48 protein-coding genes and 1 pseudogene (2 of these 49 running past the window's edge) are annotated in these 57671 nt (G+C 36.8%); 30 read left to right on the top strand and 19 right to left on the bottom strand.

Annotated features, from left to right (window positions below):
* The 4 genes from C3V44_RS04065 to C3V44_RS04050 all read right to left on the bottom strand — a co-directional run.
* Nucleotides 1-398, bottom strand: the 5' portion of a protein-coding gene (locus tag C3V44_RS04065) for a nucleoside deaminase (RefSeq protein ID WP_106095623.1). The gene continues 37 nt to the left of window position 1, outside the view; 398 of the gene's 435 nt are visible here — the first part of the coding sequence; the start codon lies at nt 396-398; its stop codon lies beyond the left edge, outside the window.
* A gap of 72 nt (nt 399-470) precedes the next feature.
* On the bottom strand, nt 471-866 hold the full coding sequence (locus tag C3V44_RS04060) for a DUF937 domain-containing protein (RefSeq protein WP_106095622.1): 396 nt from the start codon (nt 864-866) through the stop codon (nt 471-473).
* A gap of 7 nt (nt 867-873) precedes the next feature.
* Entirely contained in the window at nt 874-1833 is a 960-nt protein-coding gene (locus C3V44_RS04055) for a D-2-hydroxyacid dehydrogenase (protein ID WP_009421560.1), read from the bottom strand.
* Between the two features lie 50 nt (nt 1834-1883).
* Nucleotides 1884-2567, bottom strand: a complete 684-nt coding sequence (locus C3V44_RS04050; protein WP_106095621.1) for a cell division ATP-binding protein FtsE — start codon at nt 2565-2567, stop codon at nt 1884-1886.
* A gap of 642 nt (nt 2568-3209) precedes the next feature.
* Here C3V44_RS04050 and C3V44_RS04045 point away from each other — a divergent pair.
* The 14 genes and pseudogenes from C3V44_RS04045 to C3V44_RS03985 all read left to right on the top strand — a co-directional run bounded on the left by C3V44_RS04045 (nt 3210) and on the right by C3V44_RS03985 (nt 16954).
* Nucleotides 3210-4733, top strand: a complete 1524-nt coding sequence (locus C3V44_RS04045; RefSeq protein ID WP_106095620.1) for a hypothetical protein — start codon at nt 3210-3212, stop codon at nt 4731-4733.
* Between the two features lie 13 nt (nt 4734-4746).
* A complete protein-coding gene (locus C3V44_RS12570; RefSeq protein ID WP_371411828.1) occupies nt 4747-5130 on the top strand; it encodes a hypothetical protein in 384 nt (127 codons plus the stop codon).
* 32 nt (nt 5131-5162) lie between these two features.
* Entirely contained in the window at nt 5163-5723 is a 561-nt protein-coding gene (locus tag C3V44_RS12565; protein WP_371411827.1) for a hypothetical protein, read from the top strand.
* Nucleotides 5641-6486, top strand: a complete 846-nt coding sequence (locus tag C3V44_RS04035; protein WP_106096621.1) for a hypothetical protein — start codon at nt 5641-5643, stop codon at nt 6484-6486. The genes C3V44_RS12565 and C3V44_RS04035 overlap by 83 nt, the downstream gene beginning before the upstream one ends.
* Before the next feature lie 32 nt (nt 6487-6518).
* Entirely contained in the window at nt 6519-7427 is a 909-nt protein-coding gene (locus C3V44_RS04030; protein WP_106095619.1) for a hypothetical protein, read from the top strand.
* Complete coding sequence (locus C3V44_RS04025; protein WP_254425469.1) at nt 7424-8338, top strand: hypothetical protein; 915 nt, start codon at nt 7424-7426, stop codon at nt 8336-8338. The genes C3V44_RS04030 and C3V44_RS04025 overlap by 4 nt, the downstream gene beginning before the upstream one ends.
* A 41-nt stretch (nt 8339-8379) precedes the next feature.
* Nucleotides 8380-9230: pseudogene (locus C3V44_RS04020) on the top strand (hypothetical protein).
* Nucleotides 9227-10132 carry a hypothetical protein gene (locus C3V44_RS04015; protein WP_106095617.1) on the top strand — a complete coding sequence of 302 codons (906 nt, stop codon included), beginning with the start codon at nt 9227-9229 and terminating at the stop codon, nt 10130-10132. Before C3V44_RS04020 ends, C3V44_RS04015 begins: the two are co-directional and overlap by 4 nt.
* A complete protein-coding gene (locus C3V44_RS04010; RefSeq protein WP_106095616.1) occupies nt 10129-10998 on the top strand; it encodes a hypothetical protein in 870 nt (289 codons plus the stop codon). The genes C3V44_RS04015 and C3V44_RS04010 overlap by 4 nt, the downstream gene beginning before the upstream one ends.
* A gap of 768 nt (nt 10999-11766) precedes the next feature.
* Nucleotides 11767-12729: an SIS domain-containing protein gene (locus C3V44_RS04005; protein ID WP_009410800.1), complete on the top strand. Its 963-nt coding sequence runs from the start codon at nt 11767-11769 to the stop codon at nt 12727-12729.
* A 145-nt stretch (nt 12730-12874) separates the two neighbouring features.
* Entirely contained in the window at nt 12875-13216 is a 342-nt protein-coding gene (gene rpsF, locus C3V44_RS04000; RefSeq protein WP_002671370.1) for a 30S ribosomal protein S6, read from the top strand.
* A 4-nt stretch (nt 13217-13220) separates the two neighbouring features.
* Nucleotides 13221-13499 carry a 30S ribosomal protein S18 gene (rpsR, locus tag C3V44_RS03995; RefSeq protein ID WP_002671374.1) on the top strand — a complete coding sequence of 93 codons (279 nt, stop codon included), beginning with the start codon at nt 13221-13223 and terminating at the stop codon, nt 13497-13499.
* Nucleotides 13500-13516: 17 nt separating this feature from the next.
* The gene (gene rplI, locus C3V44_RS03990; protein WP_106095615.1) at nt 13517-14044 is read left to right on the top strand and encodes a 50S ribosomal protein L9; all 528 of its coding nucleotides are present in this window, start codon (nt 13517-13519) and stop codon (nt 14042-14044) included.
* A gap of 156 nt (nt 14045-14200) precedes the next feature.
* Nucleotides 14201-16954, top strand: a complete 2754-nt coding sequence (locus C3V44_RS03985) for a hypothetical protein (protein ID WP_106095614.1) — start codon at nt 14201-14203, stop codon at nt 16952-16954.
* A gap of 172 nt (nt 16955-17126) precedes the next feature.
* On the opposite strand, the gene C3V44_RS03980 is transcribed toward C3V44_RS03985, so the two are convergent.
* The gene (locus C3V44_RS03980) at nt 17127-19319 is read right to left on the bottom strand and encodes an FUSC family membrane protein (RefSeq protein ID WP_106095613.1); all 2193 of its coding nucleotides are present in this window, start codon (nt 19317-19319) and stop codon (nt 17127-17129) included.
* 36 nt (nt 19320-19355) lie between these two features.
* Here C3V44_RS03980 and C3V44_RS03975 point away from each other — a divergent pair, with 36 nt between their 5' ends.
* Nucleotides 19356-19913, top strand: a complete 558-nt coding sequence (locus C3V44_RS03975; RefSeq protein WP_106095612.1) for an L-threonylcarbamoyladenylate synthase — start codon at nt 19356-19358, stop codon at nt 19911-19913.
* Nucleotides 19914-19921: 8 nt separating this feature from the next.
* On the opposite strand, the gene C3V44_RS03970 is transcribed toward C3V44_RS03975, so the two are convergent.
* From C3V44_RS03970 to C3V44_RS03915, 12 genes are all read right to left on the bottom strand, one after another.
* Nucleotides 19922-21001: an efflux RND transporter periplasmic adaptor subunit gene (locus C3V44_RS03970; RefSeq protein ID WP_106095611.1), complete on the bottom strand. Its 1080-nt coding sequence runs from the start codon at nt 20999-21001 to the stop codon at nt 19922-19924.
* A gap of 137 nt (nt 21002-21138) precedes the next feature.
* Nucleotides 21139-21966 (bottom strand): S-adenosyl-l-methionine hydroxide adenosyltransferase family protein, encoded by an 828-nt coding sequence (locus tag C3V44_RS03965; RefSeq protein WP_002671381.1) that lies wholly within the window; start codon nt 21964-21966, stop codon nt 21139-21141.
* 260 nt (nt 21967-22226) lie between these two features.
* On the bottom strand, nt 22227-22490 hold the full coding sequence (locus C3V44_RS03960) for a chaperone modulator CbpM (RefSeq protein WP_016478821.1): 264 nt from the start codon (nt 22488-22490) through the stop codon (nt 22227-22229).
* A 2-nt stretch (nt 22491-22492) separates the two neighbouring features.
* Nucleotides 22493-23392, bottom strand: a complete 900-nt coding sequence (locus tag C3V44_RS03955) for a DnaJ C-terminal domain-containing protein (RefSeq protein ID WP_106095610.1) — start codon at nt 23390-23392, stop codon at nt 22493-22495.
* A 119-nt stretch (nt 23393-23511) separates the two neighbouring features.
* A complete protein-coding gene (locus tag C3V44_RS03950) occupies nt 23512-23862 on the bottom strand; it encodes a heavy-metal-associated domain-containing protein (RefSeq protein ID WP_106095609.1) in 351 nt (116 codons plus the stop codon).
* A gap of 76 nt (nt 23863-23938) precedes the next feature.
* A complete protein-coding gene (locus tag C3V44_RS03945; protein WP_106095608.1) occupies nt 23939-26194 on the bottom strand; it encodes a TonB-dependent receptor domain-containing protein in 2256 nt (751 codons plus the stop codon).
* Between the two features lie 86 nt (nt 26195-26280).
* Nucleotides 26281-26733, bottom strand: coding sequence for a hypothetical protein (locus C3V44_RS03940; RefSeq protein WP_106095607.1), 453 nt, complete (start codon nt 26731-26733; stop codon nt 26281-26283).
* A 26-nt stretch (nt 26734-26759) separates the two neighbouring features.
* The gene (locus tag C3V44_RS03935) at nt 26760-27761 is read right to left on the bottom strand and encodes a VWA domain-containing protein (protein ID WP_009422293.1); all 1002 of its coding nucleotides are present in this window, start codon (nt 27759-27761) and stop codon (nt 26760-26762) included.
* Nucleotide 27762: 1 nt separating this feature from the next.
* Nucleotides 27763-29403: a hypothetical protein gene (locus C3V44_RS03930; RefSeq protein WP_106095606.1), complete on the bottom strand. Its 1641-nt coding sequence runs from the start codon at nt 29401-29403 to the stop codon at nt 27763-27765.
* Between the two features lie 49 nt (nt 29404-29452).
* A complete protein-coding gene (locus C3V44_RS03925) occupies nt 29453-30316 on the bottom strand; it encodes a DUF58 domain-containing protein (RefSeq protein ID WP_106095605.1) in 864 nt (287 codons plus the stop codon).
* 125 nt (nt 30317-30441) lie between these two features.
* On the bottom strand, nt 30442-31620 hold the full coding sequence (locus tag C3V44_RS03920; protein WP_106095604.1) for an aspartyl protease family protein: 1179 nt from the start codon (nt 31618-31620) through the stop codon (nt 30442-30444).
* Between the two features lie 65 nt (nt 31621-31685).
* Nucleotides 31686-32687, bottom strand: coding sequence for a MoxR family ATPase (locus tag C3V44_RS03915; RefSeq protein WP_002671404.1), 1002 nt, complete (start codon nt 32685-32687; stop codon nt 31686-31688).
* 566 nt (nt 32688-33253) lie between these two features.
* Here C3V44_RS03915 and C3V44_RS03910 point away from each other — a divergent pair.
* From C3V44_RS03910 to C3V44_RS03895, 4 genes are all read left to right on the top strand, one after another.
* The gene (locus C3V44_RS03910) at nt 33254-34390 is read left to right on the top strand and encodes a PLP-dependent aspartate aminotransferase family protein (protein WP_015782746.1); all 1137 of its coding nucleotides are present in this window, start codon (nt 33254-33256) and stop codon (nt 34388-34390) included.
* Nucleotides 34391-34462: 72 nt separating this feature from the next.
* Nucleotides 34463-36280 carry a GDSL-type esterase/lipase family protein gene (locus C3V44_RS03905; RefSeq protein ID WP_106095603.1) on the top strand — a complete coding sequence of 606 codons (1818 nt, stop codon included), beginning with the start codon at nt 34463-34465 and terminating at the stop codon, nt 36278-36280.
* A gap of 36 nt (nt 36281-36316) precedes the next feature.
* Nucleotides 36317-37867 carry a LysM peptidoglycan-binding domain-containing protein gene (locus tag C3V44_RS03900; protein ID WP_106095602.1) on the top strand — a complete coding sequence of 517 codons (1551 nt, stop codon included), beginning with the start codon at nt 36317-36319 and terminating at the stop codon, nt 37865-37867.
* The gene (locus C3V44_RS03895; protein WP_106095601.1) at nt 37864-39588 is read left to right on the top strand and encodes an MBOAT family protein; all 1725 of its coding nucleotides are present in this window, start codon (nt 37864-37866) and stop codon (nt 39586-39588) included. The genes C3V44_RS03900 and C3V44_RS03895 overlap by 4 nt, the downstream gene beginning before the upstream one ends.
* 223 nt (nt 39589-39811) lie before the next feature.
* Here the strand turns inward: C3V44_RS03895 and C3V44_RS03890 are convergent, their stop codons facing one another.
* On the bottom strand, nt 39812-40744 hold the full coding sequence (locus C3V44_RS03890) for a malate dehydrogenase (RefSeq protein WP_106095600.1): 933 nt from the start codon (nt 40742-40744) through the stop codon (nt 39812-39814).
* 184 nt (nt 40745-40928) lie between these two features.
* Here C3V44_RS03890 and bioD point away from each other — a divergent pair, with 184 nt between their 5' ends.
* From bioD to C3V44_RS03835, 11 genes are all read left to right on the top strand, one after another.
* Nucleotides 40929-41537, top strand: coding sequence for a dethiobiotin synthase (gene bioD, locus C3V44_RS03885; protein WP_106095599.1), 609 nt, complete (start codon nt 40929-40931; stop codon nt 41535-41537).
* A 238-nt stretch (nt 41538-41775) separates the two neighbouring features.
* Nucleotides 41776-42045, top strand: coding sequence for a 30S ribosomal protein S15 (rpsO, locus tag C3V44_RS03880; protein ID WP_002671426.1), 270 nt, complete (start codon nt 41776-41778; stop codon nt 42043-42045).
* A gap of 112 nt (nt 42046-42157) precedes the next feature.
* Nucleotides 42158-44389, top strand: coding sequence for a polyribonucleotide nucleotidyltransferase (locus C3V44_RS03875; RefSeq protein WP_106095598.1), 2232 nt, complete (start codon nt 42158-42160; stop codon nt 44387-44389).
* 158 nt (nt 44390-44547) lie between these two features.
* Nucleotides 44548-44961: a hypothetical protein gene (locus C3V44_RS03870; RefSeq protein ID WP_016478810.1), complete on the top strand. Its 414-nt coding sequence runs from the start codon at nt 44548-44550 to the stop codon at nt 44959-44961.
* Nucleotides 44948-45367 (top strand): HXXEE domain-containing protein, encoded by a 420-nt coding sequence (locus tag C3V44_RS03865; protein ID WP_106095597.1) that lies wholly within the window; start codon nt 44948-44950, stop codon nt 45365-45367. The genes C3V44_RS03870 and C3V44_RS03865 overlap by 14 nt, the downstream gene beginning before the upstream one ends.
* Before the next feature lie 6 nt (nt 45368-45373).
* On the top strand, nt 45374-46153 hold the full coding sequence (locus C3V44_RS03860) for a Fic family protein (protein WP_254425468.1): 780 nt from the start codon (nt 45374-45376) through the stop codon (nt 46151-46153).
* A 29-nt stretch (nt 46154-46182) separates the two neighbouring features.
* On the top strand, nt 46183-47208 hold the full coding sequence (gene mltG, locus C3V44_RS03855) for an endolytic transglycosylase MltG (protein WP_106095596.1): 1026 nt from the start codon (nt 46183-46185) through the stop codon (nt 47206-47208).
* Between the two features lie 468 nt (nt 47209-47676).
* Complete coding sequence (locus C3V44_RS03850) at nt 47677-52062, top strand: gliding motility-associated C-terminal domain-containing protein (RefSeq protein WP_254425467.1); 4386 nt, start codon at nt 47677-47679, stop codon at nt 52060-52062.
* Between the two features lie 145 nt (nt 52063-52207).
* Nucleotides 52208-53119: a type IX secretion system membrane protein PorP/SprF gene (locus C3V44_RS03845; RefSeq protein ID WP_015782758.1), complete on the top strand. Its 912-nt coding sequence runs from the start codon at nt 52208-52210 to the stop codon at nt 53117-53119.
* A 57-nt stretch (nt 53120-53176) separates the two neighbouring features.
* Nucleotides 53177-55129, top strand: a complete 1953-nt coding sequence (locus C3V44_RS03840) for an OmpA family protein (protein WP_106095595.1) — start codon at nt 53177-53179, stop codon at nt 55127-55129.
* Between the two features lie 110 nt (nt 55130-55239).
* A complete protein-coding gene (locus tag C3V44_RS03835) occupies nt 55240-57222 on the top strand; it encodes an OmpA family protein (RefSeq protein WP_106095594.1) in 1983 nt (660 codons plus the stop codon).
* Between the two features lie 64 nt (nt 57223-57286).
* On the opposite strand, the gene lipB is transcribed toward C3V44_RS03835, so the two are convergent.
* A protein-coding gene (gene lipB / locus C3V44_RS03830; RefSeq protein WP_106095593.1) for a lipoyl(octanoyl) transferase LipB crosses the window boundary here: on the bottom strand, nt 57287-57671 show its 3' portion. It continues 311 nt past the right edge of the window; the window shows 385 of its 696 coding nt (coding positions 312-696); the start codon falls outside the window, past its right edge; it ends in the stop codon at nt 57287-57289.

Below are 57671 nucleotides of genomic sequence, written 5' to 3'. Positions count from 1 at the left end.
ATTGTAGCTTCCTGGCTTAAAATGCCAGTAACTACTTCGGTTTTGGGGTGCAATTTGCCCCCCATTACGCTGTAGCCTCTATGGGTGTCGGGGGCAGCATAGACCAAACGCGATAACTGGCTCCAATACAAAGCACCTGCACACATTGCACAAGGCTCTAACGTGAGGTACATAGTGCAACCTGTGAGGTATTTACCTCCCAAATAGTGAGCTGCCATAGTAATGGCTTGCATTTCGGCGTGCGCTGTCACATCGTTGAGGCGCTCGGTAAGGTTATGGGCTTTGGCGATAATTCTGTTATCAATGGTGATAATGGCTCCTACGGGAATCTCGTCTTCCTCGAAAGCTAATTGTGCTTCTTCTAAAGCCTTTTGCATAAAGTATTCGTCAGTATTCATTGAAATAAAAATTACTTTGGCAAAGTACAAAAACTTTGCCAAAGTAATGTTAAAAATACGGTTATAAGGTAATTATTTATTACCGCCAAAGAGGTTGCCAATACCTCCCATAATATCATCCATTACATTTCCGTCTTTGTTTTTGTCGAAGAAAGAGTTCATCATTTCACTGATGTTACCTCCTTTACCTGAGAAAAAGTTGGATATCATTGGGGTTAAGTTTTCGAAAATCTTGCTTACATTATCCAATGAAACACCTGTTTTCTCACTGATAGCTTTTAAGGTAGACGATTGCCCATCGCCAGTGAGTTTGTTTAAAATCTCACTACCTTCGGCTTTGCCTAGCATCGATTTGAGTGAATCCATTACCGAGCTTACTTTATCGCTACCGATACCTGTTTTCTCGCTCAATCCTTTTACGAGTTGTTGAAGGTTATCACCTCCTAAAAAATCTAACATTCCTGCCATATAATAATTATTTAAATAAGGTTATAATTTGTGAGGCTAACTCAAAGCCTATACGGTTCTGAGCTTCGTTAGTAGCTGCCCCTATGTGTGGGGTAAGCGATACCTGAGGGTGCATTAACACTTGTATAGCGGGGTTGGGTTCGTTTTCAAATACATCTAAACCTGCGAAAGCTACTTTGCCACTATCTAAGGCTTCTATAAGGGCTACTTCATTTAAAGCGCCTCCACGTGCTAAATTGATGACTCCTACACCATCTTTCATCAAGGCAAACTCTTTTGCATCGAGTATATAACCTCCTTCTGCTGGGCTGTTGTTGAGAGTGATAAAATCAGCTTTTGCCAGTAGGTGTTCTTTTTCTACGGTTTTGATAGTGAAAGGCAAGGTTTGTCCGTCGAAAAAGTCGAGGGTTATTACTGCCTCAGTTACTTTGGGGTCGTAAGCCATTACGTTCATACCTAAACCGATAGCAATGCGAGCTACCGCTTGTCCGCTACGTCCGAAACCTATAATGCCTATGGTTTTACCGCGCAATTCGGCACCATTGTTATAGTTTTTTTTGAGTTCGTTAAACTGAGTGTCGCCTTCCAAAGGCATATTGCGGTTGGCATCGTGTAGAAAGCGTACGCCACTGAAAAGGTGAGCAAAAACGAGCTCGGCTACCGAATTAGCCGAAGAGGCTGGGGTATTAATCACGTGTAGGTTTTTGCTTTTGGCGTGTGCCACATCTATATTGTCCATTCCTACGCCTCCTCTACCGATGAGTTTGAGTGACGGACAGCTATCGATGATATCTTTTCGCACTTGTGTGGCTGAACGCACTAAGAGCACATCGATTGCGTGTTTGTTTATATAGTCTATTAATTGGTTTTGAGCTACCTTAGTAGTGATAACTTCAAAACCTTCTTTTTCTAACGCTTCTTTTCCTGAATCGGAAATTCCATCGTTTGCAAGTATCTTTATCGCCATTATATTAATTTAATTAGTAAATTAGTGAATTAGCAAATCGCCAATTTCAATTATACCCTTCTCTGTACAACCTCAAAGATGCGTTCGCCATCGCATTTTAGGGTTTTGGAAGGGAACTTGAGAATGAGGGCATAGTCGTGAGTTGCCATCAGTATGGTTCGTCCCGAGGCGTTGATTTCTTTGAGGACTTGCATTACTTCTACACTGGTCTCGGGGTCTAAGTTACCTGTGGGTTCATCGGCTAAGATGAGTTCGGGGTTGTTGAGCAAGGCACGTGCGATAGCTATGCGTTGTTGTTCGCCTCCTGATAGCTCGTGAGGGAACTTAAAACCTGTATTCTGCATTTTTACTTTTGCAAGTACCTCTTCTATGCGTTGTTGTATTTTTGTTTTATCAGTCCATCCGGTAGCTTTCAGCACAAAAGCGAGATTATCGTGCACGCTTCTATCGGTAAGCAGTTTGAAATCTTGGAATACGACTCCTAGTTTACGGCGGAGCAGAGGGATTTCGTCTTCGGTGAGTTTATTTAGGTTGAAACCTACGACTTTTCCTTTTCCTTTGGTAAGGGGTAAATCGCCGTAGAGCAACTTGATTAAGCTACTCTTTCCTGACCCTGTTTTGCCGATAAGGTACACTAATTCACCTTTTCCAATGGTGAGATTTACATTGGAGAGAATGAGGGTATTCTTTTGATATACTGATACTTCTTTTAAATCTAATACTGGTTCTTCCATTGATATAAGTTCAGTAAGGCAACTATTTTACCTTACAAAATTCCTGCAAAGGTAGAAAAAATATTTGGATGATGGAAATTTTTTGGAGAAAAAGTGAAAAAAGGAGGTTATATAGAAAATAGCCGTAGCGCAGTAGGCGGTCGTAACACGATGGCAGGGAAATGAGAGAATTAGAAAATGAGGAAATGAGAGAATGACGAGTGACAAAGGCCCCCGACCCCCCGAAGGAGGACAAGCTCTAAAAAATGACAACACATATCAGTTTGACAATCAAGGTTTATTTGAAGCTAAAGGGGATGCGAGTCGCACGGGCAGGGGAAATGAGAGAATGAGAAAATGTGAGAATGTGAGTTTATTTGAAATTCTTGGAGAGATATAAGTTAAATTTACAGATTGTAGAGTATTAAAATGTGTTAAATGTTATAGTTTGTGTTATTGAAAAAAATACAATGATTTGACTTAAACTTTGAGTTTTCAGCAATGTTTGGACAAAATGATTAAGAAAAAAATGTTAAAATGAAGGATTTACCCTATTTTTCAGCAAAGTTTGAAGGAGAAACGAAATGTTAAAATTTACTTTTGCCTATTGACTTTTAAAGAAATACATTATACTTTTGGGGCAAAAATAAAAATAAATAAACTATGAGAAAAAGAACTTTCAAATTTGGAATGTTGGCTTTGGTAGCCTTTGCGCTTACTTATTGCCAACGTGAAGATGCCTCTGAGGCACCACAACAAGACCCTGTTCCTACCGTAGACCCACAAGCGGTAGTGAGCTTAAACGAAGCCAAGAGTCTTTTTGAGGCTTCGGAAAACCAGAAACGCACTGCTAACAGTGTAAGCCGTAGGAAGTACCCGTTTATTGAATTAGAAACCGATTGGCGGTATTTTGTGCAAACACAAACGCTCGTAGGCGATGCTTATTCTAAAATACCGGTAACTATAGTAGGTAGTGACTTAAGTGCCGAAATACTTTTTTTGAAGAAAGACGGCATTACCGAACAAACCCTTTTTGTTACTAAGGTAGATAGCCTTACGAGCGATAACCGCATTGTAAATGCTGACTTCTACTTGTTTACCCCCAAAGGAAAATTTATTTCTGCCTACCGAATGAAAGAGGGGGTTATTACCCACGAGTTGGTACCTAAATACAAAGGAAGGTATAGACTTGTAGTGGATACGGAGGCAGCACAGGCAGGTAGAAAAGGAGATGGTCACCATCATTTTGCTATTCGATGTGAATGTGAAACTGAATATGGAGAGGGCGACTGTGATTGTGCTAATAGTGACGGTGGTGGATTAGGTTCAGATGACAATCCTATTCCATTAGAAGAAGTAACAGTTTATGGAAAGCGTAAAAAGCGTATTAATAATTCTTACACTCCTTATCCGTCTTACACCCCTTATACACCTAATAATAATGGTTTTCCCGACCCTGATTCTAAAGAAGATCATCACTCTTATACAGGTGGAGGTTCATATAAAGGAGGGAGTAGTAGTGTAGGAGCCAGTTTGATGCGCTCAGACGGAACTAAAGTAGAAGAAAAGATTATTAATAAATTCACGAACCCTTGTGCTAAAGCTGTTTTAGACCAAGCTAAGACACTGAATAATGAGATTTCTAATATTCTTGGAATGTTTGGTTCAGATGATAATTATAATATAACATTTCATAATGAATCTTTTGCAACAGACTCTCGACATAAAGGTGATGTAGCCTATACTAAATCTTGGGGAAGTACAACTGCAAATACTTTTGAATGTGATGTTTACTTAAATGATGATATCATAAAAGGAGCTTCACAAGAATATGTTTTAGCTACTGTTTACCACGAAGTAATTCACGGCTATTTAAATGCTGAATCATTTTCATTAGAGCAAGAAGCATTTAATAGAAAATATCCTTTTATTAAACAACAATTTCTTTCCATAGGAGGCGAACAAGTTAGAAGATATGTTTTTTTAGATAAACACGAAAGATTTGCGCCTTTTATAGAGCGTTTGGCAAAAGGTATTATGTCTCTTCCTGGCACTAGAATTTCTATGGAAGAAGCCATTGCAATGGCAAAAGCAGGAGTGGTAGAAGATTATTCTTTGTCTGAAAGAGAAAAATATTTAGATGAGCAACAAAAATTGGGAAAAAGTGGAACAACTTGTACCCCTTAAAATCTCATAAGTTATGAAACGTTTATTATTTATATTACTTTTTTGTTCTTGGGCTATAGAAGCCCAAGAACAAAAATATATATTGCTTGATAGTCTTACCGCTAAATATAAGGTAAAACAGTATACACTTGATACTTCACCCTATGGAGCTAAGAATACAATAGAAATGTATAATGTATTTTATGACGGGAATAGTAAAGATGATTGCTATATAGTGCTTTTTTCGGTGCTCCCTGAGCTTGATAGCAAAACAAATTGGGAAAAAATAGACTATAAAACTATTAAAAATAACTTTTTTCCAACAAAAAACATTTTTAGAAGAATTATGCATAAAGTATTCGGAGTATTTTCTAATGAAAATATATATATTAATAAGGTAAAATTAGTCAAAAAATAAAGGGAGAATATTATGCAAGTAAGTATTGTTGGGTGGAAGATTTTTATTGTATAAACGACTCTTTTCCCATACCAATAGCTACAAAAAGTTTTATTCTCAATGTCAATCAGCCTATAACACCTATTGGTGCTTTAAGAGATTTTTTTAGGAAGTTATCTCCTCTTTGTCAGGATTTCCCTTTTGAACAAAATACCGATTCTTTTTGTGGAATCCCCGATTTTCTTAAAAATACTTATCTTTCAAACATAGAAGAAAGGGGAGGGGATATGATATATTGTTTCTACCAATTTTACGAGAATTTACATACGAACATAAGTCGTTTTGGCTATGTTAAAGGGAAAGGAATTGTGGCAGGTGTGTATTTTAATCATTTTATGCCAGGCCCTTTTTTTATTGATAAAACAGGTAATTGGCGTAAACTAAAACGTCTTCCCGAAAATGAACTCCTCTGGGCAGAGGAACTCAAAAAGGAATGGGCTAAAAAGAAGAAGAGAGAAAGAGAATGGGGATATGAAACAGTTAATTTTATATTTATTATTATTTTGTTCTTGTGCCCTCAACGCCCAAGAACAGAAATATATATTCTTGGATAGCCTTACCGCTCATTATCAAGTAAAACACTATACATTACGTCCTCATTCTTTTTATGAAGGAAAAGAAATTGAGATGTACAATGTATTCAATCAGGGAGTTTTCTTTGGTTATAATTATTTAACCCTCATCTCGGTATTACCTGATATGAACAATGCTAACTCTTGGGTAGAAGTCTCTAAGGAAGAGGTCGAAAAAGCTGTTGTTAAGATAGAAGAAGTTCGCAGAAGTAATAAAAATAAATTTTTAAACTCATTCTCTTTAGTAAAAAAAGAAGACGACAAGTATTATAAAGCGAGATGCTGTTTAGTAGAGGTATTTCAATTGATGGATTATTCTTCAAAAGTACACTTGAACGATAGTAACATCATCAATACAAAACAAGATTTTGTTACTTATGCTGAGTTAAAAAAAGAATTGAACAAAGGAACACATATTACTAAATATGCTCAGCCAATGGAAGATAAAGAATCTTTCTTGGATCGTTGTTTTGAAAGTATTTACCTATCGGGTACAGAAAAACGCGGCAAAGATACTGTTTATCTGTTTTGGACGTTCACAGCTTGGAATAATCACTCGGGGTTAGAGGCTTATCATCGTGGCATTGAACGCTTTGCTTATATAGAGGGCAAAGGCATTGTAGCGGGAAGTTATGATTTTTTGTTCGACACTCAAAGTCCGCGTCACTCACATAACAGTGAACCTGCTATAAAAAAAGAAGTAGGTAGAGAGTTAATATGGGCTGAAGAGCTTAAAAAAGAATAAACTGAAAAAGAAAAGGCTAAAAAATAAGGCTTATGAAAAACTTATTTTACTTACTATTATTTTGTTCTTGGGCTGTAGAAGCCCAAGAACAAAAATATATATTGTTAGATAGTTTAACCGCTAACTATCAAGTAAAGAAGTATACTCTTAATACTTCTCCTTATGGTCCTAAAAATACTATCGAAATGTATAATGTATTTTCTCCATATTATGGTGCAAATAAAGGGATTGATTATATAATTTTGTTTTCTGTACTCCCTGACCTCAGTAGTAAAACGAATTGGGAAGTGATAGATTTTGAAAAGATAAAAAACAATCTATTTCCTACAAAAGAAATTTTTAGGAGAGCTGTTTATAAAGTATTTAGTCTTCCTCTCAAGAAAGAAGATGATATTAGTGGGGTGAGATTAGTAAAAAAGGTAAAAGACAAGTATTATGTAGGCAAAATTATTAGAGTAGATGACTTTTATTGTATAGAGGTGCCTCGTGAGATTCAATTAGCTACCAAGAATTTTATACTTAATACCAATCAACCCATAACACCTATTAATGTGTTGAGAAGAGAATACAAAAACTTAAAACCTTTTTTGGAATTTTATTTAGATGATATAATCCTTGTTATGCCTGATATTTTTGAAAATATTTATCTTTCTAGTATAGAGGAGAAATGGGGAGATGTGATGTATTTCTTTTATCAACACTCTGATTATGATAATAGAGGTATTGGTGAGCTTGTTTATATTAAAGATAAAGGAGTTATAGCAGGAGCCTATGGCGATTATTTTTACCCAAGAGGAAAGATTGATAGAACTGGTACTAAAAGGAGTGATTGGGACAAAGTAATTCACGATGGCAGAAAACCTCTTCTTTGGGCTGAAGAGCTCAAAAAAGAATGGGCGGATAAAGAGAAAGAACTTGAAAACTGGAAGAAAGGGAAATGAAACAGTTATTATATCTATTACTTTTTTGTTCTTATGCCATAATGGCACAAGAACAAAAATATATATTGCTTGACAGTCTTACCGCTCACTATAAGGTAAAACACTATACGCTTGATACATCGCCTTATGGACCTAAAAATACTATTGAAATATATAACATTTTTTCATCTTATTACGGATTAAACAAAAATGATGATTATATAGTATTGTTTTCGGTACTTCCAGATCTTAACAGTAAAACAAACTGGGAACTAATAGATTTCGATAAGATAAAGGGCAATCTATTTCCTACTAAAAATATTTTTAGGAGAATTATTTATAAAATATTTGGAGTCTTTTCTGATAAGAGTTTACATATTAATAGGGTAAAATTAGTTAAGAAAATAAATAATAAGTACTATGTAAGTAAAATATGTCGTGTAGATGATTTCTATTGTATGGATTTTCCTCGTGATATGGCTGTAGCTACCAAGAATTTTATTCTTAATACTAATCAACCTATAAAGCCTATAAATGTACTAAAGGAAGATTATAAAAAAGTAATTCCTAACCACCCTTTCCCTTTAGATAAGAAAAATTTAAGTTTTCTTATTCCCGATATTTTTGAAAATACCTATATTTGTAATATAGAAGAAAAATGGGGGGATGTAATGTATTATTTTTATCAATTCTGTGGTTATGATGACAGAGACATTGAAGAACTTGTTTATATTAAAAATAAGGGGATTGTAGCAGGGGCTTATGGTGATTATTTTTATCCAATAGGAAAGATCGATAGAACTGGTACTAAAAGGAGTGATTGGGACAAAGTAATTAACGACGCTAAAAATCGTTTGCTTTGGGCAGAGGAGCTTAAAAAAGAATGGGCAGACAAGAAGAAAGAACTTGAAAATTGGAAGAAAGGAAAATGAAGCAGTTATTATACCTATTACTTTTTTGTTCTTGTGCTGTAATGGCACAAGAACAAAAATATATATTGTTAGATAGTTTAACAGCTAACTATCAAGTAAAGAAGTATACTCTTAATACTTCTCCTTATGGACCTAAAAATACTATTGAAATATATAACATTTTTTCATCTTATTACGGATTAAACAAAAATGATGATTATATAGTGTTGTTTTCGGTACTTCCAGATCTTAACAGTAAAACAAACTGGGAACTAATAGATTTCGATAAAATAAAGGACAATCTATTTCCTACTAAAAATATTTTTAGGAGAATTATTTATAAAATATTTGGAGTCTTTTCTGATAAGAGTTTACATATTAATAGGGTAAAATTAGTTAAGAAAATAAATAATAAGTACTATATAAGTAAAATATGTCGTGTAGATGATTTCTATTGTATGGATTTTCCTCGTGATATGCAAGTAGCAACAAAGGATTTTATTCTCAACACCAATCAGCCAATAAAACCTATAAGTATATTAAAGGAAGATTACAAAAAAGTAATTCCTTATCATCCTTTTCCTTTGGGTAAAGACGAAGGTTTTCTTATTCCTGATGTTTTGGAAGGTACTTATCTTTCGAATATAGAAGAAAAATGGGGAGATATGATGTATTATTTTTATCAATTTTGTGATGATAACTTTATTTATAAATTTGTTTATATCAAAGATAAAGGTATTGTAGCAGGAGCTTATGTTTATTTCTTTTACTCAAAAGGAAAAAGAGATATTTTAGGAGGAGATTGGGAGAAAGTAATTCACGATGGTAGAAAACCTCTTCTTTGGGCTGAAGAGCTTAAAAAGAATGGGCAGACAAGGAGAAAGAACTTGAAAACTGGAAGAAAGGGAAATGAAACAGTTATTATACCTATTACTTTTTTGTTCTTGTACCACTATGGCCCAAGAACAAAAATATATATTGTTAGATAGTTTAACCGCTAACTATCAAGTAAAGAAGTATACTCTTAATACTTCTCCTTATGGACCTAAAAATACTATCGAAATATATAATGTATTTTCTCCATATTATGGTGCAAATAAAGGGATTGATTATATAATTTTGTTTTCTGTACTTCCTGACCTCAGTAGTAAAACGAATTGGGAAGTGATAGATTTTGAAAAGATAAAAAACAATCTGTTTCCTACTAAAAATATTTTTAGGAGAGCTGTTTATAAAGTATTTAGTCTTCCTCTCAGGAAAGAAGATGATATTAGTGGGGTGAGATTAGTAAAAAAGGTAAAAGACAAGTATTATGTAGGCAAAATTATTAGAGTAGATGACTTTTATTGTATAGAGGTGCCTCGTGAGATTCAATTAGCTACCAAGAATTTCATCCTTAATACCAATCAACCTATAGTACCTATTAACGTATTGAAGCAGAAATATAAAGAATTTAAGCCTTTTCAACAATTTTATTTAGATGATATTTTTGTTATACCTGATATTCTTGAAGGTGTTTACCTCTCTAATATAGAAGAAAAATGGGAGGATACTATGTATTTCTTTTATCAATATTCTTATTATGATAATAGAGGTATTGATGAGCTCGTTTATATTAAAGATAAAGGAATTGTGGCAGGAGCCTATGGCGATTATTTTTACCCAATAGGAAAGATCGATAGAACTGGCACTAAAAGGAGTGATTGGGACAAAGTAATTAACGGTGCTAAAAATCGTTTACTTTGGGCAGAGGAGCTTAAAAAAGAATGGGCGGATAAAGAGAAAGAACTTGAAAACTGGAAGAAAGGGAAATGAAACAGTTATTATACCTATTACTTTTTTGTTCTTGTGCTGTAATGGCACAAGAACAAAAATATATACTATTAGATAGCCTCACCGCTAACTATAGGGTAAAACACTATACATTACGCCCTCAATCTTTTTATGAAGGGAAAGAGATTGAGATGTATAACGTTTATAATCAGGGAGTTTCCTTTGGTTATAATTATTTAACTCTCATCTCGGTATTACCTGATATGAACAATGCTAACTCTTGGGTAGAAGTCTCTAAGGAAGAGGTCGAAAAAGCTGTTGTTAAGATAGAAGAAGTTCGCAGAAGTAATAAAAATAAATTCTTTAACTCCTTCTCTTTAGTAAAAAAAGAAGGCGACAAGTATTATAAAGCGAGATGCTGTTTAGTAGAAGTTTTTCAGTTGATGGATTATTCTTCGAAAGTACACTTGAACGATAGTAATATCATCAATACAAAACAAGATTTTGTTACTTATGCTGAGTTAAAAAAAGAATTGAACAAAGGAACACATATTAGTAAATATGCTTCACCGATGGAAGATAAAGAATCTTTCTTGGATAGTTGTTTTGAAAGTATTTACCTATCGGGTACAGAAAAACGGGGCAAAGATACTGTTTATCTGTTTTGGACGTTCACTGCTTGGAATAATCGCTCGGGGTTAGAGGCTTATCATCGTGGCATTGAACGCTTTGCTTATATAGAGGGCAAAGGCATTGTAGCGGGAAGTTATGATTTTTTGTTCGACACTCAAAGTCCGCGTCACTCACATAACAGTGAACCTGCTATAAAAAAAGAAGTAGGTAGAGAGTTAATATGGGCTGAAGAGCTTAAAAAAGAATGGTCTGAAAAGGAGAAGAATAAAAGATAAGCCTATGAAACAGTTATTATACCTATTACTTTTTTGTTCTTGTGATGTAATGCTACAAGAAGTGAAAAAGGAATGAGCAAAGAAGAGAACAAAAAATAATTATTATAAGGCAATGGTTTTATTGCCATTGCCTTATTTTTTTCAATAGAGTAGGGATTGCAAAGGTGTGTTATCGGAGAATCTCGGAGAGAATCGGAAAGTATCGAAGATAGGGTTATGGTATAGTTAGCTTATAGAAAGCTTATAGGAAGCTTATACGAATCTTGGAAGATTGGTATAGAAAGGGTGTATAAGTAGTTAAGAATGAGGGATTAAGAGCGAAGGGTGAAGAGTTAAAAAGTGTTAATTAGGCGAAGGGTAAAGATTGGAAAAACGAAAGGTTTAAAGTGAAAAGTGGATAGGAGGGCGAAGGTGATTTCAACTTTGCCAAAATCTCAAACTTTGGCGAAGTATGTGGGGATAGTAAAAAATGTGAGTTTGAAGTAGAGATGTGAGGCTGTGCTTCAGAAATTAAGCAAAATTGATTTCAAATTTAAAACAAAATCAAGGATGTGCCTTGTAAAATGGCTATTCAAGATTTCATCTTATACAGAAGGTCGTAGTACGGCAAACAGTTCTTTTTAGCCAAGAGAGTACTGCAAAGAGGGAGTGAATAAAGCGTTTTAATTGTATAGAAAAGATGTTTGTTAAAAAGCAAAAAAGCGAATGGTGTTTTTATATGAACAAAAAAAGTATTACTTTTGCCTCACGCAAAACAATTTATTGAGAATGAAAACAGAAGAAATTATAACCATTGCCAAACAAACTATCAGTGAAGAAGCTCAGGCAGTTGCTAAATTAGTAGACTATATAGATGACGATTTTACTAAATCGATGGAGTATATACTGCAATCGAAGGGGCGTGTGGTGATTACGGGTATTGGGAAGAGTGCTATTATTGCTAATAAAATAGTGGCGACAATGAATTCTACTGGTACGCCTGCTATCTTTATGCACGCTGCTGATGCGATTCACGGTGACTTGGGCATCATACAACAGGACGATGTGGTGATATGCATTTCAAAAAGTGGTAATACGCCCGAAATAAAAGTATTGGTACCATTGCTCAAACGCGGTAATAACAAATTGATAGCGATTACTTCTAACAGAAATTCGGTTTTAGCTCAACAGGCTGATAGTGTGCTTTACGCTCACGTAGAGAAAGAGGCTTGCCCTAATAACTTAGCTCCGACGACTAGCACTACCGCTCAGTTGGTTTTGGGTGATGCCTTAGCGGTGTGTTTGCTTGAAATGAAGCATTTTGGTAGCAGTGATTTTGCTAAATATCACCCCGGTGGAGCATTAGGGAAACGTTTGTATTTGAAAGTGGCTGACATTGTAGTGCACAACCAAAAACCCGAAGTGGCTCCGGATACTGATATTAAGAAGGTGATTGTGGAAATATCGGAAAAGATGTTGGGGGTAGCTGCTGTGATTGATAATGGACGAATTGTGGGGGTAGTGACTGATGGGGATATCCGCAGAATGCTCAGTAAAACGGATAGTATAAAAGGATTGGTGGCTAAAGATATAATGAGTGCTAACCCTAAGACGATTGACTTAGAGAGTTTGGCTATTGATGCGTTGCACCTAATGGAGAAGAATAAAATTACGCAGTTATTGGTAACGCGTGAAGGGCAATACGAGGGGATTATACACTTGCATAATTTGATACAAGAAGGTTTAATATAGATTTTAAGAAAGGTGAGAGAGTTATAATAATTATTCATTGTCAGGTATTTGGATATTATTTTGTAAAAAATATTGCAGATTATTTGGTCAGGTAAAATAATTGTAGTACTTTTGCACCTCGAATTAGAAATTAATCATTTTATTTATGAATCAATACGAAACTGTTTTCATTTTGAATCCCGTTTTATCTGATACACAGATAAAGGAAGCAGTAGAAAAGTTTGAGAATTTTCTTACTTCAAGGGGTGCAGAATTTGTAGCAAAAGAGAATTGGGGCTTGAAGAAATTAGCTTACCCAATCCAGAACAAGAAAAGCGGATTTTACCACCTCTTCGAGTTTAAAGTAGCTGGTGAAGTAATTGATGCTTTTGAATTGGAATTCCGTCGTGATGAGCGCGTGATGCGTTACTTGACTGTGAAATTAGACAAGCACGCCATTGAGTGGGCTGAAAAGAGAAGAGCAAAGTTAAACACTAAAAAAGCGTAAGAAAATGGCAGTAGAACAAAAAAAAGGAGATATCAAATATCTTACTCCGCTAAACATCGACACTTCAAAACAAAAGAAATATTGTCGTTTTAAAAAATCAGGTATTAAATACATTGATTACAAAGATGCTGACTTCCTCTTGAAGTTTGTAAACGAGCAAGGTAAGTTGTTACCTCGTCGTCTTACAGGTACTTCATTGAAGTTCCAACGCAAGGTGGCTACCGCTGTGAAGAGAGCACGCCACTTGGCATTAATGCCTTATGTAGCCGATTTATTAAAATAATAACAGGAGTAGAAACTATGGAAATTATACTAAAACAAGACGTACATAATTTAGGTTTTAAGGACGATGTCGTTACAGTAAAGAACGGCTACGGACGTAATTACCTCATTCCGCAAGGATTTGCAATTTTGGCTACTCCCTCAGCAAAAAAGGTATTAGCTGAAAATTTAAAACAGAAAGCTTACAAAGAGCAACACATTATTGATGAGGCTAAGAAAACAGCTCAAGCACTTTCGTCATTGGCGGTAAAAATTATTGCCAAAGTAGGTGCTGGAGATAAGCTTTTTGGGTCAATTAATAATGGTGATTTGGCACAAGAATTAGCCAAAGCGGGTCACGATATTGATAAGAAATTTATTTCTATCGCTGGTAACACCCTCAAACGTGCTGGGAAATACAATGCTTCTATCCGTTTACACCGTGAAGTAATTGTTGATTTTCCATTTGAAATTGTAGCAGAAGTAGCAAAAGTAGAGACAAAACCTGCAGAAAAGGCTGAAGAGCCCAAAACGGAAATTGCTACTGAGCAACCTGCTGGAAACTAATAAATTATAAGGATTTAAATAGTTCATATCAATTATAATTTTTGATACCTATAAGGGAAATTTACCTTTGTAGGTATTTTTTTTACAATAAAATTTTTGTATATTAAAAATAATGTGTACTTTTGTACCAATTTTAGCAGAATCTCAAAAAATACTATGGAATCCAAAATTAATACAATAGGTCTAACAATATGGGGTTACAAGCAGGGATGCAAGGTGTTAGCCTCACAAGGAGTTAACTTTCAGCTGCAAGAAGTAAAGGATAGATTGAAAGATATCAGTGCCTTTATACGCATACACACCCCGCGTGTAGATTTTTACACATTGCAGTTTAGCAATAGTTACAAGATATACACACAATACCGTTCCTCAAAAGAAGTGAATGGACAGAGCGGTGTGTATATAGCCATTTCATTGTATATACCACATTTTTTACAATGGAGAGGGGTACGACAAGTATTGAACTTGTTAATGGATATGTACTTTGCAGAGCATATCAATTACGAGAACAATATTCCGTTACTCAATGAAAAAGAGGATATATTCCCATATTTTAATCTTCTGAGAGGGTATGAAAAGCAGTTGGTAGAGGAACCAGTAACGGCTTCTTTCGCATTAGACCAAAGCTATATGCCTAAGGTTTTCCCTTATATGGATATTTATGAGGTAGATAAGTACTTCAATATGCCTTACCGTCCTGAGTTTGAGAAATACCAAGACCTTGTGTTCTTGCGTAAAGAATTTGTGGAAGACCCCCGAGCTTATAGTATTGACTTCCTTTTTCCAGAATACGCAATACCCAGAACAAGTGCCTCTACTTTCCAAACAACCAATACAGGAGGAAGTAGCGGAGCTTCTCGGTTTGTGCCTTCTAATGCTAATATTAAGATATTAGCTTTTATGAAGAATGGTAAAGACGTGGGAGCTACCTATATGAACGAAGTCTTTTCGGACGACGATACAATTGAAGTGCTTCTTGAAAAATCGAGATACCACGAGATGTTCTCTTATCACGATACGATTAAGAAAGCGATAAAAAGAGGTTATATCAAGAAAGTACAAAACAATTATACTTTTGATTTAATTCCGTTTGCTCCAAAAGAGTTTAAGGTGTACGTAGAAACTCCTCAACGAGAGTTTGAGAAATACATTTCGTTCTTATCATTAGAGAGTACGACTTTTAAAGCTAAGCTATACTCTAATACAAAGGGATATTACTTTTTACTAAAAGGAGATGAGGCGCGTAATGTATTCAACCTTAGTTACAATGGTATTGTTTTCAAGAGTAACTATATGGTAGACGATAGGGTGGCCTTATCAGTACCTTTTGAGAAGTATCAGTTTACGATTATTTCGAGTACTATAACTTCAGTATCTCTAAAAATCAATGGTATTGTATTTAGTAAAAACTTGCGCAGTGATTCGCCTGTAGAGATTGTTTTACCTGAGAACTTATACCATTTTGAGTTTGAAAATCAAGATACAGGAAGAGTTATTAGTATATCGAAGAGCGGAGAGGTTAATTTTGATAGAGCTAAAGGTGCTTACAATCCACAAATGATTGCCTCAGAGAGTCCTGAGTTTTCTAATGGTTTATCAGTAGTAAACAGAGGGGTTGCTACCACTGAACGAGGCGAAGCGATAGAGATGAACACTAAGTCTCGTGGGTTTTGGATAATGATTGCTTCGGCAGTTGCTTTTGTTTTAATATTAGTAGGTGTAGGCTATTGGTTTATTTTCCCGATGCTTAAAAATCCTGTGAAGGCCTATGTGGCAATCAATTCGGAGAGTGAAATAGACGAAATGCACTTCTTAACTAATATAGATGAGCGCACTTACGAGATTGAGGATTCTTATATTAGGTTAAAAAAGAGCTTGCCTATTGCTGAGACAAAATTGGTTGTTAGCTTCAAAGAAGAGGGGAAAGACACCTTGTTATTAAGTGAAGAACAACTCAATAAGTTAGCTCGAATGGTGGAAGCAAATAGCAAAGATACTCTTAAAATAGATTTGATTTCGCCTGCAATGGCATTTCTTTTGGATGTGAATAATTGGAAAGAAACTCACGCAGACCCTAAGGGAAGTCTTTTTATAGCAGAAGCTCAAAAGCGCAATTTCCTTACAGATAAATTACGACCTGAGTTTGAAAAAGCCGTATGGGAAAATTTCTTAAAGGATTTTGATTATTCTGCTTATAATAGTGAACAAGTAGATAGCCTTTTGCGTCCTTATTTAAAAGGAGGTAGTTCTGAATTGAAGTCTTATCAAACAGATTTGCAAAGAATAATTAGAGAAAGTAAAGCACGTGACCAAGTGGAAGTGGCTGTAGAAAGACCTAAGAGAGAAGAGCAACCTGCTACCAAACCTGAAGCAACTGTTGTTAATAGAAATGAAACTACAGTAGGAAGAACACCTAAAACAGTTACCCCTTCTTACAATACTGAAAGACCTGTAACTATAAGTGAGCCACGCGATCCTAAAACAGTGAAACGAGGAGAGAATACTACTCGACCTATCGCTAAAAATGTATCGCTTACAGAAACCTTTGTTACAGATATGAAACGCTTTAATTCACAGGCTTGTTCTGAAGAAGTTGTAGATAGAGTGAAAATGAATTTAAAACGTTTGGAAGGCAATGATTGGAGTGTGGTAATGTTTGAATTTAACCAAGGTAGAAGAGAGATAGAGGAACGTGCGAACCAATATAGTATGTTCTTTACAGCACTTAAAAATGGTACTTCTATTGACCAAGTTAAACCTTCTTACTTTGGAGGACAAACCAGCTTGATTAATTACCTTAAAAAAGGAACCAATTACGAATTGGTAAAAGGGAAGGCTAATCTCAAAACCTTTGCTGATATTCGCCAAGCTATTGTGAATATGGGGGTAGATCCCAAAACAATTCGCTAAGAGATATTGTTTTTTATCTTAAAACACTATACTTATATTAAAAGTTTTCAACAACATCGAGGCTTCCTAATAGGCTTTTGGTTATTAACTATTCCATTTGTAGAACAATTATAATTATAAGATAAATAATAAAAACTAAGGCGTCATCAATTTGGTGACGCCTTAGTTTTTATTACGTATTGATAGACCGAATAGCTTGTTCTAAGTTCTTCGCTAATCCAAACAGATAGTTGAACTGTTCTCCATAGAATTGTGTCTCTCGCATTGAGATAGGTGAAGAGGTATCTGTATTTTGATGAGTGTCTATTATTTCTTTAATGGACTGATTAAATTGTTCAATAGGCGTTTTATAATCAGTTTGAGCAGTAGCCGTAGGTTCAACAAGTAACGTCAAACAGTGTTGCAAGGCTGCTATAAGACTCTCAATTGCCTCGTTGAATACCGATTTAGGGAAGGTTACTTTCTTGCTGTTCAACCTAATGCCAAACGAAGCCACAGAGGCTAAGAAGGCTTGCTGTATCACGATAATCCCGTATACTGATGGATTTTTGTACTGCATAAACTTCGGCTCTTGTAACATTCGTTGGAAGGTGGTATTTAGGTTTGAGAGTGCCAACACAGCTTCTTTGCGCGATACTTTATAGGCAGTGGTAATCCCTTCTCCGGTGTTAAAAATCTCTTTTACTTGCTGTAAGTAACAGATATTAGCTTTTACTGATTTGGTAACCGCTTCCCTATAAGTATTGTGTTCCCACGTAGGCAAAATGAGATAATTACCTGCAAACGATAGTCCAACCCCTATAACGGTATCCAATAGGCGGTCATAAATAAGGCTGTAAACATTAGGTGTAATCAGTGCAAAAATAAATATCGCACTGATAGTGATGAATATAGAGGCGTACATATAGTTCTCTTGAATCAACCCAAAAGCAATAGGCATACACAAAATAGCGACATAGAGGTACAAACTAGGGTAGGGGAGTAGGTAAATCACTGCAAACGAGGCAACCCCACCAATCATAGTGCCATAAACTCTGCTGAGTGAGCGCTCTTGGGTAATCCCAAAACCAGGGCGCATAATAATGAAAATGGTAAGGATAATCCAGTAGGCATTGTTGATAGGGAATATATCACCTATGAGGTAACCCAAAAATACCACTATAGATAGGCGCATTGCGTGCCTAAAAAAGGTAGATTTTAAAGATATATGGTCTTTGAGCCGTCGCCACGAGTAGTTTTGGTAACTCACAAACTTGCGATAAGTACTCTCATCGCGTACCCCTGCATCGTTGCTGTAATAATTCTCAAAAATATGTCGGATATTTTCAATAGAATGATACTGACTTTCTATATAAATATAAAAATTTCGCAACAGCAAAGCGCGTTCTTTATCTTCTTCTGATACTTCTGAAAGTGCTTTCAAGGCTTCGTTCTTCTCTTTGGTTTGCACTAATAAGTCTTTTAAACAGTTGTCTAATTGTATCTTCTTGCGTGACCCAATGTATTCGGACATTTGTTGTAGCTGTCTCGATAGCTCTTTGAGAAAATCTACATAAGTTTGTAAATATTCGCGATACTCGGCAAAAGCCTTGTCCACTTTCTCATATTGTACGGGGTTGGCTAAAGCTAGCTCGAAGATATCCACTAGCTCTATAAACATCAAAAATTGGCGTTGCAGGTAATCGGTTTTACCTGATTTGCTCCGTGAATCAAGTACGGATTCACGGAGCTTTTCATATTTTTCATTGAGGCTTGTTTGCAGGTTGATGAGCTTTTTGAGTCCCTCGCTTCTGTCTTTGGCGATGAGTAAGTCAGCTCTTACCGAAAAATACTCTGCCGTAAGAGCAAAGCACTTCCCTAACAGCTGTTCACTGTACAAACGCGGACGTATTTTTAGGAATATATACACTAATACACTGTACCACAAACCTCCTAATAACACACAACCACTGTACAAAACAATACCCCACCCTGTTTGCAAGTGGGCTAAAGTAGAGGCTATCTCAAATAATCCCGCGAAAGCTACCATTGTAGCGCGATGTCCGTATAACGAAATATAAGCGTTCCCGAAGGTGAGTAGAAATATGGTAGGCAGTAATAAGTATTCGTAAGGAGCCGTGAGGTTTACCAAAGTAGAACTGATAGTTGCTAGTAATGTTGCTATGAAAAGACCACCATAGAGGTGTTTTTGATTCCCTGGAATATCGCTGGGCGAAATTGCAACAATACTCAAAGCTATGGGTAAGCCAATATCCATTAGGTCAAACCAATAGCCCAACCCTAAGGGAATAAGCACCGCAATGGTTTTAAGGCACCCTTTGAAGAAAGAAAAACTTTTAAAGAATGATATGATGGAGGTATACATTTTTTACATATATTTGCGGGCAAAATTACAAAACTAATGGCAAATAACCATCTGATAACTGAAATATTAAAGGCAGGAAAGGTAATTCTATGCCCCACCGATACCGTTTGGGGCTTGGGTTGTGATGCTACAAATCCTCAAGCGGTAGCTAAGATTTTCCAAATAAAACAACGCAGTGAGAGCAAAAGCCTCATCATTTTAGTGAGTGATACAGAGATGTTACAGCACTATGTAACGGATATACCTCCTAAGGTGCTTACCTATCTTCAAACCTTGCAAGAGCCTACCACTATTATTTATAGTCACCCTTTGCATTTGGCTAAGAATGTGATAGCTGCTGATAATACAGTAGCCATTAGGGTCGTACAAGATGTGTTCTGCCAACAGATGATTGCTGATTTTGGCAAACCCATAGTCTCTACCTCTGCTAATATCAGTGGAGAGCCAACACCTTTGTATTACCAACTCATTAATCCCCAAATTATTGCGCAATGTGATTATGTAGTACCTTACCGTCAAGACGATACCCAAATAAAAAATCCCTCACGTCTGATTAGGTTTGATACAGACGGAGAGATTCAAATATTAAGATAAATAGTAAGTTACTCTACTATTTTCACAGGTGTTCCGTTATCTATATTAATTTGTCCACTGGTAATCACTTCTTCACCAACAGTAAGTCCGCTGATGATTTCTACCTTATCACCAAAGTTGCGACCGCTTTTCACATTTGCCATTTCAGCTTTAAGCACCTCCTGACCTTTAGCATTTTTGCTACTTACTATTTTAAAAATTTTATTTTGGCTCACACTACCCACGAAAGCAGAATGAGGTACCACAAGAGCTGTAACCTCATCATTACCACTGCCAAACTGTGCAGTCGCATACATTCCTGCTTTTAGCTTTTTATCTTTGTTGGCTACCAATATTTCTACGGGAAATTTGAGAGCTCCATTAGATTTCGGTGCGATAAAAGTAATTTTCCCCTCTACTAATTCCGAAGAAGTGCTGGGTTTAATTTTAATAACATCCCCCACTTTTAGTTCTCCTACTTGACTTTCATCTACGGTAATTTTCAATTTCAGATTGTCGATATTTACCACGTTGAATAACGTCTGTCCAGCACTTACAAGTGTTCCTTCTTCTACCTCTTTGCTAGTTACAATCCCGTTGATTTTACTACGCACAGCTGTATCACCCGATACAATAGCTGCCGAATTATAGTTCGCTTGGGCGTTTTTGAGTTGCAAGCGCGCTTGTTCCAATTGTTGAGCGGTAACTCCTCCTGTTTGGTAAGCACTTTCAAATCGCTTTAAATCCGATTTTGCAGTTTCGAGTACCGCTTTGGCATTGTCTAACTGCACATTGGTTCTGTCGGCTTTTGTTTGCGCCAATACTTGCCCTACTCTCACAAAATCACCCTCTTTTACGTAAATTTTTATGACTTGTCCTCCTACTTCTGAAGATACATTCAGGTCTTGTTCCGCTACAAAAGTACCGTTAGCCGTAAAAAGGTCGGCTACTTTTTCTTCTGTTACTTTGGCAGCACGTACGGCTACTTGGGCTTCTTTTTGGGCTACAATAGCTACCTCTTCAGCATTTTTCTGTTTGTTAGAATATAGGCGGAGCCCCATTAATCCTACAAGGACTATTATGATAACTGTAGTAATTATTTTTTTCATTTTTCTTAAATTACTGTATTAAGTGTTCTAAATCGGGGGCAAAGGTATAACAAAAAACTTAATAAACAAAAAAAGTTTCCATATTTTTACCTTCATTCACTTTTTTCTCATTCTTCATTGGGTTGTTTTATCTACTATTAAATGAAGTGAACACTCACTCTATCAAGGTAATTGATGTCTAATAAAGAAGAAGCTCCCCCCACCGTATGAGTATCACTTTTGTAAACACTGCACTGCAAATAGTCGAGGTCGTTAAACAAAAGCATTCGTTTTCCATCAGGAGCGCGAAGGTCAAGAGGAACACTAAAATCAATAAATTCGCTGTATTGGTTATAAATCTTTTTGAAGGTATACATATTAAAGATAACCTCAAAAGCTCTATCTTGTCTTATTTCTTCAAATAATTTCCTACTGATATTGCTCACCGCATTGCCATAGTGGTCAATATAAATAATCGTACCGTAAACAAAACGTTTATCAGCAGATATCTCTGGTTTAAAATGAGTAGCCTCTAAATACGTATCGGTTTTCTTGCCTATTTTGTTAAGGGGGATATTTTCGCATATTTTCTGGGCAATCAAAGGGAATGAATACAGCGTAGGGAAAAGTTCAGTGCTTTGTTCGCCTTTTATTTCATACAGTTCAGCGTTCTTTTTATCTTCTGCTAAAAGATGAAAAATACCGTTATCAGCCCCGATAAAATAATGCCCGTTCAGTTTCATTACCATATGTCTTTTCTCAGGAGTGCGCTCCGCATCTACTCCTATGATATGTATACTCCCTTTTGGGTAATGTACATAAGCATTCTTTAAGATGAAGGCAGCTTGAAACACATCAAAAGGTGATATCAAATGCGAGATATCTACCACGCAAGCTTCGGGGCACTTACTATAAATAGCACCCTTTACGGCTCCTACCGAGTAATCTCGTAAACCAAAATCAGTAGTTAATGTAATGATTTTCATTCCTTTTGTTATAATGATATCAAGTTTAAAACAGCATAAATATATAAGTATGAAGTTAACATACCTCCTTTAAATCTGTAATAATCAATCCTTAAGCTTCCCTCCATTATCCTTCATCATTTCTTCGTCATTTGTTTGCCCTTCCTTCGTTATTTATTTATCTGCCCGTGCGGCTCGCACCGTATTTTGTTTATCTGCCCGTGTGGCTCGCACCGTCTTTCCTATAAGCTTCTCCCAAATTAACCATTAACCATTAATCATTAATCATTAATCATTCTCACTCCCTTTAATTCTTCAATTTGTTGTAATAGCCTATGAATAATCTCCAACCCAGCCATATTCACATCAAGGTCGTAATGCCAATTAGTAAAACGTTCAAAAGCCGAAAGCTGGTCGTAATGCAGGTAAGTAGTGTTGTCAATCACCTCCGTTTCTATAAGTCCGCTTGATTCTAAATCGTCAAAGAATGTGATTTCTATATTGTACAAACGAACGATGTCTTCTCTTGAAATTCTATCTTTCATAATTATGAATTTTTAAGTTGTTCAAATAATGCTTTTTGTTGTTCTGTAAGATTTTTAGGCAATTGTACTTGATAGGTTACAAAAAGGTCGCCAAACGTGCCTTCTTGCTTGTACACAGGAAAACCTTTACCTTTTAAGCGCACCGTAGTGCCATTTTGTGTCTCAGGAGCTACTTTCATTTTCACTTTACCACTGAGAGTATCTATCTGCACTTCGCCTCCTAGCATAGCTGTATATAGATCGATGTTTACAGTAGTTTTCAAATCGTTGCCATTGCGTTCAAACTGAGCGTCGGGTTCAATATGGAAAGTGATATACAAATCACCGTTAGGTCCTCCGTTATATCCTTCGTATCCGTGACCCTTTAGCTTAATTTGCAACCCTTCATATATCCCCGCAGGTACTGTGATGCGTATATTCTTGCCGTTCACCGTAAAAGTACGTTGCTGAGCAGTTGCCACTTCTCGCAGTGGTAGCGACATATCCGCAAAAATATCCTGTCCCTTAAACTTACCTGAGGCACTACCGTAACCTCTACCAAATCCCGAAGTCCGTCCACCAAACATATCTCTGAAGAAATCAGAATAGTCTCCCTCAGAGTAGTTACCTCCGCCAAAGCCTTCAAATCCTCCAAAACCACCTTGGGAGCGTTGCTGTTGTTGGGCTTTTTCGTACTCTTCTCCGTATTTCCAGTGTTCGCCATACTTGTCGTATTTAGCACGGTTTTCAAGATTGCTAAGTACTTCGTTAGCCTCGTTAATCTCTTTAAATTTCTGCTCTGCCGTCTTGTCGTTGGGGTTCATATCAGGGTGATACTTGCGTGCCAACTTGCGGTAAGCTTTCTTTATATCGTCTTGGGTAGCAGTTTTATCTATCCCTAAGGTTTTATAGTAATCTATCATCTCTAATAATTTAACAGTCGCAAAGATACTACTTTATTTGATATATTTTGTATACAAATGATAAAAAAATAGGAAGAGATGGACTTATCTCTTCCTATGATTGTGTTTTTGCTTAGGTTCTAAGGCAAGCGTTGGTACAAGCAACAGTGGTGTAACTTATTGTACACTTCGTCGTCAGCGCGTTCTTTGCCTGCGTCGTGTCCTACTTTGGCAATGGCTTTTTGTACATCGCTTTCGCTACATTTGCGTTCGTCAAAAATAAGAGTCATATTCCCACTCTTGATGTTCCAATTAGCGCTCTTTACGCCTTTTACACTGTAAGCTGCCTTTTCTATGCGCGCTTTGCACTGTTCACAATTGCCTCCTACGGCAAACTCTACTTTCTTGTTTTTGTTAGATGCTTGTTGAGCACTTGCGGTAGTGAGTCCAAAGAAACTCAAAGCTACCCATAATAAAATACGTGTTTTCATTCTGAAAAATACTTATTAGTTGTTCGTTTTTAGTCATTAATCGTTAGCTTTCTAACCACTAACGATTATTTGCTAATTATAGAATTTTAAATCTTAATCCTGCGTAATACATCTGTCCGAAAGCAGGAGAGTACTGCATAGTACTATCAAAATACGCACCAAAAGGGTCGTTGGCAGCCAAAATTCCGTTTTCTTGCTTATAATTGGTGATATTTTCACCGCCTACATATATCTCAAAAGTTTTAGAGAATACTTTGGTGATTTGGGCATTGAGTGTAGCAAATGAGGGAGCGTAATCGCTAAGTCTATAAGCCACTGGGTTCGTAGCCGTAGTAGGTAAGCGTTGTTCTCCTAACCAATTGAAGGTTACATCAAACTTCCATTGCGAATGGTTGTTCTCGTGACGCTCGGGAGTCTCGTAAGCTACATTGGCAAACCAACGGTGTTTTGGGGTAAGGGTCTTCTCCAATTGTCCTTTGGTAAACTGTGTTTGCACATCGTAATACTTGTAGGCTGCTTTAAAGTCCAAACCTTTGACAGGTGTGATGCTGAACTCAGCTTGTAAAGAGTTAGCAAAGCTATTACCATTCAGGTTATAGAACAAGGCTTGTTGGGGTGAGTTATCCAAATCTACTACTACTTGATTGTCAAAATCAGTGCGATAAAAGTCTATAGAGAACTCAGCGTTCTTGCCCAATACTTTAAACGCTTGCAAAAAGCTCACGCCGTAATTCCAAGCGATTTCAGGGTTCAAACCGTAGAGCTTACCACCATCACCTCCTACGATAGTAAACTCTCGTGCAGAAGCCAAGAGCTGTTGGTTCTCAGCAATCACATTGGCAGCTCGTTTACCTCGTCCTGCTGATACTCTAAAAGTAGCTTGCTTCCAAGGATTGTAACGCACGTGCAAGCGTGGAGTGATAAAGTTTCCTAAGTGATTATGACTGTCGGCGCGTACCCCTGCCACAAAACTGAAGTTGCTCAAATTGTCGTAAGTGTATTCAAAGAAGGCACCCACCGAGCGGTCTACACGTGAAAAATCCCCTGTGAGAGCCCTAGTACTAAGCATCTCGTTGTAATCGTCGTAAGTACCGTTGAGCCCTGTGGCAAACTTGTGCTTGGTATTGGTGATGATAGAGTTGTATATCAAGTTGCCATACCAACTCTTTTGGTGTATATCATAGCGATTCAAACCAAAGTAGGAATCCTGCTTGTGCGATTGGAAAGAGTTCTGTAAGCCTATGCTCTTATAAGGCGTATCAGGAAATACATACCCTATTTTGTTAGATGCGCTGAGGCGTTCGGAGTTTACTTCACTGCCCCAAGCATTGGTAGTACCTTTGTCAGTCAGCGGATTAAAGCGCAATTCACCTGCCTGGCGCTCATCTTTCATATAATGGAGGTTCAAAAAGCCTACCCAACCCTTTTGAGCATCGGCGTACTGCCAACGATTCAACAAGTTGATTTGGTTGCCTATCGGGTTATCTATAAAACCATCGTGATTGTGGTCAGCTTTTTGCTGACGCACATTGCCGTGAGCAAAGAGGGTAGTCGCCCATTTATCAGAGAGCTTTTTATTGGTATGGGCGTTGATTTCGTAGCGGTTATCCTCCGATGCGTATAAGTTCAAGAAAAAAGGAATGGCACTGATAGGCTTCTCTATTTCATAATTGATTTGCCCTGAAATACTCTCATACCCGTTAATCACACTCCCTGCTCCTTTGGTAATCTGGATACTCTCAATCCACGTACCAGGCACAAACGAGAGTCCGTAGGCTTGCGAAGCTCCGCGCATCGTAGGGATATTCTCCTCTGCCATTAGTATGTACGGACTGGTCAAACCTAACATCTTTATCTGTTTGTTACCCGTAACGGCGTCCGAGAAGTTCACATCAATCGACGGATTGGTAGAAAAACTCTCCGATAGGTTGCAACAAGCGGCTTTCAGCAGTTCCCCACTGCTCATTGTGTGAACATCGGCAACTTGCCACTGCGATTTCATTGTATTAGCACGTTTGTAGCTTACTACTACCTCTTCTAAAGTAGTTTCAGGCTCTAACTGAATGTGTAAGGGTGTGTTACCGCTTACTTTCACAGTTTTCTTTTTATACCCTACATAGCTTACTACTAAAGTAGAACTTCCCTCAGGTCGTTTTAAGGTAAAAGCTCCTTCGTTATCAGTAGAAGTCCCTATTTGGGTACCTTCCCAATATACATCAGCACCTATAAGTGGTGTCTTGTTTTCATCGATTACAGACCCTTTGCTAAAATTTTGAGCAAAGAGCGACAAGGGCAACAACAGCCCTAATAAAAAGATATATTTTTTGTACATTATTGTTCTGTTTTATTCAGTTCAGGAATTAGAATTTAAGGATTAGAAAACAGAGGTAAAGGAGTTTACTTCTTACCTCTTATCTCTTATCTTTTCCCTGAATAAAACACTCTCTGGCAGTACAATTCGTACAGAGGCGGAGCATTCAGCTGTGTAAAGAAATCAGTAGTGATAGATTTCTTTACCGTCTCAGTAATGCTTACCTCCTCTAATATGGGTAGGGTAGGGGGAGCTATTACAAAGGGCTGTAATTGCAACTCCAATACCTTTACTACCGATGTACTATCAGAAATAGAAGAAGTGATAGATGTGTCGTCACAACACTTTTTATGTGAAGTTTCTGTTTTGTTCTCATCGTCATCCGAAGCACAGCAAGAGTCCATTGAAGTACAGTCTTCCTCTTCCTCACTCGCAGAAGTAGGGTACTCTAAGGACACTGACGATAAGGTTTCTTTGCAATAATGAAAAGTAATCGCCCACCCTGAATTGGAGAAAAGGATAAGCGCTGATAATAATATGTTGATAAGTTTTCTTTTCATTGCGGGGGCAAAGATACGACAATTTTTTATATTTCGTTTCTAAAGATAGTATTTTTTAATAAAAACTCAAGAAGTAATAAAACAACAGCAATTATCGCTAAGGGTCTGAATTTCTCATCTACCTCAGTGTATTTAAATTCTTCAATCTTGGTAGTCTCCATCTTGTTGATTTCATCGTAAATCTGTTGGAGCTTTTGGTTGTCAGTGGCACGAAAGTATCTCCCGTGTGTTACTTCAGCTATCTTTTTCATTAGAGGCTCATCTATTTCCACTTGTAACATACGGTACATTATGCTACCATCAGGATTGAGTGCGTAAGGTGAGAGCGCCGTTCCATTGGAGCCTATCCCTATTGTATATACTCTAATACCGTACTCAGCAGCCAACTCAGCTGCGGTTTGTGGGTCTATAAATCCTGTGTTGTTCACTCCATCGGTAAGGAGGATAATAACTCTACTCTTGGCTTTACTTTCTTTGAGTCGGTTTACAGCCGTTGCCAGTCCCATACCTATGGCTGTACCGTCTTCTATTTGTCCATAAGTAAGTTCCGAAAGAGCGTTTAAGATAATACCTTTATCCGTAGTCACAGGAGTTTTAGTATAACTTTCCCCTGCGTAGATAACAAGTCCAATACGGTCATTAGGACGGTCTTTTACAAATTGTGAAGCTACCTTTTTTAGTGCTTCAAAACGGTTAGGCTTTAAGTCTTTTGAAAGCATACTCGCCGATACGTCTATTGCCATTACAATATCTATCCCATCAGTAATCTTTGTGTGTGCATTTTCTGAATGGGTTTGTGGGCGTGCTAATGCTATAATTAGTAAGGCTACTGCCAATAAGCGCAAGGCAAATAAAGAATGGTATAAATGGTCTTTCCACGAACTCATCTTTTTAAAAGCGATAGTGGAAGATATAGTTACATTCGGTTTAGATTTCTTATTCCAATACCAATACCACGCCACCATTAGTGGTAAGACTAATAGTAACCAAAAGAACTGTGGATTGGCGAAAGTAATATTTTTAAGCATATTATTCTGTTTTAAATACAATAGAATTGATAACTCTTTGTGCTATCTTATCTGCGTTAGGTTCGTCTATATGGGTGATAAGAACTTGTTGGAGCGCATTGTTTTCAGTAAAACTGTACAGCTCATAAGAAGCGCTAAAGTATTTACCTTTCTCGTTAGGAATACTCATTTTGCCAAAAACTTTTATACCTTTTGCACCGCTGGGCGAGGTGTATTCTTCCTGCAAGGTAGTGATGTTCTTCGCCTTAGCTTTATCCAATTGCGAAAGCACTATTTCATTCACCTTTTGTGGGTCTAAGGTAAGTCCACCGCCTTGTTCCTCTTGTTGAGGTGCTGTATGTTGGGCGTCTTTCTTAAAGGTAATGATATTGGTCATTATGTATAAAGGTGAATTAAGACTGCCGTAATAGAAAGTGTATTGCTTATCTATAATCGATTTGTATTCCGTTACGTCTACTATTTGCTTGCGAATGAGTATCTCTGGCGTAGTGAGCTCAGTAATAGGATAACCGTAATCACTTGTTACCCACTCGCTGCGATTGATACTCGCATAAGTATTGAAATATTTGTTGTACAAGATACTATATCCCATAAGCAATACAGGAGCTAATACTACAAAACAAAGCGCGACGATAAGAGCCACTCGGTTGCGTCTTTTTCTGCGTTCTCTTATTTTCAGTACGCTCATTGCGAAAGCGTCTTGTGTAGGCACTTCCCCTTCGGCTACTACCACAGGGATAGCCTCTTTGGTTTTGATAACCACATTCTCAATGGTCTCACGGTCGTATTCAGCATTGTTGTCCGAGGGCTTACTCTTGGCAAATTTCACCAAGTCGGCATTTTGTAATACCCGTTTGAGGTTGCTGATAGTCTCTTCCGATAAGTGTAGCTTTCCTGCTTCTTGCAAAACATTAATTTTAGCCAAAAGCTCATCTGTGGTACTCTCTTTGGCTAAAATATGCACCTCGTCTTCCAAGTATTCTTTTACAATATCGGTAAGCCGAGTATAATAGGCTTTGTGTTGTGATTCTATGAGGTATTTAGAATTTTGTAAGTCTTTTAGGTCTTGTATGGCGCGCTCAAAAGGAGGTAACTTTTTGCGTTCTTCTTCGGCTGATAGTTTCTTCTTGCGGAAGACGAAGAAGTATAATCCACCTGCTACTAAAAGTAGTCCTATAATTCCTGAAATAATCCATAACCACATACGTGAAGCCGTAGGTGAGGCTACCTCGGTAATAGGTTTAATGTCGTATAAAGGCTGTTTGAGCGTATCTACCGCTACGGTATGTACTTCTACGAGTAGCGAATCGGTATAGTAGTCTTTGTTACTGATGTGTATCCTTTGTCGCGGAATGGTGTACTTCCCTTCATCAAATTGGGTAAGGTAGTAGGCTTTTTCCAAACGAAACTTACCTCCCTCTTTCAAGGTATCAGTAGGGTCGGCTTTTACCATTTCTAGCGGACTAAAACTCTGTCCTTCCGGAAATGCCACAGCCGCATCAGCAGGGGCTTCTACCGATATCTTGTATTCTATCTGTTCTCCTATTTTTATGTTCTTTGTATTAGTCTCTACCTTCACCTCTTGTGCGTAAAGAGTAGGAAATACAAATAATATTAATATGAAATATAATATTCGTCTCATTTTACCGCTTAATACTTAATTTAGTCTCTTACCTCTTACCTCTTATCTCTTATCTATTTTTAAAGTATCCCAACAGCTTTTGGGTATAACTCTCATCGTCTCTACAGCTCACTACCCCTGCACCCGATTTTTGCCAAAGCGTCTCAAAATAGTTCACCGTCTCGTGATATTGTTTTGCATATTCATTTCGCACTGCCGATGAAGCGGTGTTCACACGCATCAGCGCTCCCGTTTCAGCATCTTTTACCATTACATAACCTAAGTTAGGTAATTCAGTTTCTTTTTTGTCATAAATGCGAATACCGGTAATATCGTGTTTTCTGGCAGCTATCTGTATAGGTTTCTCATAGCCTTTATCCATAAAGTCCGAGAGCATAAACACAATCGCTTTTTTCTTCGTTACCCTACTGAGGAACTGCAAAGCCTCCGAGATATTAGTCTTAAAACTTTTAGGCTGAAACTCTATAAGTTCTCTGATGATGCGCAACACGTGCGATTTCCCTTTTTTAGGTGGAATATACAGTTCTATTTGGTCAGAAAAGAGTATCAATCCCGTCTTGTCGTTATTCTGTAAAGCTGAGAACGCCAAGGTAGCTGCTATTTCGGTAATCACTTCACTTTTGAATTCCTGTTTCGTACCAAAAAACTCACTACCGCTCACGTCTATCATCAACATTAGCGTAAGTTCGCGTTCCTCTTCAAATACTTTCACAAAAGGCTCGTTGTAGCGTGCCGTTACGTTCCAGTCGATATTGCGAATATCATCACCAAATTGGTACGGACGTACTTCACTGAAAGTCATACCCCGACCTTTGAAGGTAGAGTGATACTCCCCTCCGAAAATATTATCGGAGAGCTTGCGCGTTTTTATCTCTATTTTGCGTACTTTCTTTAATAGTTCTTTGGTATCCACTTTTATTGTTTTATTGTAAGTTATGAATACAAATTAAAGCTTAAAATAATATAGTTATAACATAATAATTTTTTTCTGTCACAACATTCTCCTCAGAGTACTCAGTGAGTTGTCGTAGTTCAGTATTACAACAATTCTTTTAATTTTATCTTTATTGTCTTCTCTTCATCACTATTAGGAGCTTTATATCCAATCTTAACTGTTTTACCTTTTTGTTTTAGCATTTGTCGGTATTGTTCTAAGTCCCCCGTATTGTTTTTATTGATACTCATAATTTTACTTCCTTCTCGTAGCCCTTTTTGGTAAGCCTCCGAGTTTACAATTATTCTTGTAACTACAATCTCATTATTTACCCGTTGTATAGAAATAGGACTTATGAGTTTTTCAAATTCTTTACTAAATAAATTATTAGGTCTTAGGTATAATTTATGTGTTTCATAGTTCAAGATAATATCAAATCTATTAATGATTTCACTCCCCAAAATTCCTAAATAATTAGGAAACGAACTTACTCCCTCTTTGTCTGACGATAAATTAATAGGAATATCTTTAAAGTCAAATCCAGCAACGGTAAGTTCCTTTATCATTCCGGTTGTTACAGTACTCTTTTTACTCAGATTATCACTCGAAGAGACCAAAGTCTTTCCTATTTTTTCAATCAACTTATGTTGCTCTTTATAGGGAGTGTTGATGAGTAACGAAAGTCCTGCTCCACTGTCAAAAAATACATCTCCGTCAAACACTTCCCCATTCTCTAATTTAATACGGATAGGGAACTGAGGAATAGGAACTCCTAACTTAAATTCAAAAGGTACTTCTGTATATCCTTCTGTGTTTAGAGTCTCACTAAGATTATAAAGAGAAATAACACGCCTCTGAAAATCAATCTTTGTAATATAATCCTTTATAATATCATTCCCGATGATACCATCGAACTTTTTCTCAAAAGCATTGTTCAACCTACTTAAATCTTCTAAAACAATATTTACATTCCCAATTTGTAACTCAGAATTTAAATTTATTGTTTGTGATAATGCTATGTGATATTCTTTACTCCCTCCAGCACCTTCTACTTTCTGGGTATGATTAGGCTTTATTCCATATTGCTCAGCAACACTTTTATCTAAAATAGTAGTGGAGGCTCCAGTATCAAAATAAAAGGTAAGAGGCGTTGCCTCACCTTTTACTGATAGCTTTAATAACACGTACTTATCCTCTAATAACTCAAAAGGCAGAACTGCCCTTTGTGCACTAATAGCCAACGGCAAGCATAAGGTCAGTATTAAAGTACTCATTGTTTTCATAATAAAACCAGTTATTTTAATATCTCAGAATTACCTTTTACCTTTTACCTTTTATCTTTTACCTGCTATGGTACTTCAATGGTATTCACTATCTTGTGAATCATCTCTACTGAGGTAATATTCTCAGCCTCTGCTTCATAGGTAATACCGATACGATGGCGCAATACGTCAAATACTACCGCACGTACGTCCTCAGGAATTACATAACCACGACGTTTGATGAAAGCATAACATTTTGCCGCCATTGCCAAGTTGATACTACCACGAGGCGATGCCCCAAAGCTAATAAGTGGTTTAAGCTCTGCCAAGTTGTATTTTTCAGGATAACGAGTCGCAAAAACAATGTCTAAGATGTATTTCTCAATCTTTTCGTCCATATACACCTCGCGCACGGCTGTTTGTGCTTTTAGGATTTGTTCCAAACTCACTGTTTGGTTCACCACTGCGTAACTATTGCTGAGATTGTCGCGCATAATCCGTTGCTCTTCGTCCAGTTTAGGATAGTCGATAACCGTTTTAAGCATAAAACGGTCTACTTGTGCCTCAGGCAGTGGATAAGTTCCTTCTTGTTCTACAGGGTTTTGAGTTGCCATTACCATAAAAGGAGCGTCTAACTTAAAGGTCGAATCACCAATGGTTACTTGTCGCTCTTGCATTGCTTCCAATAGGGCAGACTGTACTTTGGCAGGCGCACGGTTAATCTCGTCAGCCAATACAAAGTTCGCAAAGATAGGTCCCTTTTTTATAGAAAACTCGTTTTGTTTGATGTTGTAGGTCATTGTTCCTATCACATCGGCAGGCAATAAGTCTGGCGTAAACTGGATACGGCTAAACGACCCGTGTACCGATTTAGCAAGGGTGTTGATGGATAGTGTTTTTGCTAGTCCAGGCACCCCTTCCAAGAGGATATGTCCTTTGCCTAATAATCCGATAAGCAGGGCATTTACCATATGTTTTTGCCCTACAATCACCTTGTTCATCTCATTGGTGAGCGCATCGATAAACACACTTTCACGCTCTATCATTTCGTTTATCTGACTGATATCTACAGATGTTCTTTGTTCCATAGTACAAATTATTTTTTTAGCGTTTTTCTTTAATACAAATACTGTGCCGTCTTGTTATTAGTACGGGTTACAAAAGTATTTTTTTCTTACTAAACTGACAAATATTTTTGTAAAATAATTTTCTAAGCTGTGTTTAATCTTCCTTTATTTTATCTTACATCTTGTCATTGCTTTTGTGTCACTACACTTCCCCTTCGAAGGTAGCCAGCGACAGCTGGGTATGTGTAGAGGGGTATGTTTTAGCATCTTACTTCCGCCTTACATTCATCTTACATTTATAATTTGTTCATTTACCTTTCATTCATTAGTCACTTTTTACTCACTGTAGAGCCACTATAAAGCCACTGTAGACCCACTGTAGAGCCACTGTAGACCCACTCTTTATCCATCTATCCTATAAGTTTCCTATAATCTTTGTATAATTCCCTACCCCTAATTCACCATTAATCACTAACCATTAACCACTAACCATTAACCACTAACCATTCATCATTAATAATTAACTTTTTTTGCGTAGCATATAAAAAAGTACTACTTTTGTCGCTCTAATAGCAAAGATATAAGAAATGAAGTTTGAAACTAAAGCCATTCACGGCGTAAGAACTGCCAATAAAAACACAGAAAACTGGGGAAGCACCATCAATATGGCTTCTACTTTCCCTATTGAAGAATACGGTGTAGAACAAGAGTTTGAATACGGACGCGTTTCAAACCCTACTCGTAAGGATTTTGAAAGTCTTATAGCTCAATTAGAAAGTGGCATACACGGATTCGGATTCTCATCAGGTATGGCTGCCATTTCTTCTGTTTTTACAATGTTTAAAACAGGCGACCATTTTGTGTTAGGCTTAGATATCTACGGAGGTACTTATCGCATTATGCACGATATTTTCAATAAATTTGGTTTTGAAGCTACTTTTGTCGATATGACTGACCTAACCAAAATAGAGAAAGCCATTCGCCCTAATACAAAAGCCATCTTTATAGAAACACCCTCCAACCCTCTGTTAGACGTTACCGATATATGCGGGGTAATAGAAATCGCGAAGAAACATAATCTGCTCACTATGGTCGATAATACCTTTATGTCGCCCGTGTTACAACGCCCTTTAGAGTTAGGAGCCGACATAGTATTACACAGTGCTACCAAATATTTAGGAGGTCATAACGATATTATCGCAGGAGCAGTGGTGGTAAATGATGAAACCTTAGCCGAGAAAATACGTTTTGCACAAGTAGCCATAGGGGCATTGCTTTCTCCGTTTGATAGCTGGTTGCTCTTGCGCAGTATGAAAACCCTCAAACTAAGAGTCGAAAAAGCTCAAGCCAATACCCTTAAACTATTAAATTTCCTTAAAACACACCCTGAAGTAGAAAAGGTGTATTATCCTACTGATACACAAAATAAAGGGAAAGCAATACAAGAACGCCAAGCTTCTGGTGGAGGTTCAGTATTTTCTTTTACAGTAAAAACCGAAGCCAAAGCCAAAAAGTTTTTCGAGAGTCTAAAAGTAGCCCTTTTTGCAGTGAGCTTAGGAGGAGTCGAAACATTGGTAACTCACCCCAGTTCACTTACTCACACCGAGTTCCCCGAAGAAGAAAAAGTAGCACGAGGCGTTACCCGTACACTCATCCGCGTAGCAGTAGGAATTGAAGATGCTGACGACCTTATCGCCGATTTTAAACAAGCCTTAGAAAAATAATTTGTAAAAAATTTGCTGTTGATTCATTATTTATTTGTATCTTTGCCCGCTGGAAGAAAAAGAAGCTAACTTGTGAAGACACCCTATTTTAAACAATCTTTTCTTATTGTTTTATTTGCAACACTCATTTTCATTGGATTTAAGAACTGCTTACCCGCGCGTATTTTTCCCGAAACTAAAGCCTCAGGAAGCAATGTAGTAGTAGATAGCTTAATGTTGGAAGCCATTTCAGGTAAAGAAATCGACAAAGTACTCAGCCAAGCCAATGATTCTTTAGCACAAGAACAACGACTTAAAAAGTCTGACCAGTATCTTTTTTCTTTCTTTAAAAAATTAGAAGAGTTAGAACAAACTAAAAATGGTAAAATAAGAATCGCTTATTACGGCGATTCGATGACTGATGGCGACCTCATCGTGCAAGATTTGAGAGCTCTTTTCCAAAACGCTTTCGGGGGGTTAGGAATTGGCTTTTTGCCCATTGCTTCTGAGTCGGCTAAATCAAGAGGAAGCGTATTCCATTCTTATTCCAATACTTGGAAAACCCAATCTTATGTGAATGTAAAACGCCCTAAACGTCCTTTTGGTGTCTCTGGGCAAGTGTTCTTTACACAAGGCAATGGCACGTGGGTACAATATAGGTCATCAAACCAAGCTCATATTAGTCAGTTGTATGCACCAGCATTGTTCTATGGTGCTTCTGGTAATAAAGAAGCAAAAGTAGAAATTGCCTATAACGATACTGTAAGGGTAGTAAAATCATTAGACACTGATAAATTGCTGAATGTATTGCCTTTAACCGAAGGTGCAAACACTAAATCAGTGCGTATTACTTTCTATAAGTCCGATTCTATTCCTATTTATGGAGTGGGCTCAATGCAAGGTAAAGGCGTATATATAGATAACTTTTCAAGCAGAGGTAACTCAGGCTTACCCTTATCGCTCTTTAATCCTGATTTAATGAGAGCTTTCGATAGAGCGTTAGGCGGATATGACCTTGTAGTATTACACTTTGGTGCTAATGTACTCAATTACGGTACACTCGATTATTCGTGGTATGAACGTGGAATGACAAAGGTGATTAACCAGATAAGAGCTTGCTTCCCTCATACCTCAATTCTTGTTATCTCTACCGCCGATAAGTCTACTAAAGTAGATATGGAGATGCAAACCGATAAAGCAGTAGTACCTTTGGCAAAAGCACAACGGAAATATGCACAAGATACTCGCTCTGGTTTTATTAATTTATATGAACTGATGGGAGGTAGAGGCTCTATGAAACAATGGGTAGAGGCAAATCCACCGTTAGCAGGTAAAGACTATACTCACTTTAATCCAAGAGGAGCTAAAAAAGTAGCCCACCTCATCTATAATAAACTTATGGAAGAGTATGAGCACTATAAAGATCCTCGTAATAGTGAAAAAGCCGATGTGTTCCAAGAAAGAATAAAAGAAATTCAAACAGTACGAACCGTTACTCCTACTACTCAACCTAATGTAAATAGAACAAGAACACAAACTGTAACAACTCAGCGAGTACAATCACCAACTACTCAGCGAGTACAAAGTACAACTATTCAGCGAGTGCAATCACCAACTACTCAGCGAGTACAATCACCAACTACTCAGCGAGTACAAAGTACAACTATTCAGCGAGTGCAAAGTACAACTACTCAGCGAGTACAAAGTACAACGACTCAACGAGTGCAAAGTACAACTACTCAGCGAGTACAAAGTACAACCACTCAACGAGTACAAAGTACGACTACTCAGCGAGTGCAATCACCAACGACTCAACGAGTACAACCATCAACAATTCAGGCAGTACAGAATATTACAAATAAAGTGCATAAAGATACTATTAAAGAAAAGAAAGACAATTTACATAGATAACATAACAAGATAGATAACACACTAAAAAATAGAACAATGAAAAAGCGAACGCCATTCATAAAGAAACTAATAGCTCCTGTATTGTTTATCATTACAGTAGCCCTCTATTTTAATGTTAATTATACTACAGCTATTAATTTATCTTCACTTACTTCAAAGATAGTAAATATAGAGAATAAAGAAGGAATTGATAAAGATGCCTTCAAGGAAGCTATTCCGCAGCCTTTGGCATATGCTGCAGGTGATGATGACTCTCCTAAGGAGTACAATAATTTGTACAATGCCTCAGCTTTGAACCCTTTTTTCGAAAAGCTTGCTGCTTTGGAGAACTTGAAAGATAGGAAGATTAATATTGTTCATATTGGCGACTCTCATATTCAAGCCGATGTAATGACTAATATTGTAAGACAACGCTTGCAAGAAGAGTTCGGAAATGCTGGTTTAGGTTTGGTATTCCCGTATTCACTTATTAGAACCAATGGGGGACATAATGTGAGCTTCACTTCCAATATCTCTTGGAATAGTGAGAAGAATACTTCTTCTGCAACTGTTGGTATTACAGGTTATTCTCTTTCTACCAGTAACAAGAATTTTGTTATTGAATTGGACTTAAAAAATAAAAACTACACCTTTAATACGGTAAAGATTATTACCCCTAATAACGAACGTTTGTTCGAATTGGCTACCAATGTAGGTAAAGTAGCTCGTTTGAAACCTAGTGTACCTAAAACACTTTCACACAAAGTAGAGCAAGGGCAAACACTTTATGGTATTTCAAAGAAATATCACACTTCAGTAGAAAAAATACAACAAGCTAATAACTTAAAAAGCGCACAAATAAGAATAGGGCAAGTATTGCGTATCCCTACTAAAGAGATGGTAGCTTCTACTACTAAACAAAAAGTAGATTTATCTAATGCTACCATTTTAAACGGTAATTCTTTATATAGCTATTATTCTTATGATAATCTAACCCCTTCCGATAAGGTTTATCTCACAGCCAATACCGAGAGCTCTTCATTTACGCTTAATGGAATTGTCTTAGAAAATGATAAAAACGGAGTTATATATCACAGCATAGGGGTAAATGGTGCTCATTTCTCTGATTATAATAAATCACAGCTCTTTTTCGACCAAATCAAAGCCTTAGAACCCGATTTAATCATTATATCTTTGGGTACTAATGAAGCTTATTGTCGAATGTCTGCAACTCGTTATGACGAAGAGGTAAATAAATTCATAAAAGCAATTCGTTCTCAATATGGTCAATGTCCTATATTGCTTACTACACCTCCGCCTTCTCTTTACAAAAAGAAAAGTCCTAACCCCTTGTGTATGGAATACGCCGATACTCTCATCGATAATTCAGTAAAAGATAATTACAGTGTTTTTGATCTTTATCGAGCTGTAGGAGGAAATGAAGCGATTCAACGCTTTATTCAGCAAAATCTTATTGCTGGTGACCGCATACATTACACAAGAAGTGGCTATACTGAGCAAGGCGCTCTCTTTTATGATGCTTTTATGAGCAATTACTTGAATTATAAAAAACAATATAAACTATCTTTAAAACCCTATCTAAATTGAGTATAGATGCCTTACTGCAATGGTTTATTGATACATTCACAACTGAAAACATCTCTAAATGGTTTGTTGATAATTTCTCATTCACAACCGAACAAGTAAGACAATGGTTCATTTATGACTCTAATCATCCACTATTATTTAATAGTAGTTTGTTTTTAGGGTTATTTTTGGTGTTTTATTTGGTGTATATTATTACCAAAAAACACGCTCATTTCCGTACTGTTTATGTTACCTTATTTTCCTTATTCTTCTATTATAAGGCAGGAGGTAACTTCTTTGTGTTGCTGATAATCTCCTCATTGTTAAATTATTTCTTTGCAGGACAAATCTATAGAAGACAGAATGCCTCATTGCGCAAGTTCTTTCTGGCAGTGAGTATGGTTGCCGATTTGGGTATTTTAGCCTATTTTAAGTATACTAACTTTTTAATTGATAGTCTCAATACACTGCTTCAAAGCAACTTTGCCTTACAAGATATCATCTTGCCTATAGGTATCTCGTTCTATACATTCCAAACAATGAGCTACACTATTGATGTATATCGCCGAGAGATAGAACCTGCTAAATCATTCTTAGATTTTACTTTCTTCGTATGTTTCTTCCCTCAATTAGTGGCAGGGCCTATTGTGCGTGCCAAGGATTTCATACCACAGATATACAAAAAAATAAGCTTAACGAAAGAAGAAACTTCTTTTGCTTTATTTCTTATTATTGGAGGACTAATTAAAAAAGCAGTTATTTCCGATTATATCTCCCTAAACTTTGTAGATAGAGTTTTCGATGCTCCTAACAGCTATACAGCTTTTGAGAACTTAATGGCAGTATATGGCTATTCTTTACAAATATATTGCGACTTCTCAGGCTATTCCGATATGGCTATAGGTTTAGCACTACTAATGGGCTTCACTCTCCCCATAAACTTCCGTACTCCTTATCAGTCTAAAAATATCACTGAGTTTTGGAGACGTTGGCACATTTCCTTATCTACTTGGCTAAAAGATTATCTTTACTTTTCAGTAGGAGGAAACCGCAAAGGTACTTTTTGGGGCTACTTCTTCCCAACCGTCTTTTTTGCTTCCACTTTGCTATGGGCATTTCATATGCAAGAAAAAACAATGTTGCCTCTTTACATTACCTTAGGAGCTATCGTTGTGTTTGTATTGGCTATACTTATCTCTAAAAACCGACAAAAATCAGTGCGTAGTCATTTCAACCAGATGACGACAATGCTCCTAGGTGGTTTATGGCACGGAGCTAATTTGCGTTTCATTATTTGGGGAGCATTACACGGTTTAGCTTTGGCTGTTCATAAAACTTTTACGGAGTTCTTCCCTAATAAGAATCCTGAGAAGAGAACTTTTTTTAAAGGTATCGCTAATATCATTTTTGTAGTGATTACTTTCCACTTTGTAGCTTTTTGCTGGATATTTTTCAGAGCCAAAGATTTCGATATCGCTTTAAGTGTAATCTACAATATCCAGTCTATAACTTATGATCTTCATCAATTTCAAGTTATTGCCAAGGGCTATCAAAATGTATTTTTGTTAATGGCAATAGGCTTTGTTTGGCACTTTTTCCCTACCAGTTTAAACGAATGGCTTAAAAAGGTATTTGGTGCAATGCCTATTCTCTTTAAAGCAATTATTTTGGCACTTACTTTTTGGGTGGTATATGCCACTGCTTCAAGTGGAGCACAACCCTTTATTTACTTCCAGTTTTAGACGATATACATCTAAGTAAAAACTTAGTTTTTTACTCAAATAGAACAAATAAAAAAGTGATTACTTTCTCTTGAAAATAATCACTTTTTTGGTGTTTATATAGTTGTTCTATCCCAACTATGTAAAAACTTAGTTTTTTACTCAAATAGAACAAATAAAAAAGTGATTACTTTCTCTTGAAAATAATCACTTTTTTGGTGTTTATATAGTTGTTCTATCCCAACTATAATACGCTTGCTAACGCTTTGTTTACTTCGCGTACTGCTCCGGTACTTTCAGCAAATTTGGCTTTTTCAGCATCGTTGAGTTTTACCTCTACAATTTTTTCTACACCATTTTTACCGATGATTACAGGCACTCCTACACACACATCCTTTTGTCCGTATTCTCCTTCGAGCAATACTGAGCAAGGGAAGAGTTTCTTTTGGTCGCAAGCGATTGCTTGTACTAAAGCTGATACGGCAGCCCCTGGTGCATACCAAGCCGAAGTTCCCAAGAGTTTAGTAAGGGTCGCGCCACCTACTTTAGTATCTTCAGCAACCTGATTGAGGCGGTCAGCACTTAAAAACTCAGTTACAGGCACACCACGATAGCTTGCCAAACGAGTAAGAGGTAGCATACCACTATCGCTGTGAGCAGCGATTACCATACCATCTACGTCTGAAATTGGACTGTTGAGTGCTTCTGCCAAGCGATATTTAAAGCGAGCGCTATCGAGTGCTCCACCCATACCAATAATGTGGTTCTTAGGTAATTTAGTAGCTTTGTGTACCAAATAAGCCATAGTATCCATAGGGTTGCTTACTACAATCACAATCACATTAGGTGAGTATTTTACCAATTGTTCTACAACCGATTTCACAATGTTTGCATTGGTACCGATAAGCTCTTCACGAGTCATACCTGGTTTACGAGGAATACCTGAGGTAATCACAGCTACATCACTGCCTGCTGTTTTTGAATAATCATTGGTTACCCCTACAATACGAGTGTCAAACCTATTGAGGGAAGCGGTTTGCATCAAATCCATAGCCTTACCTTCGGCAAAACCTTCTTTGATGTCAATTAAAACTACTTCAGACGCGAAGTCTTTAATAGCAATGTACTCTGCGCAACTTGCTCCTACGGCACCAGCGCCTACTACTGTAACTTTCATATAATCTATTATTTAAGTCAGGAGAAGCCTCCTGATGGTTATTTTCAAGCAACAAAAGTAAGGACTTTTAGCAAATCCTCCAAATTATCTTTAAAAATATTTTTAACATTCTTTTTACTTTTTCATTTTATGCTATGTGCTTTTTATGTACTTTTGCACTTTCAAAACTAATAAACCATTCAAAATGAAAGACACTTATTTTGTGGTGGGCATTTCCACCGAAGTCGGTAAGACCGTCGTTTCGGCTATCCTTACCGAAGCTCTCCAAGCCGATTATTGGAAACCAATCCAATCTGGCGATTTAGAAAACTCCGATACTCATAAGGTAAAACGCTTCATTAGCAACTCCCGCACGGTATTTCACCCTAATAGTTATGGGCTACACACACCTGCTAGTCCACATCTTTCTGCTCAGTTAGATGGCGTTCGTATTGAGCTTTCCAAAATTGTGCGTCCTACTACCGATAACACTTTAATTATTGAAGCAGCAGGAGGTCTCTATGTTCCTTTAAATGATGAAGATACTATGCTCGATCTTATCCTCCCCACCGATAAGGTAGTGCTCGTCTCTCGCCACTATTTGGGTAGTATTAATCATACAATGCTCACTTATGAAGCCCTTAAAAACAAAGGACTCAACGTTCACGGCATTATTTTCAGTGGTACCCCCACACCGTCTACCGAGGAGTTTATTTTTCATAAAACAGGACTCCCCGTGCTCTTACGTATAGATGAAGAACCTTATTTTGATAAGCAAGTTGTTAAAGAATATGCTAGCAAACTAAAAATATAATATAAAATGTTATATTTTTGAGATAAAAAATAAATTTGTAATCTAATGATAATCAATATGTCATATACCCTTTGAATAACAATCTTCTAAGATTCGTTCAAGCTTCCTATAAGCTTTGTATAGGTTAAGGATAAATTGAGAAGAGGAAAAATCTATCTATAAATTTGCACAGCTTATAAAATCTTTTTATCTTTGCGCCTGAAAAAAATTACATAATAATCATTAAATTAATATTGGAATGTATTTAACAAAAGAAGTAAAAGCGGAAATTTTCAAAAAGTACGCAGGTTCAGAAACCAACACTGGTTCAGCAGAAGGGCAAATTGCTCTTTTTACCCTTAGAATCAATCACCTTACAGAACACTTGAAAGTAAATCGCAAAGATTTTAATACCGAGCGTTCCTTGGTGAAATTAGTAGGTAGGCGCAGAAGTTTGCTCGATTATTTGAAGAACACAGATATCGAAAGATACCGTGCGATTATCAAAGAGCTAAACATCAGAAAATAAGCAATAGTAAGGAGGCTTTGTGCCTCCTTTTGTTTATTACAGCAGTTTTTCATTGGTTAGACCCTAAAGCCCACAACACAACAATTATTAATTATTAATTAACAATTAAAGAATGATTCCAGAAGTAAAAAAAGAAATCATCGAATTAGGTGATGGCCGTACCATCACTATCGAAACAGGCAAGTTGGCTAAACAAGCCGACGGTGCTGTTGTGGTGCAAATGGGGAATGCGATGCTATTGGCAACCGTAGTATCGGCTAAAGAAATCAATCCTGAAACTGATTTTTTACCTCTTACTGTAGACTATCGTGAGAAGTTTGCAGCAGCAGGTCGTTTCCCTGGGGGCTTTTTCAAACGTGAAACGCGTCCTAGCGACCAAGAAATCCTTACAATGCGCTTGGTAGACCGCGTATTGCGTCCGTTATTCCCTAAAGATTATCACGCTGAAACTCAGGTGATGATTCAGCTTATTTCTCACGACGAGAATGTAATGCCCGACGCTTTGGCAGGTCTTGCTGCCTCTGCTTGCTTGGCAGTGTCCGATATTCCGTTTGATGGTCCTATTTCCGAAGTACGCGTAGGTCGTGTAAACGGTAAATTTATCGTAAATCCAAGCCGTGAACAATTAGAAGCTTCTGATATTGATATTATGGTAGGTGCTTCTAAAGACTTCGTGGCAATGGTAGAAGGTGAAATGGACGAGGTGAGTGAAAAGGATATGGCTGAAGCTATCAAATTCGCACACGAGGCTATCAAACCTCATATTGAGGCACAATTGCGTTTGGCTGAAAAAGTAGGTAAGATCGAAAAACGTACTTATGAGCCAGAGGTTGAAAACGAAGAGGTAAAAGCAAAAGTATATCCTTTGGCTTACGAAAAATGCTATGCTATTGCCAAAGAAAATACTACCAAACAAGAACGTGGCGAGAAGTTCAATGCGGTAAAAGAAGAATGCTTGGCACTCTTCACCGAAGAAGAATTAGAACTCACACCTATCATCACTCGTTATTTTGACGAGGCTGAAAAAGAAGCCGTGCGCAACCTTATCTTAAACGAAAATATTCGTTTAGACGGTCGTAACACTACCCAAATACGCCCTATTTGGTGCGAAGTAGGCTATTTGCCATCAGCACACGGTTCATCTATCTTTACACGTGGTGAAACCCAATCGCTTACTACCGTTACGTTGGGAACTTCACGCGAAGCAAACGTAATCGATTTGCCTTCAGAACAAAGTGAAGAACGTTTCTACTTGCATTACAACTTCCCTCCTTTCTCAACAGGTGAAGCACGTCCGTTACGCGGAACATCACGTCGTGAGATAGGTCACGGTAACTTAGCACAACGCGCCCTCAAACGTATGATTCCTGAGGATTGCCCATATACCGTGCGTGTAGTATCCGAGATTTTGGAATCTAACGGTTCATCATCTATGGCTACCGTATGTGCAGGTACTTTAGCCTTGATGGATTCAGGGGTACAAATGGTAAAACCTGTATCGGGTATTGCTATGGGACTCATCACCGATGGCGAGCGTTATGCAGTACTTTCCGATATCTTAGGTGATGAAGACCACTTAGGTGATATGGACTTCAAAGTAACCGGTACCGCCGATGGTATTACCGCTTGCCAAATGGACATCAAAATCAAAGGTCTTTCTTACGAAATACTCGAAAAAGCTTTGAACCAAGCCCGCGAAGGACGTATGCACATCTTAGGCAAAATCACTGATACTATTGCCAAACCTAACCCAACAGTGAAACCTCACGCACCTAAAATTGTTAAGATGGATATGCCTAAGGAATACATCGGAGCATTTATCGGTACGGGTGGTAAGAACATTCAAGATTTGCAAGCGCGCACAAATACTACTATTGTGGTAGAAGAAGTGGGCGAATTGGGCATCATAGAAATCTTAGGTACCGACGAAGCTGGTATTCAAGAAGCTATTGAGGCAGTAAACGCAGTGAAATTTGAACCTGTAGAAGGAGAAACTTACACTGTAAAAGTAGTGCGCTTGGTAGAATTTGGGGCTTTTGTAGAGTTTGTTCCTGGTAAAGACTCTTTGCTCCACATCTCTGAAGTATCTTGGGATAGAATCGACAAAATAGAAGATGCTCTTAAAGAAGGTGATATCATAGAAGTGAAATACCTTGGTATCGACCCTAAAACCAAGAAAACAAGAGTATCACGCAAAGCCTTGTTGCCACGTCCACCACGCGAAGAGCGCCCTGACCGTCCAGCGAGAGAAGACCGCCCAAAATCAGATAAACCTTACAACGGTAAACCTCGTAACGACCGCCCTAAAGGACACAATAATAACCAAAAACCACGTCAAGAATAGCAAAAAACTTTGTCAAAATCTCAAAATTTGACAAAGCCTATCATAGAATTTTTGTATTCATAATATTTTTTAAACCGAAGATTTGGTACTTTTATAGTATAAAGTTTTCGGTTTTTCTTTTTTTTAGTATCTTTGCCATCACATAAAAGATTTCAAAAATGAAACCCTTTCTAATTTCAATCGTAACTGATGTGATTGATGCACCTGTAGCATTGGTATATAATATTGTTACTGATAATAAGAACTTTCAGTGGCGAAAGGAAGTGGAAAACATTGAGTTATTAGAAGACGGTTTTATTGAATATTACAAAGGTGGGGGACACACGTTTTTTAAGAATATTCAGAAGAAAGAAAATGAGTATTATGCCTTTACAATGCAACACAAACTATTTTATGGAGAATGGGAAGGAAAGTTTGAATCGTATAACGGAGGTACTAAAGTTTGCTTTCAAGAGAAAATACATATTAAAAACTTCTTTTTAAGACTCATAGCGCCTCTCTTTTGGAATTTAAAACGGATACAACAAAACTATATTACCACATTAAAAGCAGAAGTATATGCAAACCAATAGATACATACATTTGTGGCTACCCATAATGGGACTACACGCTTTGCATCAAGTAGAAGAGAGTATTTCATTCTGGCAATGGTATATTGACTTTGTAGATAAGATACCCTCTTGGTTGCAGTTTTCAAGAATTTTAGAGAATGCCCATTTAGCAAAATCTCACCCTGAATATTTTATAGGAGCTTCCATAGGACAACTTGTTTTGGTAGCGGTCATTGCTTTTTTATGTCGAAAGAACGAAAAAGCTACAAGAATTGCTCTTGGGATATACCTCGCAGGATTGAGTTTCTTTTTGGTATGGCATATCCTAATAAGCTATTTCACCCATTCTTATTCTCCCGTAATGGTAACCTGCCTCATAGGGGTTTATCTCATCCCAAAATGGGGGTGCCAGTTGTTTAAAAGATAGAAGCCAATGACTATTCCAGAAATTATACAAACCTACAGAGCACTTGGTTTAGAATCCTCGTTGAATTATAATGAGTTCAACAAGATTCTTATTACCAGTCACTCTACCCGTATAGAAGGCTCTACTTTAACTTTAAACGAAACTCGCGTACTGATTGAAGAAGGCAACACTCCTAATGGTAAGCCTCTATTGTTTGCCAATCAAACTAAAGATCATTATGAGGCATTGAATTTTGTACTAAAAGAAGCTACACAACAACGACTTCTATCAGTAACTTTTATTCAGGAAATAGCTGCCAAAGTGATGAAAACTACAGGAGAAGTGCTTACTAATGCCTTAGGTACTGTAGATGCCAGCAAAGGTGAATTGCGTAAGGTGAGAGTAACCGCAGGAGGTGTATCGTTTATGAGTTTTGAAAAAGTACCGGCAACATTAGAGCAGTTAGTAAAAAAACTAAATGAACTACTCCCTAAGCAAACTACCGAAGAAGCTCAATTAGCACTGTCATTTTATGCTCATTGTGAGTTAGTGAACATTCACCCTTTTCTTGATGGCAACGGCAGAACCTCACGCCTGCTGATGAACTTTATTCAACAGTGGTATGGTTTGCCTTTGGGTATTGTATTTGCAGAGGATAAAGCAGCTTATTACGAGGCTTTGAACTCTGTGCGAACAAACGAAAACTTTGAGGCATATATGCTTTTATGTTTAGTCAGTATACTAAACATTTGCAAAATGAGATTGCTAAAGAGAAGGATTTTAGAGAAAAAGAAGACAAAACCATAGAATGGAAATTTTAAAATAGAAAAACAACTATGAAAAAATGGATTATAGGAGCGGTGATTGCCGTGATAGCCGTATTAGGCTTCTTTATTTATCGCGCTGTACTGGTGAGCAATACAGCTTTTCAAACCAAAGAAGAAATAGTATATATCCCTACAGGAGCCGATTTTAGCGATGTGTTGTACGTGATGAGTCCCTTGTTGAAAGACCGTACTTCTTTTATCCAAGTAGCCAAGTGTATAGGCTATGCTGATAAAGTAAAAGCAGGTAAATACATCATCAAAAAAGGGGCAACCAATATAGATATCGTACGCACTCTTCGCAATCGTAATACTCCTGTAAAACTCAAATTCAATAATCAGGAGCGATTAGAAGACTTTGCAGGACGTATCGCTGCACAAATAGAGCCTGATAGCACTACTTTAATGCGTGCTTTTTTAGACACTAACTTCCTCAAAGAAAACGGTTTCACCGATGCTACTGCATTGGCAATGTATATCCCCAATACGTATGAGTTCTATTGGAATACCTCTGCCGAAGAATTTCGCGACCGTATGCTCAAAGAATATGAGCGTTTTTGGACACCTGAACGCAAAGCTCAAGTCCAAAAGCAAGGGCTTACGCCCATAGAAGTGAGTATATTGGCATCAATTGTACAGAAAGAAACGGCTAAGGTAGACGAGCGTCCGCGCATAGCAGGGGTTTACTTGAATCGCTTACATATCAATATGAAATTGCAAGCTGACCCTACTGCTATCTTTGCTATGAAAAACCATACGGGTAACTATAATATGGTAATAAAACGCGTTACCGAGGTGCATACAAGTTTGCAAAACCCCTATAATACTTATCGGAATTACGGTTTACCTGTGGGACTTATCACGATGCCCGATATATCGAGTATTGAAGCTGTGCTCAACCCTGAGCAACACGATTATCTCTTTTTTGTTGCTGATACTGAAAACTACGGTTATCATAAATTTTCGCGTACCTATATGCAACACCTACAAGGGAAAAAGCAATATACAAGATGGGTTGATGACAAAGGAATTAAATAGAAGATGATTAATGATTAATGATTAATGGTTAATGGTTAATGGTTAATGGTTAATGGTTAATGGTTAATGGTGAAATTAGGGGTAACTTATACAGAGCTTATAGGATAAACGAACTATGAGTGGGTCTACAGTGGGTCTACAGTGGGTCTACAGTGGGTCTACAGTGGGTCTACAGTGGGTCTACAGTGGCTCTACAACGAACAAAAGACGAACAAAAGACGAACGATAAACGAAGGAACAACGAATGTAAAGTGGAAGTAAAGTGAAGGAGAGATATATTAAAAAGGTTTCTTTATTCACTTATTTTCCAATTGCTGATATCTGTTAAGCGGGTATTGTAATGACAGCTATTATAGATGAATAATATATTTATTAGGCACTGATAAAAAATAAATGTTAAAAATCTTGTGTTTTTATGGATGAAGACGTAATTTTGCCTTGCAAAATGAAGTTTTTTAAGGCTTAATAATGATGTGGGATTTTAAACGAACAGTAAATGTATTTACTCTAATACTACTACTTATACTCTTTTCTTCAACAGAGATTCTTAAAGCACAGCAACTAAAAACTGTAATTTCAGAGAATATAAAATTTACTACTTCTGGTTTTCAGGAAGGTACTTATATTTCCGTGAGAATTATTTTTCCTAAAGATAAAGAAAAGATAGATATACGATTCACTTTTCCTGAAGGAATTGAATATGCGGGATATACTCTTGAAAAGAACAGTGCCATACGAAAAGTTACTCCCAAAGATATAAATTTACCTAATAACCCTGTGCTTACAGTACTAAGTAGACCAGGAAGTACAACACATCTTTTAGTGAAACGCAGAATTACTAAAAGAGGGTACAACTATCTGAAAACACATCTATCTCTTCAAGATGAAGTGGGTGTAATGATTGATGAGGTAACGGTTGCTACTAAAAAATCTAATGAATATTTTTTAAATACTCCTAATCTGCAAATTACGACACAAAAGGTGAAAGAGAATTCTATGGGGGATTATTCGAGAGTATTCAGTATTGAGAATAAAACCATAGAAGGAAAAAGAGTAGGTATCATAAACGATATTTATTTTTCGATGAAACACCCGTTAGGGGTTAAAACACGAAAAATGATTTACAATAAAAAAGTACTTACTCCCATAAGTAAAGTGCCACAGCATATAGGGCAAAATGGAGGAGAGGATTTGTATGTGATACGAATTTCGGAAGGATTAAAAGAGAAGGAAGGAGTTTGGATTACAGAAGAGTATACGGCGAAAGGTTGTAAAGCCAATGGAGAGGTGCGTTATGAGGCTTATTGGGGAGAAAATCCTTTGGAATTATATGAAGTGAGTAGTGCTGTTCAATCGATTACAATGCAGGAGGCAACTGATGAAAACCCTAATGTTATTTTAAATCGACAGAGTACAGCAACTTATTTTAAATGGAGTGATGGCTTCTGTGGAAATACTTTGGGAATGTTTACTGCACAATACATTAATAAAGGGAATGCAACGGCTTATGATCTTCAACTGACCCTTTATGAAGAAGAGGATGCGGTGAAATTTAAGGCTTATAAGCCTACGAATTTCCGTATTATAGATAGTGAGAAAAAAGAAATCATTATCCCTGATAAAGCCATACAAATGCCTGATGGTGTGTTAGGAAAACGCATCATTAGCTTTGCTGAATTAGAAAGTTTTAAGGATTTAGCATTAGGACAAAGCAATATAGGTCTTACTGATGAAGATGGTGACGGGGTAAGAGATGATTTGGCACCAGAAGAAAAGTTAGAAATACGTTTTGATTTAGTTAGAAATGATAATATTCCCTGCTTATCATCTACCGAAGGGATATTTGCAGTAAGTATTATTACTGAGCTTTCTTACCATAGCTTGTGTGGTATTTCTTTTCATAAACAAGAGTCATTAAGTGACCATACTTTTAAACGAAAAATAAAAGATGTGAAAGACACTTCAAAATTTCCTACCTTATTAGCACTTAACCAACCTATACCGGCTTCAATATCTTTTACTGCTTCTGTAACTTCACAAGACAATATTCAACAATTACAATCACATCACAAAGAAATAGCAGAAAGGAAGTATCGTTATGAGCTGTTGTTACCCGAAGGAATGGCAATGATGAATATAAAGTTTTATAAAGCCGATGCTTATGGGGGTTCGGTAGCATCTGCAATAACTCTGCCTGATGTCCCTTCGGGAGGAACATTCAGTTATACCACAGCAGATGAGGTTTGGGGATATATCACTTTTGATATGATTTTAACAACCTATAAGGCAAACAAGGTTTCTTTGCAATATTCAATTTGGCAAATGGATAAGAATAGGTATAATACTTATTGCAAAATACCTTATATTTGTACACAAAGGGCGATAGTTGCCAAGTGTCCTGATGAGTGCTTTGAGAATGCCCCTAAAACACTTTCAACAACAATAGAAAGGGCTGAAAATTCATATGGTTGGACAGATTATACAATGACCAAACGGCAAAAGCGCGCAAAAGTGAGACAAGAAGACCGCAAGCGAGCACTTTACTTAGACGATATTGAAATAATATCGGAGGGAGTACAATTAGGGGGCTCTACTAAGAATCTTTATTATTATGTGCGGGTACCTAAAACAGTGGTATTATTGCCTAAACAGGTTAGTTTAAAGATAGGAGAGCATCTCATAACATTGGTTGCCAAGCAGGGTGTCCTTTGTCAGACCACCGATGATGAAAATAATTATTTCTTGTGGAATTTAACAGAGGCATTACCTTCTCGAGGAGTTTTAGCAGATGAGAAATTTACTGCTGTTGTTACTTATCGAGTGGAGAGTTGTACTGCCGAAGATGTTACTTCAACCTCTCAATTAAAAGAAGAGATAGGTTCTTTTTTTTATAGAATTGATGGAACAAAAGAACAAAACATAAATGAAAGAGGTTATCATACGGAGGAATTGCATTGTGGAGAAGAGAGTAAGAGTGTATTTTATATTGTAAATATACCTGATGAAGATGTTTACTCTTGCTATAAGATGAAAGATTGTGTGTTATTTTCTCTACGAAATAAGACAGAGAGTAGTGTTATTCAGCAGACTACCGATAGAATATTTAAAGATGAATATCGTCCTAAGAGGCTTGTAAAGATTATAGAGATAAAAGTGCCTAAGGGTTATGATTTGGTAAAGCCGGTGGCGTATCATTATTTAGAAAACACGGCAACTAATGTAGTGCATATTCCGTTAGAAAGCTTTACAACGAATGAAGATAAGGATTTTAAAGTGTATACTTATACTAACCCTATGAAAGGAACGGAGGGATATTTACCGCCAGAAATTATTTCGGGACAAAATGATGAGACTCAGTATATAGAAGTTTTTGTACAGCCTACTTGTAAAGCAAAAGTATGCACAAGCGAAGAAGAAGCCTTTAACCATAATCAATTAGTAATTATGGGGGTAACCTATGAAGGTTTCTATTATCATTATGCCAATAGTGGAGAGACAAAGATTACAAAACAGAATACATCGAATACTTTGCTTTATGGGGGACAGCGCTCTATTACTTTGCAGTCTATCACCCCTCAGAATATAAAAATACATAACACGACCTTTTTTATAGACTTTAGGTTACAAAATTTGAATAGGGAGCCCATAGATAATATTTGGCTTATGCTCCCCAATATACAAGGTATAGAAGTATTGAGATTGTTAGCAGTAGACCCTATTAAACAGAAAGAGCAAAGAGTTATCACAGCCCAAGATGTGCAAGGCAAGAAGTATTATTCTTTAAGTGAGCTACGAGCCTATACAGATATGGTTTATCGATTGGAATACCGAGTGACTAACTTCGATATGACACATTTTACCGTTGAGGTTTATGCAGGCAGGAGTTGTAATGATAATTTAATGGAATGCAATATACAACAACTTGTGTATAATGTAGAAAATGAAAAAGGAGTAACACCTGATATTGTTGTTGTAACACAACCTGAGAGTCAAGTGTTATGCAATGGAGAAAGAGCTGTATTTACTTCTGAGGCTAAACTTATCTCAGCAAGTGCTACAGGAAAAAACATCGGCTATCAGTGGCAAGAATTAACTAATAAAAGCACCCAATGGAAGGATATAGATACAGAAAAGGGCTCTGTTAGAAGAGGAGATAAAGTAACCTTAGTTTTCGATGCTGTCAATGCTGACTTAAACGGGAATAAGTATAGAGTTAAATATAGTTATACAGACGTAAAAACTGCTACCGTTCAGTACTCTGAGGAAGCAATATTGAAGGTGAATTATTTAACTATCGAACAACAACCTACCTCAGGTGTTTATATTCAGAAAGCTTTGCCATCGCCTTTATATGTGATAGTGAAGGGTACCACTACACCTGTGTATCAGTGGTATGAGAGTGCTATGAATACAAATATCGGTGGTAAGGCAATAGATTCTCGCGCGAATAGTTATACACCTTCAACTGAAACAGTAGGGGAGAGGTATTATTATGTGACTATAACTGATAGATGTGGCACTGTAACGAGTTCAGTAGCCAAAATAGAGGTAAAAGCAGATACTTTTACAACAACAAGTGAATTGAAAAGAATTACTGTTTACAATGGTTTGTCAGCAAACGGAGATGGAAAAAATGATTGTTTTTATATCAGAGGAATAGAGCATTACCCCAATAATAGAGTTAAGGTATATAATCGGGCAGGTGAAAAAGTGTTTGATATAAAAGGATATGACAATACTTCTCGCGTATTAAAAGGAGATAAAATGCCCTTAGGAACTTACTACTATGTGTTAGAATATTACGATGCTCAACGAAAAGAAACACAAATAGGGTGGCTGTATATACAAAAATAATAAGGGTATAGATATAAAATATTGTGTAAAAAGTGGTAGAAATGTAAAAAAGTTGTACTTTTGCCGAAATAAAAGTCAGTTAGATTTACTATCTAACTGATTTACAATAATAAAGAATAAAATTTAAGTAATACATAGTTTAAAAATGATTAAAAAAGCGTTTATTTTAGTATTAACAATGTTTAGTGTAGGGGTATATGGACAACAAGAGTCGCAATATACCCAGTATATGTACAACACTATGATGTTTAACCCAGCTTATACAGGCTCGAGAGAGGTAGGCAGTTTCTTTGGTATGTTTCGTACCCAATGGGTAGGCATCAAAGGAGCCCCCACTAATGGAAGCATTAGTTATCACCAACCAATGGAGAGCTTACGCAATGTAGGTTTGGGAGGAAGTATTTTTAGAGAGAGTATAGGACCTCAAAATCAAACGGATTTAACGATTGATTTTTCATATACTTTGAACTTTGAGAACTCTAAATTAGCTTTTGGTATCAATGGTTCGGGTAGCTTATTTCAAATAAATTATGATGAGCTAACCAAACAAGACCAAGCAGACCCTAACTTATCGGGCAGTGAGAGCGTTTTTTCTCCCAATATAGGAGCGGGTATTTATTGGTATACAGATAAGTATTATTTAGGGTTTTCAGTGCCTAATATGTTGGAAACCACTCATTACAACAAGAGTTCAGTGTCTGTGTTGAAGAATACGCAGCATATGTATTTAATCGGTGGTTATGTGTTCAACTTGTCAGAGAACACAAAATTCAAACCCGCAGTGCTTTCTAAGATAGCTTTTGGAGCACCCTTGCAATTGGACTTATCGGCAAACTTTATGTTTAATGAGAAGTTTGTGTTGGGGGCAGCTTACAGATGGTCGGCAGCAGTGAGTGTAATGGCAGGTTTTCAGATAAGTGAACGTTGGTTTGCGGGATATGCTTATGACTTTGAGACGACTGAATTATCAAAATATAATTCAGGTTCACACGAAATCTTTTTGCGTTATGAACTGCTCAAAACCTATAAGAAAATAGTGTCTCCTCGTTTCTTTTAGTTAGGAAGGAGAACAGAGAGTATAAGCCTTTATAAATTACTTAAAATTGAATTGTTGATGAGAAAATACACTTTTATAATAGCGTTATTTTGTGGAATATCTGTACTGTTTGCCCAGAATGAGAAAGAGTTGCAAAAAGCAAAGGAAATGTATAAAAACTTTGCTTATGTTGATGCTATAAAAATATATGAAAGCATTGCTAAGAAAGGATTTGTGAATCAAGATATATTAGAAAATCTTGGTAATTCATACTACTACAATGCCGAATACAAGAAAGCATTACCTTGGTACAAACAGCTATTTGAGAATAAGAAATATAAAATCAAACCTGAATATTACTATCGCTATGCACAAGTACTAAAATCAGTAGGGAAATATGACGAAGCAAATAAGCTAATGTCTCAGTTTGCTGAGCTTACAGGTAATAATGATACGCGTGCTGTACTTTATGAAGAGAATAAGGACTATCGGGAAGTGATAGAGAGTAACTCAGGACGTTTGCAATTACACCCAGTAGCTATTAACACCGAATATTCAGAATATGGGACAGCTTTTTATGGTGATAAAATAGTTTTTGCAGCAGCTAATAGCGGTAGAGCTTCTAAAGGAGGAATTTCACAATGGACAGGAGAGAGTTTTTATGACCTGTATATAGCAGACCGCAGTAAGCAAGAATTAAGTAATAAGAAACCTTTTTCATCAGCTTTAAATACAAAGTTTAATGAATCTACGGCTGTGTTTACAAAAGATGGAAAAACAGTGTATTTTACCCGTAATAACTATATAAATAAAAAGATAGGAACGAATGGAGAAAATACTATCTTACTAAAAATACTTAAAGCAACGAAAGATGAAAAAGGTGATTGGGAGAATGTGGTAGAGGTGCCATTTAATAGTAACCAATACAATGTGGCACACCCAGCCTTGAGTCCTGATGAAAAATATCTTTATTTTGCTTCAGATATGAAAGGAACCTTAGGGAGTTCGGATATCTTTCGCGTAGAGATTTTAGGAAATAATAAATACGGTAGACCCGAAAATTTAGGAGATGTTATTAATACGTCGGGACGTGAATCTTTCCCTTTTATCTCTAAGAACAATGTGTTGTATTACTCATCAGATGGTTTTCCAGGGTTAGGAGGTTTGGATATCTTTGCAGTAAAGTTTTATGAAGACGGAACTGTATCAAAACCTATTAATATAGGTAAGCCAGGTAATAGTGCTGATGATGATTTTTGTTTTATAATGGATAGTGACAGTAGGATAGGATTTTTAAGTTCTAACAGAGCTGGAGGAAAGGGTAAAGATGATATTTACAGCTTTTATGAAGAGAAACCTTTATCCTTTGACTGTGAGAAAATGCTGAAAGGAGTACTGAAAGATGCTAATACAAAAAGCGTTATTGTAGATGCTCTTATAGTGCTATCAGATAGAACAATGAAACAGGTAGATACTCAAAGAACTAAAGAAGATGGTACTTTTGCATTCAAGAAGGTGGATTGTAAAGAATTATATTATTACCTAAGAGCTGAAAAAGATAAATATGAAACCACAGAAGTGAAAGTATTAACGGGTAAAGAAGGAGATATCTTCTACGAGTTTTTGTTAAAACCGAGAGAAATAGCTATCTCAAAGGATACTGATTTAGCTAAAGTATTTGAGATAAAAGAAATATACTTCGATTTAAACAAGTCGAACATCAGACCAGATGCAGCGGTAGAATTAGCTAAGATTGTGGAAGTGATGAAACAATATCCTAAGATGAAGATAGATATTCGTTCGCACACCGATAGCCGAGCTACAGATGCTTATAACTTAGCTTTATCTGACCGCCGAGCTAAAGCAACTCTTGAATGGATAGTTAAGCAAGGTATTGACCGCAAGCGATTGAAAGCGAAAGGCTATGGAGAAACGCAATTAGTAAATGGTTGCTCAAATGGAGTGCCTTGCACTGAAGAACAACATCAAGTTAACCGCCGTAGTGAGTTTATTGTGGTAAGTATGGATTAATAGAAATATTGTAATGGAAGATTAGGAGTTATAAATTAACTCCTATTTTTCTATTTACCCAGTTGATATTACAAACCTTCTTTTTTATAATTTTTTCCTTTTATTGATTTATGAAGAAACAAATACCTTTCTATTTATTAGTCATTCTTGTAAGTACTTTTACACAAACTATTTGTGGACAAAGTGAAAAAGAAGCTTTACAGAAAGCAGCTAACTATTACAGGAACTTGGATTATGTACAGGCTATTAATGCCTATGAAAGTATTGCTCGTAAAGGAGTGGAACCCCAAGAGCTATTAGAAAATTTGGCTAATGCTTACTACTATAATGCCGATTACAAACAAGCGAATAAGTGGTATGCAAAACTCTTTGCAAATACTGATGTTAAGACAGGAAAAACTTATAATATTAATCCTGAATATTACTATCGTTATTCGCAAACTTTAAAATCAGTGGAAGATTATGAAGCCTCTGACAAAATGATGGATAAGTTTGTGGCTCTTAAAGGGAATACTGATTCGCGTGCAGTACTCTTTCAAAAGAACAGAGATTATCAGGCAGAAATTAAGCGGAATTCTGATAGAATGGTATTACACCCCTTACAGATTAATACTAATAAATCAGAGTATGGGACAGCTTTTTATGGTAATAATATAGTATATGCTACTAGCAAAGGAGGTATTTTAAAGAAGCGTGCAGATTGGACAGGAGATAATTTTTATAGTTTGTATGAGGCAACTACCGATAGCTTGCAAGTTTTTAAGAAAGGAAAGCTCAATGGTATCAATACTAAGTTTAACGAATCGACAGCTGCGTTTAGCAAAGATGGAAACACGATTTATTTTACTCGTAATAACTTTATCCATAATGAAGTAAAGACTAATGGGGACGAAACAGTATTGTTGAAAATATTTAAAGCTACCAAAAATAAGAGCGGTAAGTGGGAAGATGTAAAAGAAATGCCTTTTAATAGTAATATTCATAGTGTAGCTCACCCTGCTTTAAGTCCTGATGGCAAATATATTTATTTTGCATCGGATATGAAAGGCACTATTGGAGCATCGGATATTTATCGTGCTAAAATACTGAAAAACGGTTATGGGAAGCCAGAGAATTTAGGAGCACTTGTCAATACACAAGGTAGAGAGTCTTTCCCATTTGTTTCAGATGATAACATATTGTATTATTCATCAGATGGTTTTCCAGGTTTAGGCGGTTTAGATATTTATGCCGTAAAATTAGATGAGGAAGGCAATCCTATTTCTAAACCTGTGAATGTAGGTCGCCCTGCCAATAGTGCTGAAGATGATTTCTGTTATGTAATTAACACTCATACTAAAATAGGTTATCTTACTTCGAACAGACCAGGAGGTAAAGGAAGTGATGATATTTATAGTTTTTATGAAGAAACCCCAGTACAGTTCTCGTGCAAACAAGCCATTAATGGGGTTGTTAAAAATGCAAAAAGTTTAGAAGTAATAGCAGATGCTAAAATTACTTTATTAGATAAGTCATTGAAGTTAATAGAAGAAAAAATCTCGAATAAGGAGGGGGCTTTTAGTTTTCCTTATACTTCCAATTGCAAAGATGAACAGCTAATAATTAAAACAATAAGGGGAGGTTTTTCTTCTGATGAACAAAATATTACTTTAACAGGATTAAAAGACGCATATGCTGAAGTATTGTTATCTCCTATTGTTGAGAAGAAACCTATAAAAATAGGAGATGATTTATCAAAGGAATTAAAAATAGATAATATATACTTCGACTATGATAAAGCTAATATTCGTCCTGATGCAGCTGAACAGTTGGCTAAAATAGTAAAAGTAATGGAAGAGTACCCTACTATGAAAATAGATGTGCGCTTGCATACTGATAGTAGAGGTTCTGATAGCTATAACTTAGCTTTGTCACAAAGACGTGCAAAATCAACTATTAAGTGGCTTATAGCTCACGGTATTCACAAAGATAGGATTACGGGTAAGGGCTATGGAGAAACGCAATTAGTAAATGGTTGCTCAAATGGAGTACCTTGTACTGAAGAACAGCATCAAGCAAACCGTCGTAGTGAATTTATTATTATATCAATGTAAGAAAAGAATATTTCTATAAAATAGGAGGGAGGTTATCATTTTGATACCTCCCTTTTTTTATTCTTTATAATGTTGCTTCAAAGATTTCTTTAAAATGAGTAAGGATACGTTGTTTTACCTCTTGAGTATCCACCTTATCTTTTGCTAATTCCACATTTAGAGACGTTACTGCTTTACCGCGAATACCACAAGGGATGATATTATCAAAATAGCCTAAATCAGTATTTACATTTAGGGCAAAACCGTGCATTGTTACCCAACGAGAACAACGGACTCCCATTGCGCAAATTTTACGAGCAAAAGGTGTTCCTACATCAAGCCAAACCCCTGTCTCACCTTCACTGCGTTCGCCTTTGAGACCATAATCGGAAAGAGTACGGATAATCACTTCTTCTAAAGAACGCAAATATTTGTGGATATCGGTGAAAAAGTTTTCTAAATCTAAGATA

The sequence above is a fragment of the Capnocytophaga sp. oral taxon 864 genome, from assembly GCF_002998835.1.
Classification (GTDB): domain Bacteria; phylum Bacteroidota; class Bacteroidia; order Flavobacteriales; family Flavobacteriaceae; genus Capnocytophaga; species Capnocytophaga ochracea.
This window is presented reverse-complemented; position numbering and strand designations above follow the sequence as displayed.

What these genes read in the sequence shown, in the direction of transcription:
- C3V44_RS04060 (WP_106095622.1), bottom strand. Translation starts at nt 866, where the DNA reads ATGGCAGGAATGTTAGATTTTTTAGGAGGTGATAACCTTCAACAACTC.
- C3V44_RS04055 (WP_009421560.1), bottom strand. Translation starts at nt 1,833, where the DNA reads ATGGCGATAAAGATACTTGCAAACGATGGAATTTCCGATTCAGGAAAA.
- C3V44_RS04050 (WP_106095621.1), bottom strand. Translation starts at nt 2,567, where the DNA reads ATGGAAGAACCAGTATTAGATTTAAAAGAAGTATCAGTATATCAAAAG.
- C3V44_RS04045 (WP_106095620.1), top strand. Translation starts at nt 3,210, where the DNA reads ATGAGAAAAAGAACTTTCAAATTTGGAATGTTGGCTTTGGTAGCCTTT.
- C3V44_RS12570 (WP_371411828.1), top strand. Translation starts at nt 4,747, where the DNA reads ATGAAACGTTTATTATTTATATTACTTTTTTGTTCTTGGGCTATAGAA.
- C3V44_RS04035 (WP_106096621.1), top strand. Translation starts at nt 5,641, where the DNA reads ATGAAACAGTTAATTTTATATTTATTATTATTTTGTTCTTGTGCCCTC.
- C3V44_RS04030 (WP_106095619.1), top strand. Translation starts at nt 6,519, where the DNA reads ATGAAAAACTTATTTTACTTACTATTATTTTGTTCTTGGGCTGTAGAA.
- C3V44_RS04025 (WP_254425469.1), top strand. Translation starts at nt 7,424, where the DNA reads ATGAAACAGTTATTATATCTATTACTTTTTTGTTCTTATGCCATAATG.
- C3V44_RS04015 (WP_106095617.1), top strand. Translation starts at nt 9,227, where the DNA reads ATGAAACAGTTATTATACCTATTACTTTTTTGTTCTTGTACCACTATG.
- C3V44_RS04010 (WP_106095616.1), top strand. Translation starts at nt 10,129, where the DNA reads ATGAAACAGTTATTATACCTATTACTTTTTTGTTCTTGTGCTGTAATG.
- C3V44_RS04005 (WP_009410800.1), top strand. Translation starts at nt 11,767, where the DNA reads ATGAAAACAGAAGAAATTATAACCATTGCCAAACAAACTATCAGTGAA.
- rpsF (WP_002671370.1), top strand. Translation starts at nt 12,875, where the DNA reads ATGAATCAATACGAAACTGTTTTCATTTTGAATCCCGTTTTATCTGAT.
- rpsR (WP_002671374.1), top strand. Translation starts at nt 13,221, where the DNA reads ATGGCAGTAGAACAAAAAAAAGGAGATATCAAATATCTTACTCCGCTA.
- rplI (WP_106095615.1), top strand. Translation starts at nt 13,517, where the DNA reads ATGGAAATTATACTAAAACAAGACGTACATAATTTAGGTTTTAAGGAC.
- C3V44_RS03985 (WP_106095614.1), top strand. Translation starts at nt 14,201, where the DNA reads ATGGAATCCAAAATTAATACAATAGGTCTAACAATATGGGGTTACAAG.
- C3V44_RS03980 (WP_106095613.1), bottom strand. Translation starts at nt 19,319, where the DNA reads ATGTATACCTCCATCATATCATTCTTTAAAAGTTTTTCTTTCTTCAAA.
- C3V44_RS03975 (WP_106095612.1), top strand. Translation starts at nt 19,356, where the DNA reads ATGGCAAATAACCATCTGATAACTGAAATATTAAAGGCAGGAAAGGTA.
- C3V44_RS03970 (WP_106095611.1), bottom strand. Translation starts at nt 21,001, where the DNA reads ATGAAAAAAATAATTACTACAGTTATCATAATAGTCCTTGTAGGATTA.
- C3V44_RS03965 (WP_002671381.1), bottom strand. Translation starts at nt 21,966, where the DNA reads ATGAAAATCATTACATTAACTACTGATTTTGGTTTACGAGATTACTCG.
- C3V44_RS03960 (WP_016478821.1), bottom strand. Translation starts at nt 22,490, where the DNA reads ATGAAAGATAGAATTTCAAGAGAAGACATCGTTCGTTTGTACAATATA.
- C3V44_RS03955 (WP_106095610.1), bottom strand. Translation starts at nt 23,392, where the DNA reads ATGATAGATTACTATAAAACCTTAGGGATAGATAAAACTGCTACCCAA.
- C3V44_RS03950 (WP_106095609.1), bottom strand. Translation starts at nt 23,862, where the DNA reads ATGAAAACACGTATTTTATTATGGGTAGCTTTGAGTTTCTTTGGACTC.
- C3V44_RS03945 (WP_106095608.1), bottom strand. Translation starts at nt 26,194, where the DNA reads ATGTACAAAAAATATATCTTTTTATTAGGGCTGTTGTTGCCCTTGTCG.
- C3V44_RS03940 (WP_106095607.1), bottom strand. Translation starts at nt 26,733, where the DNA reads ATGAAAAGAAAACTTATCAACATATTATTATCAGCGCTTATCCTTTTC.
- C3V44_RS03935 (WP_009422293.1), bottom strand. Translation starts at nt 27,761, where the DNA reads ATGCTTAAAAATATTACTTTCGCCAATCCACAGTTCTTTTGGTTACTA.
- C3V44_RS03930 (WP_106095606.1), bottom strand. Translation starts at nt 29,403, where the DNA reads ATGAGACGAATATTATATTTCATATTAATATTATTTGTATTTCCTACT.
- C3V44_RS03920 (WP_106095604.1), bottom strand. Translation starts at nt 31,620, where the DNA reads ATGAAAACAATGAGTACTTTAATACTGACCTTATGCTTGCCGTTGGCT.
- C3V44_RS03915 (WP_002671404.1), bottom strand. Translation starts at nt 32,687, where the DNA reads ATGGAACAAAGAACATCTGTAGATATCAGTCAGATAAACGAAATGATA.
- C3V44_RS03910 (WP_015782746.1), top strand. Translation starts at nt 33,254, where the DNA reads ATGAAGTTTGAAACTAAAGCCATTCACGGCGTAAGAACTGCCAATAAA.
- C3V44_RS03900 (WP_106095602.1), top strand. Translation starts at nt 36,317, where the DNA reads ATGAAAAAGCGAACGCCATTCATAAAGAAACTAATAGCTCCTGTATTG.
- C3V44_RS03890 (WP_106095600.1), bottom strand. Translation starts at nt 40,744, where the DNA reads ATGAAAGTTACAGTAGTAGGCGCTGGTGCCGTAGGAGCAAGTTGCGCA.
- bioD (WP_106095599.1), top strand. Translation starts at nt 40,929, where the DNA reads ATGAAAGACACTTATTTTGTGGTGGGCATTTCCACCGAAGTCGGTAAG.
- rpsO (WP_002671426.1), top strand. Translation starts at nt 41,776, where the DNA reads ATGTATTTAACAAAAGAAGTAAAAGCGGAAATTTTCAAAAAGTACGCA.
- C3V44_RS03875 (WP_106095598.1), top strand. Translation starts at nt 42,158, where the DNA reads ATGATTCCAGAAGTAAAAAAAGAAATCATCGAATTAGGTGATGGCCGT.
- C3V44_RS03870 (WP_016478810.1), top strand. Translation starts at nt 44,548, where the DNA reads ATGAAACCCTTTCTAATTTCAATCGTAACTGATGTGATTGATGCACCT.
- C3V44_RS03865 (WP_106095597.1), top strand. Translation starts at nt 44,948, where the DNA reads ATGCAAACCAATAGATACATACATTTGTGGCTACCCATAATGGGACTA.
- C3V44_RS03860 (WP_254425468.1), top strand. Translation starts at nt 45,374, where the DNA reads ATGACTATTCCAGAAATTATACAAACCTACAGAGCACTTGGTTTAGAA.
- mltG (WP_106095596.1), top strand. Translation starts at nt 46,183, where the DNA reads ATGAAAAAATGGATTATAGGAGCGGTGATTGCCGTGATAGCCGTATTA.
- C3V44_RS03850 (WP_254425467.1), top strand. Translation starts at nt 47,677, where the DNA reads ATGATGTGGGATTTTAAACGAACAGTAAATGTATTTACTCTAATACTA.
- C3V44_RS03845 (WP_015782758.1), top strand. Translation starts at nt 52,208, where the DNA reads ATGATTAAAAAAGCGTTTATTTTAGTATTAACAATGTTTAGTGTAGGG.
- C3V44_RS03840 (WP_106095595.1), top strand. Translation starts at nt 53,177, where the DNA reads ATGAGAAAATACACTTTTATAATAGCGTTATTTTGTGGAATATCTGTA.
- C3V44_RS03835 (WP_106095594.1), top strand. Translation starts at nt 55,240, where the DNA reads ATGAAGAAACAAATACCTTTCTATTTATTAGTCATTCTTGTAAGTACT.